The following is a 53,727-nucleotide window of genomic DNA, read 5'->3' as shown; positions in this document are numbered from 1 at the left end:
CCCCCCCCCCCCCCCCCCCCCCCCCCCCCCCCCCCCCCCCCCCCCCCCCCCCCCCCCCCCCCCCCCCCCCCCTTTCTACCCCCCCGCCCCCCCCCGACATCACCACATGTCGTGGTTCGTCGGCAGCGTCAGATGTGTATAACCCCCCCTTGTGTGGCTTTAATGGAGGATATTTCTCCTTTTTCTCGGGGGTAACCCGGCGTCTTTTGTCCAGTTCTCCATCCTCTTTTTTAGGTTTTGGTCCGGGTTTAATTGCTTCAATTTTTTCCATCATATGCATTAGGTTTAAATACCTACAAACATAACCGAGAAACATTTCATCTTTTTACTGTTTTCCGTAGGCTGTTTTTCTAAGGCCATTCAATAAAAAAAGCCTGCCAACAGCTTAGTTTGGCATTTATTTTGTATCTTTGTTATCCAGTTCTACTTGTTGTGAAGCAACAAGCCCGGAATTGGAAACTTACAGATGGGGCCGTTTTGGATTTGACAGGGTGGCGCTGAGTATGTAAGCATGCAGTGCGTTGTACGGAGAGCACTTAAAAGATAACGTTCAAACAATAATTGGCGAAAATAACTACGCCTTAGCTGCCTAATTTAGAATTACGCAAGCTTTTGTCCCTCTAGTTGCCGCATTGTTAGGCTAGAAACCGGGGCATCGAAATAACGACGCTAGCTGTTGCATGGTGCGCTGCAATGGCGAAACAAAGTACCTAAGGAGCAAGACAAGGTCGGTTTCCAGCCCGTCTACTCCCTACAATGAATTGGAAAATAAGCATGTAGAAGGCATAATTTAGAACACAACTGGACAAGGGTTCGAACCCCTTCGGCTCCACAAAGCTTCTCATTTTCATGAGAAGCTTTTTTTATGGAAAATGTTTTGTGCAGTGGGTTTAGATTCTGGATTACTCTCTAGATGGCATTTCGTCCCAGCGGAACCCAGCTTTCGTAAACCGCTCAGAAATAACAGAAGTACAAGCGTTTTTCTTTGGTGGTGTAAAAGTTCCAGCTGATGGAAATTTCGTGGGTGGAGCCGGCATAACCAGCTAATTTACTCATGCTATGATCGTACGAATAGCCCAGCCTGAGCTGTTGGCTCACAAATATCTCGGCCATGCCAATGAGGGCATTTTTGCTGTTGAAATCTCCCTGTAGGGCTGGTTTTTTGTACAGGTTGATGCCGGTTCTATAGCCTGCGCCTAGCCAAACCACCTGCTTGAATAGGAAAAAAGCATTGATGTCCATCACCGTCGGACCTTTGATGTCGTCTTTGATCAAAAAGAAAGGCTTAAAATCAATGGCATATTCTACCATAGGAATCAATACGCCGCCTGTTAGATAAAAATGGGGCTTCGGTGTTGGAAAATTGTAATCCAGAGACCTTTTGTCCAATATATATTTGCCAATCAGATTGTTAACCGATGCACCGATATACATTCTGGGTGTAGAGAAAAAAACGCCTGCATGTATATCGGGCACTATTTGCTTGACCGTTCCGTTTGGAATATAATTATCGTCCAAATCTATCGGATTGAGCAGGTCTCCATTTAAGCCCGACTGCATTACACCAAGGCCCAGGCCAAAGGCAAGCTTCGAAGTTTCTTCTTCGTTAATCGGCAAGCGATAGGCATAGTTGGCAAAGGCCGAAATATTTTTCTGGGCACCCAACTGCTCTGTACTCATCACCAATGACAGGCCAACACGCTCGTTGGGCATGAGCGCATCTGCCGCCAAAGTAAAGCCTTTGGGAGCACCATTAACACCAGCCCATTGGCTTCTATAGGTGGCATTGATGTTGATGCGTTCGCGATATCCCGCGTATGCCGGATTGATATAAATACCATTGAAAATATATTGGCTATACTGCGCATCTTGCTGGGCCAAACACGGAGTGGCCAAACACAACATTAAAATAAGCTTAGTTAATTTCCACATATCAATCTTTGATCAACGTAATCCAACCTGTACTGCTTCTCTCGCTACCATCTTTATCCCTAATCTTCAACAAGTAGTAATAGGTACCCTCATTAAGACCATTCCCGTTCCAATCGTTTTTGTAGGGACCATTGCTCCTATACACCTCATTGCCCCACCTGTTAAAAATAGACAGGGTATTTTCGGGATGAAGCTCCAGCCCATGTATCTTAAAGACATCATTTTTGCCATCTCCATTTGGCGTAATGACATTAGGCACGATGACTTCGCCAATAATCTCCTTCACATCGGTAGCTATGTTATTGGCCAAATTCGGATCGGGCTCAAGCCCGGTTACACTAACGGTGTTCACCACTTTTTCGGCCTTAATTGCTGTAGTTTTTAGCGATAAAACCATTTTTTGACCGTTTGCCAATAAAGGTATCTTCCACGAAATGACATTGTTAACAACGCTAACGTTGTCCATTGGGTCGCCAATAATGCCCATGTATTTTAGGTTGCTTGGCAGTTTATCTACCACTTCTACTCCAGTAGCATCGATATTGCCGTTATTCTGCACTGAAATCTGATATTCGAAGGCTTCACCCGGCCCTACATATCGTTTTTCGGAAATTTTATGGACTGCTAAGTCCGCATATTCAATTATTAATAAAAAACCATCCGAAAGATCCGACTTACATCCTTCAGCATTGATAGCTACCACTTGGTACAAACCCGCGACGCTGGCCGTATAGATTGGTGCGGTAGCATTGGCTATAGCTTTCCCATCTCGATACCATTGGAACGAGGAAAGTCCAGCCTGATCTCTTACTGCGAATTTGACCGAAGAACCCAAACGAATTCTAACAACATGAGGATTTGCCTGTGCAAATGCCCAAGTGGCCAACAGCAAGAAGAACGCCAGTAATATGTACCGTTTTACGTTCAACCCAGTGGTCTGCTAGCAATACTATTGGACAATAATGGTAGGTTTAACTGGTTTCGGCGTTACAGTTACGGTTTGTGTTGCGGTTGCCGTAACCTCGCATCCATTGTTATCGCCCGATTTGAGCACGCCCGTATTAGCCGCCGTTTTTACATATTTTACGGTTGCACTGAAAACATAAGTGCCAGCACCAGTTGTATTCAAGGTAAATTTATTAACATCAGTCTTTGAGCCATCGTCAGAACCTATTCCTGAAAGTGGAGTTACTGCTGCTCCATTTTTTGTTGCCGACCATACATAAGCGTATTCTATGCCTGCAGGCAATGTCTGGGCTGGTGTAGCCGTAGCCGTGATAATCGAGCTCAAACTTGCATCGCCACCGCAATAAGAGGCATTATTTGCAGCTAAGGCAAGTGTTTTGCTCGGCAATTGGTAAACCTGGAAAGGATCTGAAAGATCTCCCCAACAGCCGGCAGCCGATTCTATCCTGCTGGTATAATTATGCACGCCCGCCGAAAGATTATTCGGAGTCACATAATTGGTTTCGTTGGCTGTTCCAGTATAGGTTTTGCTCGCTACTTCAACGCCCTCTAAATACCAATGAACCTTATCTCCGTTTGTTAGGGTACTTTCTTCAGGGCTATGCAGTGTTGCCGTTCCGCCATCGCATAAATAAACCGGGTAGTAAGTTTGCGCTTTACTTGTTGCATTCATGCCAAGGATGATGATAAATGCCGCGAGAATTGTTTTGATAAATGTTGTTTTCATTGTTTTGGATGCTTTTTTATTAATTATTTAATTGAATATGTGCTTTTGTGGGTTTGGGCTGAACATTAACAGCAACACTTGCATTCATTGCCTGACTACAGCCCGTGGCCAGGTCTTTGACCGACACCAGCTTATAGGTAAGTACGCCGGCACTATTTACAGGTATAGGCACCGTTGCCGTGTCCGATCCCGAAGCTGTTGCAACGGTTTGTGTGCTGCCGTTGTTAATTGTATAGCTAAATTCATAAGCGCCTGTGGCACCAGTGCCCTTAAAACTAACAACTGGGTTATCGGTGGCGTCAACGCAAACGCTTAACGGACCATCTGTAGTGGCAGTTGGCAAAACATTAGACCTCAAGATCACATTGGTTTGCGTTCTTTTGGTATTCAGCGTTTTGATATAGAAAGTTTGTACGCCTGACGATGATAAGGCACCGCTAATCGTCCGATTGCCGCCTGCATCCTGTGAACTTAAGCCTGCTGGAAGCGTCGAATTTTCAAATTGTGTACCATCTGCCGATAACGGATAGCTAACGGCCGCAATGCTACTCCCTTGGCATACTTCCTGGCCATTAACCGTATTGTATTTAATGTTGTTGCAAAGGCCAACGCCAGACGCCGCACCATTTAAACATTCCTCGTCAGCATCTACCGGACCCAAAACATTATTGCCCGTGGCATCAGGGTCGCCTACATCGGCTGGCCTCAATATGCTCGCTTTTGCGTTGCTGAATGTTTGGTTATAACTTCCTGAAAAGGTGGCTACGATAACAACGTCGATGGTGCCTTGGTTAGGCATGTTCAGCGTGGCGGTATAATTCTGTATGCCCGTAACGGTATTGCTTACCGTTACACCCGCGCTTTGATTGGCCGCTGCTACAGAGGCAATGGTTAATCCGGCAGGCAACGAAATGGCTAAACGCGATCCATCAGCAGCCGAAGGGCCGGCATTTTGTACTTTAACCGTGTAAGTAATTGTCCGGTCTGAAAAGTACTTGGATAGATCTGGGCTGATCGATTCTATCTTTAAATCTGCCTTGAATATTTCGATATTGACCAATTGGGTAGTTTTACCACTTTCGATATAGGTCCAGGTGTCCATCGAACGCTCATCACCAAATTGATTACTATTGCTATAAGCACCAAACTTGTGCCCGTTGGTATTGCTGCTTACTCCGGTTAAATTGGTTACCGGGTTGGAACTATTGCTGCCCGGAACCCCTGCATTGGTAATATTTACGTCGTCCCAGTACACAATATCGCTATATTCTGATGGATTGGGATTGGCAGGGTTAACATTGTAACTCGTATTATTTTCTATCAGTTCGATGATCAAACCCTGCGGGTTGATTTCCATATCGATGTATGGAAAGTGAACCTCGGCCGACCGCAAAAAAGTTTGCACCAGCGGTGAAATTGGCCCCGGCTGCAAGAAATTCCCATTGGCATCTTTTACATCCCAAAATACTTCGTTAGCGCCTGCCACGGCAGAACCATTGATAACCCGGTCGGCACCATTGGCCATGGGAATGGTAATTTGGTAGCTTCCTGATGCCGAAGCCGTAAAAGTAATTTTTGCCCCTTTATAACTGATCTTTCCATCGCTACCCTCAATGCCAGTAAATTTCAGATCGGTAATGACTGGCAAAACGGCTGTTTTTTTGAGCCAGGTAGTTTGATTGGCCGCACTGATATAGGCCGGCACCGTTTCTGGAAGATCGGCATTGGGCTTGTTGTAAAAAATCTTATGGGTTTTGTTCAAGGCATCATCAAGTGTTCTTGGATCGTGGAGGCCAGAAAGGGCAGCTGTTGTAGATGCATTTAAACTCTTATAAGTGGCTACACCTCCAACGGCAAAACCATTGTTGTTAGAAAAAAACGTAAAGGCCCAACCATTGTTGCCATTGGTTTTTACACGGTACGCCCTTCCATCTTCGGTAAGAATGTAATTGGTTACATAAAACCCTTTTGCACTACTGGTAAAGTTATTCCGGATTCCAAGGTTTAAAACATTGGTGTAAACACGGCCTGTTAGCCAAGCTGTGCCCGCAACATTTCTTACCGATACATCCCATGCGGCGATATAGTTTGCGGTATTGCCGGTAGATTGGGTCCAGTTTCCATCGGCCAAAACATCTGGTGGCGTAATGTCACTACTGTTGCCATTGCCCACAGGCGCCAGGAATTCGACCATCCATACGCCCGTACGCGCAGCAGCAACCGAAATGCTGATAGGCGTATAGCCCACGCCCGGCCCCGACAGCTCTGCTGTTCGGTTTGGAATAAGCCCAACACCAGCGCTCACATTATAGGTAGTCGAATTTCCATCGGGCGAGGTAACGACAATCCGCCCGTTGTTTACCCCGATAGCACTTGAGGCCACGGCAATAGTTTCGCCAGATTTGGCATAAACGAAATGGGCGCCCCTGGTTTTAAAAGGAAACCGGTCTGTATAGTTGGTACCATCGATGTTGGCATACAGAAAGGCCCTATTACCTTGTGCTCCTGCAGGGTAAAGATCTTTACTACCTTCTGCAAAGGTTGTCAATGCAAAACACGAAAGGGCAGCAAAGATCAGACAGCACAGCAAGCGCTGTGAAGTTAGCCCTGATGGCTTCCATATATTTAGCACCGTAACGCAATACATATTTCAAAAAAAGCATGCATTGCAAGAGCGCAAATGTCCTAAACCAAACATAAATAGGGAGACGTTTGTGTATTAATAGTTCTCTCTCCTAAAATAGGAACAAAAATTGATACAGGGTAAAATATTCTACATTTTGTGTAAAATATTACATCAATATCTTGAAAAATTGTAGAATATTTTACACAAATTTTTTAATTATTTAACTTTTGATTAAAAAAATACATTTGGCACGAAATATATGGGGTTTAATTTTCATCGATCTAGAAAAAGACCGGATAAGGAAGCTTATTTGTAACAAAAACAACGACAATTGATTTTAATGTGAAATCAGGTTTTTGACTGAAGGGCTTCCAAAATCCCAATGAAGAAAGCGCTATTCTATTCTTGAGCAAGCGACGGAAAGACCGCCGATGTTCAACCTGATTTGGGGGGCTTAAAGATTGCCTCTCCGTCCCTAGCATTTTGAGCAGCTGTTTAATTGTCGATGCATTTTTACACCTCCTCAGCCATAGCCCCTGCTTAGAAATGAGTGTGCCGAAAATCCTCTAGATTTTTACCTGAGTATGCCCGCCCTGATGATCAAAAATGCGTTGAGCAATACATAAGCGACCAGAAGCAGCAAGAAAAACCTACGGTCTAGGCGGTCTGCCTTGGCATCTTTCCCCTTCTTGATCATTTGAAGCGAAATGGCCGTACAGATGATTACCACAAGGATAAAAATCAGCGTTAAACCGTGCAGCATATCCACCAAGGTAAAGGAGCTCGAATCAGGCAGAGAGCCATCAATAATATATTTGTTGCCAATAACGGCAAAAAGCGAGCCTACACTCAGGCCAAAACGCGAATCGATGCTATCGGCGTGGATAAAAAAGCACATCAATGCGATAAAAAATGCTACATACATCCCCAGAAACATTTTCAGGAACAGGCCAAGGGCATCTCTGCTGATATTGATCTTCACCTTAAAACTGCTGTATTCGGTATGTGCGGGCTTAATACTTTCGTCGCCAAAGGCGGTTTCATATTTTTTGACAGCGCTTTTTAAGGTCAAACTGTCGATATTCCAGCCCCGCAACGTAAACCTGGGATCGTATTGCTTGCCTACTGTATCGGGTACAAAAACAAGTGCATCTTTATCAAATTGCGAATTTTCTATAGATAGGCGAAGTGCCTGCTTATCGAAGGGAAAATTGTTGATGGCCCAGGAATCTTTCATCACGCACTGGATTTTCATGAGCAGGTACATGCGGTGCCCGGTGCTATCGAGGGTAGAAAAAGATTTGCTGATGGATTTGGCCTGCGGAATTTCGAGGTTGTTTACAAAATCGAAGTCCTTGTTTTTGTATTTGAGCCAAAGCCAAAAATCGACCGTGTACTCTTTGTCCTTAAAATTAATGTCGTGGATGCTGGTTACATAGATGCCAGCCTTTACGGTATCGGGCTTTGATTTTTGGGCAAAGGCCACGGTACCATACAGCGAAAGCAATAGGATGTAAAGGTAAAGTGTTACATAACGGCAGTTATTTTTCAAGACAATTATTTTTATTTAAAAATAAGAGTTAGCTCCGATAAAACTATAGCTATGCAAAAATATTACCTGGATGGGCTCATATTAGTGTAGCATGCCCCACAGCACAACAAACAAGGCACAGTTTAACAGATTTCTGTGGCTTGCTTGCTATACTCATTGTTGGCTGTAAAAATCCTACAAATGCATCAAAATATTAACCAACTTCCCAAAAGGATCGCGCACATAGAACCTGCGTACGCCCCAAGGTTCGTTAACCGGACCATATTCGATGTGGAACTGCGCGGCCTGCATCAATTCGAGGGCTTCGTCAACATTGTCTACCTCCACAGAAAGATCGGGTGTTTCGGTTCCCGACCCGCCCTCCTGCATAACACTCAATTGGACATCCATCTTACTGCTGTTGCCATAAGTGGCAATCCAGCCTTGGTCCATCAGCAATTCCAAGCCTAATATATCTTGGTAAAAGACCTTGGCTTTGGATAGTTCTGCCGTATGGATATTGGCAACAATGCGCTTAACTTTCATAAAGGATAATCGAATGGTCAAGTTAGCCATTTGAAGGCTAAAAAATCAATAGCTCAAGAGATAGATTGGATAGCCTGCATCTATTTCCTTATATATCTTTAAACCGAACTTGGCATAAAAAGGCAGGTTTTTTTCGGTTGAGGTTTCTAAAAGCAACAAACGACCCAACGCCTTGCTTTCGGCCAGTAAAGCCGTTAGCAGGTGCGATCCTTCGCCTTGGCCCTGTACTGATGGATCGACTCCAATAAACCAGAGGTGATAAGTTGGTTTGCCTTGGGCAAGCTCCTGATGGGCTTGCTTCACCATTTTTTCTTTGGTCATTACGCGACCAATATTGCCAAGCCCAGCTATGAAAAGCGTAAGCTTCAAGTCCCTGAAAAGCGAGCGGAAGCTAAAGTGTTTTCGCTCATCAAAAAGCACCAGTGCGCAACAATCCCGGTCTTTAGAGATGACCACCTGACCAAATTCCATACATTCATCAAAAGCATACCCCATCAGCATTTTAATCCGCTGCAGTCGTCTGCCATCTTGTTTGACCAACTGGTTTACGCTTTTATTCTGGTCAAAAGAGGCGCTGAGTATTTCTACCACTCTTGCCTTATCCTGAATTGACGCACTTATCATGGCACTAATATCGTTCATTTAGACCACGTTGTGCCCTTCTATCCATTTTTTTACCTAAGTACTTCTTCATCGTTTAACCCGGTTAGGCAGGTTCATCCATTTAATGTAATATCTTAGCATAATGAAAAATCCTGTTGCCAGCAACCACGACCAGATCTCTGCCAAAAAGCTCAAGGCCATATTTGGCGGATCGATAGGAAATTTGGTAGAATGGTACGATTGGTATGCCTACACGGCTTTTGCCATCTACTTTTCGGCTTCGTTTTTTCCAAAGGGCAACCCAACGGTGCAGCTGCTCAACACGGCAGGTATTTTTGCCTTGGGCTTTTTGATGCGTCCGCTGGGTGGCTATCTGTTTGGCCGCATTGCCGACAGGATTGGCCGAAAACAGTCGATGACCCTTTCGGTACTGCTCATGTCGTTAGGTTCGTTGCTCATTGCACTTATACCAACCTATCAAAGCATCGGTATTTTTGCACCTGTTTTGCTGTTAACCGCCCGCCTGATGCAGGGCTTGAGCGTGGGTGGCGAGTATGGCGTATCTGCTACCTACCTGAGCGAAATGGCCAGCAAAAACCGGCGCGGCTTTTACTCGAGCTTTCAATATGTAACCTTAATCGGTGGTCAGCTATTAGCCCTTGCCATACAATTGGCCTTGCAGCAACTGTTTTTAACAGAAGCCGAAATATTGGCCTGGGGCTGGCGCATTCCGTTTATTTTCGGAGCTTTACTTTCGCTGGTTGCGCTCTACCTCCGAAAAAACCTGGAAGAAACCCAAGCCTTCGAAAATCAGGCGCACGTAAAGCCTAGCCGAAAAGGAACCCTTAAAGAGCTGCTCAAACACCCCAAAGCCGTCATGAAAGTTATTGGCCTAACATTGGGCGGCACTCTGGCCTTTTATACCTATACCACTTACATGCAAAAATTCTTGGTCAATACCGTACACCTGAGCAAAGAGCAATCTACGCTGATGTCGTTTGCCACCTTGTTTATTTTTGCTTGTCTGCAACCTGTATTTGGCGCACTTTCTGACCGGATTGGCCGCAAGCCTTTGCTCATCAGCTTCGGTGTGCTGGGCACATTGGGCACCGTTCCCTTGCTTACTACCTTGAGCCAAACTTCGTCGCAGTGGCAGGCTTTCTTTTTGCTAATGGTTGCTCTCATTATCGTAAGCGGCTATACCAGCATCAACGCCATCGTAAAAGCAGAGCTCTTTCCGGCCGAGATACGCGCCTTGGGAGTTGGCTTGCCCTATGCCTTAACCGTTGCGGTTTTTGGTGGCACTGCCGAATACATCGCCCTGCAGTTTAAAGATTGGGGCCACGAATCGTATTACTACTGGTACATTACCGCTTGTATATTTCTTTCGTTGATTGTTTATGTAAGCATGAAAGACACCAGGGAAAGCTCGTCGCTAGACCGCGACCAGGTTAAATAGCATTTGCTTTTTATTCCATATCTTTTTAAATTTAAGTGGAAAACTTAAAACTTATAGCTATGGGAAAATTTGTCATCTCGACCAGGAACAATGGAGACTTCCAGTTTAACCTCAAAGCTGGAAATGGTGAAATCATTTTAACAAGCCAGGGCTACTCGAGCAAGGCTTCCTGCAACAGCGGAATCGAATCGGTTAGAAAAAATGCGCACGACGATAACCGCTATGAAAGGAAAACCTCAACCAACGACAAGCATTATTTTGTACTGAAAGCCGGCAATGGCGAGATTATAGGCAATAGCCAAATGTATGAAAGTGCTTCTGGAAGGGATAACGGCATTGAATCGGTTAAGAAAAATGCACCCGACGCCACGGTTGAAGAACAGCTTTCTTAGCGGATTGCGACCATGGCAGGAAAGCCTAATTACGGTGTTTCAAGAAATCCCAGGGCATTTTACTGGTACTGCGTCTTTCTTCTTCTATCAAAAAGCGCGCTATTTGGGTAAGCAACAAATCGTTTTCGCTGACAGTTCTGTCGCCCAAGGCCACTAGTTTTTGAATGTTCGATGGATTGGCCGCATCTAAACCTTCCTTGATACTTTCTAAGCTATCTGGCTCTATGCGAATGTAGTTTTTTTCCTTCCCTACCGAGTGGAAAAGCTGTTCCAGAAAAAAATCGCTGGTTTCGGCCACGCCGCTCATCATAATGTCAATCAGCGCAGGTACGATGGCCATGGCACTGCTCTTTTTAAAATGATCGTAATCGTACGACCTCCTGGAACGGCCAGTGCCCAAAGAAAACAGGTGGATATCGTTTATTTTGGTCTGGTTGTAGGCTTTGGTTACTTCGATCAGGCCGCTTAACGCGGGATTGGTGGCAAAAACACCTCCATCCAACAAGGGATAGCGCACATTGGCCAATGAATAGATTTCGGCCACGCTAAAATAGGTAGGTGCAGCCGAAGTGGCCCTGCATACGTCTTTCAAATAAAAATCCCTGCTCTCGCCACGGGTAATGGCGGTTTGCTGTCTAAAAAAATGCGTTTTGCGCAATTCGATGTTATAGGCACTGATGATGCAAGGCTTAATGAGCTGGCTTAGTTTGGTCTGACCAAAATATTTTTTCAGGATGCCTTCAAAAATCTGGCTGTTATAACGCTCGCCAGCTAAACCCAGCTTGGCTCTGATGCGCTTAAGCAAGCTCATTTTAAAGATTTCGTTGCCATGCTCGAGGTAAAGGTCCAAGGCTGCCCTCGCCGAAAATTTGGGTCGGGTTGGGTGGTCTTCCGATGGGCAAAGCAATAAACAGGTTAATATGCCACCGGTACTGGTTCCGGCAAAAAAATCGAAGTAGTCTACAATGGCCGAATCTGGATTTTTGCTCTCCTGCTTCAGTTTGTCTTCGAGCGCTACAAGCAACATCCCAGGTATGATGCCTCTTATCCCGCCACCATCAATAGAAAGTATCTTTTTCATAAGCTATTTGGCCTAAGGGTAAATATAGCCTACTTATTTTTGATTGCGAAGCGCTTTGCTCCTTAAAAAGTCATTTCTTAGGTAATTAATGTATTACGGAGCTGAAAACGATGCTTTTAACGGTTTTGTGATCCCAGCAAAAAGGCCAACGCACCATCGCTGGCCTTTCAAAATACCAATGACTAGATGCCGGTACGCTGCATAATTTCCTGCGTCGCATTTTCGTTAGGCTTGTTCTTTTGAAGTTTGCTGTTGCCAAAATTATACCTGATGTTGAAAGAAACGCTTCTGGCATCCCAATAATTGTTGTTGTTGGTAATGGCATACCTCGAATTAATTATCGATTTGTTGGCCGATGTTTTGAGCAAGTCGGCACCCGATAGGGTAAACACAAACTGTCGCACTGTTTTTCTGAAACCAATGCCAAGGTCTCCCCTGGCCATACCCTTGCTGCCTTCGCCAATATCGGCCACAACGGGTGCGAGATAATTGATGTTAACAAAGGCCGAAAACTGGCCCTTTTGCGAAAGGGTAATCGAATTGTTCATTTTAACGCTCCCCGAAAAACCGCTGTTGTCAATCGGTTCATCGGCCGCCTGCCCCTTGTAGCTGGTATAGTTGCCGGCCAGTGTTAGCGATGATTTGACCCGCCTGCCTATTTTAAAATTGGCAATAAAGGTAAAGTCGGCTATATTGCCCGTTCCATAATTGAGCCATACGATCCTGGTAATGTTATTGCTGTTGTTGGCCAGCAAAAACTGCGAAAAGCTATTGGTAATATGGGCATGGCTCAGCAAAAAGATATAGGCGCCTTTTAAGGTATAGCTCAGTTCGTTCTTTAAAATGTAAGACGACTGCAAAAAGGGATTACCTTCGGCGTACTGCGTGGGATTATTATAAACCCGCAGGTTATTGAGCTGCCAAAAATCGGGACGCTCTATCCTTTTGGAAAGGGTGTACGAAAAATTATGGTTTGTGTTTGGCGCATAATTAACGGCTAGCGTAGGAAACAAATTCAGGTAATCCTTATCTACCGCCACTTCATCTTTGATCGTTTCCCTGCCTTTGGTGCTCGATTGTTCGAGCCTTAGCCCAGTGGTTAGGCCCCATTGCTTGCCCAAACTAAAATCGGCGCTGGCATAAGCCGCGTTGATCTGTTCATTGTAGGCGTAGTTGGTACTCCGCAATTCGTCTTTTACATAAGTGCCACCTGCGTTGGCTACGGCATAATACAAATTGTTTTCGGTAGCCGTATTAAAAGACCTTGCTCCTAATTTCAACTTGACTTGGTTGCCAATGGGCAGTTTATAATCGAGCGCAAAAGTGTAGTTTTTAATCTGTTGTGGCAAAACAGCAATTTCGTTTCGCCTTACTTCGTTGGTTTCTACAACCGTGGCATAGGTGCGTTGGTTGGTGTTGTTGCTGTATTCGAAATAATCGGCGCTGGCCGTTAAGCGCTGCCCTAAGGTATCGAGGTCGAAACTATAGTTGAGGCCGGCATCTAACGAATGGCCTTTGATTTTGCTATTATTGGTAAAAACGAAGCTCGAATCGGTTTGACGGGTTGTTTTGTTGATAAAGCTGTTGTGGTTGACCCAATTTAAAGTTTGACGGTTCGGATTATAGTTGAGCGTAGCCGCCAGTACCTGTTTTTTGCCAATACCGTATTCTACGCCCAAATTGCCACCATAGTAAGTACGGAACTCGGCTCTGTCTAATGCCGACAAATTTAAGAGCTGCTTGGTGGCTGCGCCTCTAAAATCGAAATCATGTCTTTCGGTGATGAACTTGCTGTCGCGGTTAAGGTAAGGGGTAATATTAATGCCCAGGCTTTTTTGGCGGTAGTTGAACGCGCCACTCACCTGTTGCGAATTATAGGTGGCTTGACGGTCTGTTAAGGCTAAAGAGCCTTGATATCCATCACTTTCGCGTTTTTTAAATACAATATTCAGGATTCCGGCATTGCCCGATGCGTCGAATTCGCTACCCGGAGTGGTTATGATTTCAACATTGTTCAGCGTTGCACTGGGCAGGCTTTTAAGGTAATTGAACAAAGCCTGTCCACTCAGGTTCGATTTGCGTCCGTTGATGTAGACGATGGCCCCTTGCTTGGCAGAGATAGACAATGAACCATTATCGTCGGCGTTAACCAAAGGTACCTGTTTAAGCACATCCCAAACCGTGTTGTTGATGCTCAGGCTACTGTTCGCCACATTCACTACAAAACGATCTGACTTGCGCTGAATTAAGGGTCTCGATGAAGAAATGGTGACTTCTTTTAAGCTGTTGATGCTCGGCTTCAAATAAACGGGTTCTACATCTACCCGCTCGCCCGAATCGCGCAGCTCTCTGGTATAAACCTGATAGCCCAAACCCGAAACGCGTAATATCGTTGCCGTAGCCGGCTTGGCCAAAATATTATAGGTACCCGTGGTATCGGTATAGCCATGGCCAATCAGGGCCGAATCGGCCTTGTTTAAAAACTCAACGAGCACGTACATGGCAGGATCTTTGGTATTTTCTATGAAAACCTTACCTGTAAGCCTCCTTTCGGCTGCCTGCCCTATTTTTTTCTTTTCGATCAGGATGTTGTCTTCTACCTGCCTAAAAGTAAAATCGCTTTGCTGAAAAATCTCAGCCAAGGTTTGTTCTACCGTTCTGCTGGCTGGCGGCAGACTTAAAACAGGCATGGCCTTGATATCGTCTTTTCTATAAAAAAATCGGAACTGGGTTTGTTTCTCTATTCTTTTGAGCGCCTTGTGTATCGGTTCGTTGTTCAGTCCCACTGTTACCGGCGTTGCCTTTATGTCTTGGCTTTTAAGCGTCAAGCCAAAAAGCAGCTGCAGCCCAACAAATGAAAAAACAAATATTAATAAGCTAATGCGCATAAATTGTATCATCAAAGGCGAGACAAAGCGGAACGAATCTGAGCCATGCCAAGCCAAACCTTGCTGCTGTTTTGCAGAAAATTTCATATTTTTAAAAGTTTTATTGATTGTCAAAATGATTTAAAACATCCTGTTTTCAGGAAACCTGCGGGCCGATTGCCGTCGGTTCGCAGTTTTTTATGGCCTTGCCATCCCTTTTGGGGCTTCTATCTTCTTTTCTGGTTCGTATTTTAGGTAGGTTGGTTATTCGCATCCGGCACCAAAAATGGTAACGGTATTGTTTTTGATCTTGTAAGTGGCCTTGTTAAATTCGCATATCACCCTGAGGGCCTGGTCTAGGGTTTTATCTTTTTTGATTGTACCGGTGAAACGGCAGTTCTTTAGCTTTTCGTTGCTAAATTTGATTTGCACATCGTACTGTTTTGCCAGGGCAAGCGCAGCTTCGCCAAAGGTAATGTTGTCAAAATACAGGTCATCGGGCAGCCAGTCCAGCACGACCTCGGTATCTATGTTGCGCTGCACACGGCTTTGGTGTTGCCGTTCGTAAACAATTTGCTGATTGGGCATTAACAGACCCAATACTTCCCCCTCTTTGGCAACCTGCACCTTTCCACGGGCTACGGCAACCTTTACCTGGTTGCCCAATTTATCGGCACTGATGTTAAAGGCGGTACCCAATACCGTAGTGGTTATTTTGCCCGTATGTACCATAAAAGGCCTTTGTGGAAGATGTTTGACATCAAAATAGGCTTCGCCACTGAGGTATACTTCCCTGTTTTTATGGCCCAGGGCAGTGTTGTATCTGATGCTTGCGCCACTATTGAGCCATACGCTGCTGCTGTCTTCCAACATGACGTAGTGTTTTTCGCCTGTGGCTGCGCTAACGGTAGTCCAGCTGGCCATGGCTGTCGGTTGTTTTTGTTTCGGCCAGAGCAACAAGGCCAGCAAAAAGCCAGCGAATACGGCTGCACTGGCCATCGCTACTTTGAACCAGCTTTTAAATTTGATTGTCTTTTTGTTTTCGGCATCAATAGTATGGGCTATCCTGCGATAGAGCTTTTGTAGCCATTCGTCTTGGCTGCCGGCATCGAGCTGGTCCCAAACGGTAGCGGCCTGGTCCGGATTTTCCAGCCACCGTTCAACCAGCTGCTGTTCTTCCAAACTCGCTTCGCCTTTAAGGTACTTGTCTAATAATTGATCGATTTTCATAAACGCCTTTCCCTATTAGCGTATGAAGTTAGCATTGGTACTATCAGAAAATGAAAAAAATTTAGTCGTCGACAAAATCGAGCTATTTCATTAACAAAAAAGCCAGTACCGGCAGGGCTTCTTTGAGGTATTTGAGTGCTGTAGTCAGCTGGTTTTTGACCGTTTGTTCAGTAATTCCCAGCTTTTCGGCTATTTGTTTTACGCTGAGGTGCTCGTGTCTGCTTAAGCGATAAATTTCTTGGATGCGTGGCGACAGCTTGGCCAACGAATCTTCCAATGTTTTTTGCAGTTCCTTTGCTTCGAGTTGCTGATCGGCGCTTTGGGCATAGCTGGTAGCTAAGGCCTGCAAAAAGGCCGCATAACGCTGATGATGGCTGTTTTTTCGGATATGATCGATAATCCTATGGCGGGTTGCCGCATAGAGGTAGCTTTTAAGTTGCATTTCGGTATCCAGCTGTTGCCGTTTCTCCCATAGCCATACAAAGAGGTCGTGCAAAATATCACTCGCTTCGTCCAAATCGTGCAGCCTCGAACTGGCCACCGTATAACGTGCCAAATCCTGGCTATACCTATGGTAGATTTCGGTAAAAGCGTCGCGGTTGTCTTCTTTTAGCAACCCAACTAATTGGCTATCGGTAAAGGTATCTAATCGCATCCTGTTTGATCTGAAACAAATATAGCATTAAGCCTCATTTTTTCTAATTAACCCTGCCTTTACTCCATCAAACGCCTTCAACAAGCCCTACTAAAAACCCGCTCCATTTGGCTTTAAATGCGCTTTAAAGAAAAAATACCTAAAATTAAGTATTTACCCGTTGCTGCGATACGGTTAGTTTTGACAAACAAATAATCTGAACATGGAACAAACTAAAAAATTTTTACTCTTTGCCTTTGCACTTCCCGTATTGGCAATGGGTTGTGAGCTTTTTGAAGAAAAGCCGGAAGAAGAAACCAAAAAGGTCGACAATTCTACCTATACCTACACCTACACTTGTCCTACTGGCAGAAAAAACACCATAGAAATTCCAAATAGGCTCTCTGCAACCTGCAAAAGAAATTGGGAATACTATGCGCGGACCTATGGTTGCAACGATGCCAACAACTTTGCCGACGCCAACAGCAAAAAAGCACAATGTCCATGAGAGCGCTTTTCATCCTAGTATTAATTGCCGTATGCGGTGTAACAAAGGGGCAAATCAAGCCAACCTCAGGCCAATACACTACCGCCGATGGCTATTACACGGTAACCATTAATTTTGAAAGCAACACCTTGACCTTGATTGAACCTAACCGGACCTCTATTTACACCAAGGTATCGGATAATATTTTCAGCTTTATCCATCCAACTTCAAAAATAGACTACCGCATCGAGGTAATGGACCCGCAAACCATACAGACTTTCAAGGCCAACGTTTCGAGCAGCCGCTACACGCTCAAGCTGAGTAGCACCAGCGAAAGCAGCAGTAATGAGCAATACAAAACCTACTCGGCCATGGCCGAGCGCTATAAAGCCAAAATGCTTACCGATAAAAAAGATGCCCAGCTTTGGTCGTTTTGCGCGGCCGCTGCCTATGCCAGAAGTACCATGAATGACGAAGGCTTTAAAGAATATGCCACACAGATTTCATCGTCTATCAAGCTGATTATAGTAAACAAGGCCAAATGTCCTTGCGAAGATGCCATTCCGCCAGCGATATGGAACAGCGCTAAATAAAAGCCCTACCTTTGGGCTTTTATTTGTGTACCCAAAATTATTGATAAGCAGCCAATTTATTATCGGCCATTATTTTCTTGTATTCGCGTGGGGTAATGCCCTTGGCCTCCTTAAAAAATCGGTTAAAATTAGATAAGCTGTTAAAACCGCATGCGTAGGCCAGGCTGCTGATCTGTTGTTCACCATCGGCCATCAGCTTGCAGGCATGGCTAATCCGTACTTCGTTCACAAATTCTACGAAGGTTTTTTGCGTGCGACTCTTAAAATAGCGACAAAACGCCTGCTTGTTCATGTTGATCAGCGCCGATACGGTATCCAGCTGGATCTCATCCGAAAAATTAGCAAACACGTATTTGAATACTTTATCCATACGATTGTTGTCCTTAAGCTGGTAATTATTGGTGTAGCCCAAACCCGACAGCAATTCGTACTCTTCGGCATTTGACAAGGTGTCGAGGATTTTAAGCAAAAGGATCATCCGCTCAATGCCTTCCTCCTGGGCTGCCATTTGCAGCAGCAGTGCTTTGAGTTTATCTTTGGTTTGCCCAAAAAATTTCATCCCCCGTTGTGCAATTTGCAAGATAGATTTAAGTTTCTGCATGGAAACCATACCCTCAAAAGCGGCTATTAGCTTATCCGAATCGAAAAACAAGGTTACCGAACGTGCGTGAGACGAAGGCTCTACCGCCTCAAAATACCGTTCGTCGTTATACCAAACATGAGGCAGGTTGGCTCCGATAAACGTAAGTTCGTCGTGTTCAAAAGTGCCTATGCTGTCGCCAATAATCCTCCGCCCGCTACTTTCAACGATATAGCTCATCTGGCATTCGACATGAAAATGGAATGTAGTTGAAAAATACGGACTATCTACAACCTTGGTTTTGTAGACTTCATTTGTTGAACCTTCTAATATTTTGGCAAAAACAGGTCTCATGCACGCCAGCCATTAAATACCATACTCACCAATTCATCATCATAAAGAGCCACAATTACCATAAATTACATTTAAAACCACTAAAGTAGCTAATATAAAACCATAAAACGCAAATTTATTTCTAGTATTTCAACATTTATGCGACTAACTTTAAAAATTACCAAACTTATTGCCCTAGCAAATTAATACCTGCCCTATGAAAAAAATCTTCCTGCTTTTTTTGCTCTTGCTTGGTTTGAGTTATGGCAAGGCGCAGCAACAACTTCCCGACACAAAGCCCAACCTGGCGCAAAAAGCAATGATCAAGCGCGGCTATGGCATGTTTATCCATTTCGGCATCAACACCTTTAACGAAACCGAATGGTCTGACGGTACCTTGCCCGTTTCGAGCTACAACCCCAGCAAGCTTGATCCCGAACAGTGGGTGCGCACAGCCAAAGAAGCCGGGTTTAGGTATGTACTGCTCATTACCAAGCACCACGATGGCTTTTGTTTGTGGAACAGCAAATACACCGATTACGATGTAGCTTCATCACCGGTAAAAACCGATGTGGTTAAAGCAGTGGCCGATGCCTGCAAGAAGTATGGCATACAGTTCGCCATTTATTATTCGCTATGGGACAGGCACGAACCAAGCTACAAAGACAAAAACCCTCAAAAATATATAGACTACATGCTGAACCAGTTAACCGAACTGTTTAGCAATTATGGCAATATTTGCGAACTATGGCTTGATGGCGGCTGGGATAGGAAACCTAACGATTGGGGCATCGATCAGCTTTACAGGCTGGTTAAAAAGTATAATCCCGCTTGTGCGGTGAGCGTAAACCATACCATAGAGAGCACAGCTGGCCGAAGAAACTTTACCTTGCCCTCGAACATGACCGAAGACAACAAATACTTTTTTCAGTATTTCCCTTCCGATTTCAGGCTCTGGGACCCTAAGCTCATTACCAAATTCGACAAAAAACAGTACCTGCATAATGGTCAGTCTTATTACCTGCCTTTTGAACATACGCTGTGTTTGAGCAAGCGCTGGAATTGGTTCCAAAAATCGGCGCAATTGCCTACCAGGGACCTCGACGAACTGGAAGAGCTTTTTTATTGGTGTACCGACAACGATAACAGCCTTGTAATCAACGTACCGCCCGACCAAACTGGCCGCATTAGGGCCTACGAAGCCGATGCAGTGATCGGCCTGGGCAAAAGACTGGGTCTTTCGGCGAATAAACCCCTGCCTAAAAACGGCCAGTTTATTTCTTTTAATCGTCTGGCAACCGCTACCAGTACCGGCGAAGAAAAGGGCAGGCATTTTCCAGCCAGTGCCATTAATGATGGCAAACTAGACAGCAAATGGCTTTCGAAAGATACTTTGGCCAGCGTAGAAATGGAACTCGACCCAAGCCACGCCTTCAATAAAATCAGTATTTTCGAATATCAGGATACCAAGGAATTGGCAGACGGCTTTTCGCAAATCAGGGTACCCCGCATCCAGCAGTACAGCGTAGACATCTTGCAAGATGGGCAGTGGCAAACCATTTACCTCGGCGACGAGCCTATGGGCGATTGTAAAGTAATCCGTTTAGGCAAGCATTATAAGGCTGCCAAGCTCCGTTTCAAAGTGCTAAAAGCTACAGCGCCACCGGGCATCAACGAAATAACGGTAATTTACCGAGCCAGCAAATAAGCTCATCTATGAACTTTAAAAAAATATTGACCCTGGCCTTTTTGGTTAACTGTTCTTTGGGCTTACAGGCCCAAGAAACGCCCCTGCCTTATACCGAATCCATAACAAAGCAGCACCAGACCGATTGGCTGATTGCACCAAGCACCCAAAAAGCCGGCGTTTATTATACGGCTAACAAACAGGGAATTATCCTGTACAACGGTTATGTGAGGACGATTGAATAAAAACCAAGATCAAAACAGCGGCTTAAGTTTTTGGTTGGATGGCTTCGGCATAAATGATTAGCTTTGACTAAACACCAGTTCTGATGCAGTATAAACGAAACCTACTCTTAATCGTGCTTTTTGTGCTGATTGCCTGTTTTGTTGGACTCAGTATTTTTGTGGCCCACCATCCGATTCCAAAATTTGATCTCGGAATTTCGCTGGCCGTGCAAAAATACCACTCCGATACCTTGGACAAAATCATGCTGGCCATTAGTTTCTTTGGCGAACTGCCCTATTCCCTGTTATCGGTAATTATAGTGGCGCTGATTTTTTATTATTACCGATACAAGCGGGAAGCCTTTTTTATTGCCCAGATCCTTTTTTCGGGATTGCTTATTCTAGTGGTCAAAAACTACGTAGATCGCCCCAGGCCAACCGAGTTCTATGTGCGTTTGGTAGAAATAAACCGGTTTCAGAGCTTTCCGAGCGGGCATGTGCTTTCTTATGTGCTCTTTTTTGGCTTCCTCATTATTCTGATGCGCCATTTAAAAAACATTCCCCAAGCCACACGTCGCGTGGTTACGGTTATTTCGGCTTTTTTGGTGGTGATGATTGCCCCCTCTAGGATTTATTTGGGCGCCCACTGGTTTACAGATACTTTGGGAGGCTTTATTTTAGGGCTGATCTGCCTGTTTCCGCTTTGCTGGCTGTACTTTAAAAAAAGAAACGGGGATAAAGCTAAGCCTCATCCCCGTCATCTAAATTAACGCTCTCGAATATATAGACGTTCGTTTAAAAACTTTATTGTACAACGGCTGTTTTTTTTTATTTGATGGCCAACGAATTCCAAAACTTAAGCTTTTCAGCCTCATGGCTGGTGCCGTTTTTTTCCAGAAACCAAAGCCCATACATTTTGGCACCTACAAAAACATTCATTAATTGCGACTTGTTCAGGTCTTCTTTCTCGCCGCGCATATCCATTTTAAGGTAATAGGCAGGCTTGCCTTTAAAGGTGCAGATGGAGTCCTTAAGCGCAACCGCATTGCCGGCCCCCAACACAAATCCATTCTTCAGATCTGTATAAGTCTTTGCCTTTTTGAGCAATTCGGCCATTTTTTTTGCATCGACACCCTGTTTTTCGAAATCGGTTATGACAACAAACATTTTGACTGTCGAATCGAGCTCGGCTATCCAAATTTCCTTGCCCTCGATTATTTTCTTTTCGGGTTTTTTGGGAAAGGCTACCGACACGTTTGGGCTTATTTTTACTTGCTCCCAGGCAAAAGAGAACAATAAAAACGGTATAAAAAATAAAAAGGCGATGGATTTCTGTGGCATACTTTGATGATGAACAGTAAAGATAAACATTGATGATGGACAACAAAATACCTAATAATGTGTATTTTATGCCTAAAAAGAAACGGGGACAAGACTAGAAGTCCCATCCCCGTTATCTAAATTAACGCTCTCACAACAAATAGACGGTTATTTTTTCTAATTATCGCAAAAAATAAAATCTTTTTTTTACTCCGAATAGCTCTAAAAAAGAGACGGAGATAGAAGGCCTAAGCCCTATCCCCGTCATCTAAATTAACGCTCTCCATACAAAGACGCTCGAAGAAGCATTTTAGTATGTTCGGATCGATTTTTTTATTGCGCCTTGGCCATAATCGCTGGCAAGAACCAAACAGCATGCTGAATCCAATGCACTGTCTGGTGGCATTCGTTGCCATTGGCATCTGCCTCCGGCCTACTGAACGTTTTGGACAAAGGCCATTTCGAAAAACTTTGTTTACTAATTTTTTTAGCATATATTTGTTTCAACACAAATCAGAAATGTTATACGCAGTTGTCGATATTGAAACCACCGGAGGCTATGCTGCCGCACACGGCATTACAGAAATTGCCATCTATATTCATAATGGCGAAGAGGTGGTAGACAGTTTTGAAACGCTCATCAATCCGCATCAGCCCATCCCGATGCACATCCAAGCCCTAACCGGCATTAACGACGACATGGTAGCCGATGCACCCGATTTCAGGGAAGTGGCCGATCATATTTACGAATTGCTGCACGACAAGATTTTTGTGGCGCACAACGTCAATTTTGATTACTCTTTTGTGCGCCATCACCTCGAAGCCTGTGGCCATCAACTTCTGGTAAAAAAACTTTGCACCGTTAGGCTAAGTCGCAAGGTTTTTCCAGGCTTGGCTTCCTATAGCTTGGGCAAGCTGTGCAAAACCCTGAATATTGCCATCAACAACCGCCACCGGGCAGCCGGCGATGCCGAAGCTACGGCTACTTTGCTGGGCCTGATTGTAAGCGAAGATCACGCTGGCGTAATTGCCGATACTTTGAAAAAAGGTTCTCGTGAACAGGTTTTGCCCCCTAATTTGTTGCGCGAAGCCATAGATAAGCTGCCTAACACTCCTGGCGTTTACTATTTTAAAGACGAAAAAGGCAAAGTAGTTTATGTAGGCAAGGCCAAACAGCTCAAAAAACGCGTCTGTACGCATTTTACGGGCCATAGCATCAGCCAGCAACGGCAAAATTTTCTGAAAAGCATTTTCCATATCGACTTTGTAAGCTGTGGTACCGAGCTCATGGCCTTTATTTTAGAGGCTAGTGAAATCAAAAAACTATGGCCGGCCAACAACCGCGCCATGAAGCGATTCGAGCAAAAATATTCGCTTTATCATTTCGAAGACCAAAATGGCTATATCCGCTTGGGCATAGATAAGCATCGCAAAGACAGCCATGCACTGTATAGCTTCAACTATCTTCTTGAAGGACACGAACTCTTGAGAAAACTGGTTGAGCAACATTCGCTCTGCGAAAAACTCTGTTTTATCCAAACCCTTAAGCACGCCTGCACGCATCACGCCAACGGACAATGCAATGGTGCCTGTGTTGGCGAGGAAGCCCCCGAAGATTATAATTACCGCGTAAACCAAGCCATTAAACAGCTACAAGATCTTTTGCCATCGTTTATATTGGTTGACCAAGGTCGTACCGATGATGAGCAGAGTTGCATTTGGGTAGAAAAAGGTAAATTTTACGGAATGGGCTATATTTCGAACCATGTCGATGTAAACGATTTAGAAAGCCTTAAATCTGCCATGGAGCCCTATCCATCTAACGATTATATTATGAACCTGGTCCTCTCGTACCAGAGCCGGTTTCCGGCAAAGGCTATACCGCTAACCATTATCCAACAAAATAGCGAAGCCATAGATTTTACCTTTACCTAGCCATTTTTGAGCAATATAGAGATATAAAAACATATACAAAAAGTAAAAAGTACCATTTTTAATAGAGATAACACCTTTGCTGGCGTTTACGAAACCGGTATCTTTGTATATGAAAAATGATATTCCTGTTTATGATATCCAAAACTTCAAGGCCTACAAGAATGATGGCATTCTGGTCAGCCGTTTTGGCCATTATGCACAGCAACATCAGCACCTGCATTCGGCGCACCGCCACTCTTTTTTCCACCTTGTTTTTTTTACGCAAGGCAGCGGCAGCCAACAGATCGACTTTAAACGCTTTGGCGTAAAACCTGGTCTGATTTATTTTATGGTGCCAGGCCAGGTACACAGCTGGGATTTTGAAACCGCGCCTGATGGCTATATCATCAATTTTTCTAGCGATTATTTGAGCAGCTTTTTGCTGCAGCCCAACTACCTCGAAAACTTCAGCTTTTTTAACGGTCAGCCCGACTCTCAGGTTATTTTGCTGCCGGCTGAAACGCAGGCCAAACTGGTAGCCATTTTTGAGGATATTTTAAAAGAAGGCCAAAACGAAAAGCCCATTAACGACGATTTGGTGAAGACTTTGTTGCTTCGGATGTTTATAGAAGTGGCCAGAAGCACCAACATTATGCATACCGCGCCAGGGAGCTCGTACAACCACACGCTCTTGAAAAATTTTCAGCGCCTTATCGATCAGAATTATGCCCAATTAAGGCTACCCAAACAGTACGCAAGCCTGCTTTACATCACGCCCAACCACTTAAATGCGCTTTGCAACGATTTTTTGGGCCAATCGGCAGGTACGTTGATCAGAGAACGTGTTATTTTGGAAGCGAAGCGTCTGCTCATCAACCTCGATTTGATGGTAGCCGAAATAGCAACCAGGCTCAATTTTGCCGATCAATCTTACTTCATCAAGTTTTTTAAAAAATATGAAGGCATTACGCCCGAAAAATTCAGAAAATTAAATACAACACCACATGGAACAAAATAAAGACACCAAAGGACTATACATCTCTCAATGGCATGGCTTTGCCAATGCAAAATGCCCGCGTTGCAGGGTTGGCAAAGTATTTACGGGTGCTACCTACGGCTTTAGGGCCCAAAAAATGAACGAATTCTGTCCGCATTGCCAATTGAAGTTTGAGCGCGAACCTGGATATTTCTATGTATCGATGTTTGTGAGCTACGCCATGAATGTGGCCGAAATGGTAACGATCAGCGTTGCGGCCTATATTTTAGGGCTTAAACTGGAATATGAAAACCTCTGGTATTTTGTAGCCCTGCTTTTCGGCTCTACCTTGGTATTTTCGCCACTAAACTATCGTTATTCTAGAATGATTTTGTTGTATTGGTTATCGCCAGGGCTGCATTATGAGCCAGAGCGAAGCGCCAAATAAAGACCTGCAAAGTTTAGAAACAGGACTTGCGAAGCTCGAAAAGCCTCGCAAGTCTCCTTAACTTAGAGAATGGCGTATCTGTAGCTCACCCACTCATCCCAAACCGTTTTGGTTTGAGGAGCATTTTCCTGCTCTTTCTGGCTTTGCTCTTCAGCCTTATCCTTACGTTTTTCTACATATTTTTCTACTACCGGAGTAGCGTGAGCGCTTTGGGGTTCTTGCGCAACTTTACTCGACAAATCTGTTGTTGCTTTTGCTGGCTTTTCTGTTGTTTTTGTATGCATGGCTCAGTTATTTGTAAAAACTATCATGACAACAACTGTTTTTTCGATAATGTTTGGCCAAAATCGTCAAAATAACGCTGCAAAAGCTATTTTTGCTCGAAGAATCAGAACCCTGCTGCCTATTTGCTCTCTTTCAGCACCATGTCAATGGTAATGGCCGTGGCCACAATAGCTACCTTTTGTTTGTTTTCTGCATAATTGGGGTCGATAGACACGTTGTATTTATCGGCCGTGGTAAAGATTTCCTTTAATGCACCCGCCCATTTTTTGCTGATTTTGCCCATTTCGATTCCCTTGGCATCTTTGATGACAAAGTTCCAGGCTTTCCAGTCGCCGGTTATCTGCGCAATGTTTTCGCCTGTGGCTGCATCATTAATGGTAAAAGTAGGTTTAAAGAACTTGAATTTTTGTTTGATGAGGCCAATCTCTATTCCTGCCGGGTCGGCAACCGTAATTTTCGACATCCAAAATGTCCATCCCCTGCTAATGGTGGCCTGCAACTGATCGTTTACATCGGTTATTTCCAGGTGGAAAGGCATCATGCCTTTATTGATGAGCAAAGTAAGGAACTTGTGCCAGCCGCTCATGCGCTGCTTGATGATCCCGATTTGTGCGCCCTGCTCGTTGTATACCTTGTATTCGTTCGTAAACTTCAAAAAGTTGACCTTCTCATCGATAAAATATTCATCGCCAAGGAAAAAAGTAGGAATAGAATTATTCATTAATTGATTTTTAAGTTTTCAGTTATGCACCTAAAATAATTATTTTTTCTATCCTGCAAATTAACGTGCCAATAATTTTAAAGCGGCATAGCGGTTAAATATCCTTAACTTTGCCACAACAGCTATTGAAGAAAATGGCTTAACTAATTTTAAACATGGAAATAGGAAGATACAATACCTTAAGGATAGTGGGCAAGAATGCAGCTGGCCTAAGCCTATCAGACGGCAACAGCGAAGTTTTGCTGCCCTTTGGCGAAGTACCCAAAAACGTGCAGGTGGGCGATAACCTCGAAGTATTCGTTTACGCCAGCAAAACAGGCGATTTGATGGCCACAACCCAGGATGCCTTTGCAGAAGTAGGCGATTTTGCTTACCTCATTGCGGTTGATTCGGGCGAGAACGGCGCTTTTTTGGACTTGGGCATCGGCAAAGACGTGTATGTACCTGTGCGCGAGCAAAAGAGGCCTATGCACAAAGGCGAGGGCTATGTAGTGTACCTGCACCTTGATGATGATAGGCGCCTCATGGCCTCGTCGAGGCTCGACAGGTTTATTGAGGAAGAAGAATTTGATTTTGAAGAAGGCGACGAAGTGAGCCTGCTCATCAGCGAAAAAACCGATTTGGGCTATAATGCCATCATCAACAACAGGTACATCGGCCTTTTATACCACAACGAGCTTTTTGCCCATTTACTGCCCGGCGACCAGCGGAAGGGATGGATCAAGAAAATCCGCATCGGCAATAAAATAGATTTAAGCCTGCAACCGATGGGCTATGGTCACATTTTAGAAACTAAGGACGTTATCCTCAAAGCTTTGAGGGAAGCAGGCGGCAAACTCCCGTTGGGCGACAAAAGCTCTCCGGAAGATATTTACGAACGTTTCCAAATCAGCAAGAGCGCCTTCAAAAAAGCCATCGGCGGCCTTTACAAGGAACGTACCATCAGCATTGGCGATGAGGAGATTAGGTTAATTTTGCCTGATTAAACAAAATAGCTATAAATATTTTGGTGTTTTGGAAACCTTTTCCCCAAATCAAACGTATAAGTAATAAGAGTAGAATCTACTTGAGGGAGTTTTTTTGTGAGGTGCAGTCTTATGGCTGCACCTTTTTATTTAAAAAACTGTTGCACAGCTATTTATATTATCAGAGCACCATATCCGAACAAAGCCAGGCCAAGCTTTTCCAAATGATTTAATAAAACGGTTTTCTGCTAGGCTTTATATAGTTTAAATGTAATTGTGTTATTTTTTTTTAGGCTTTTATATCGAAATCGTTATCTTCACTACTCAATTTAATAAAAACAAATTATGACAGGTACAGTAAAATGGTTTAACGATGCAAAAGGCTTTGGTTTTATCACACCAGAGGAAGGCGGCAAGGATATTTTTTGCCACCATTCTGCCATTCAATCTTCAGGACTAAGATCTTTAAAAGAAGGCCAACAAGTTGAATTTGAAGTTAAAGACGGCAAAAAAGGCCCTGAAGCAAGCAACGTTAGAGTAACAGGATAAGTAATAAAGACTTTTTATTTATTTATTTGATGCGAAAAAAATGTCACCAAAGTTGGTGACATTTTTTTTAGCACTTTTCAGAATGCCTTTTTGTAACGTTTTAGAACATTTACATCCGGGCAATATCCATTTTTTGTACTTTTGGATTCCCTAACTGTTGTCATTTGCTAACCTTTTTTACGTATAAGACACCACAAAGATTCGCTGCTGCATTTAAGCAATTCTATAGTTTGGCCAATTTGAGGCAAATTAAGGTACTGAGCATGATCATTTTCATCATTGCTTTTTGTTCGAGGATAACCAGCCTTGTTTTTTATGCCGACATGATCAAGATAGAGAATTATGCCGAACACTCTTTGGGCAACTGGATACAGCTATCGGGTGCATTTGTCTTTTACCTGCTCAGTACCATCGCCCTCCAATCGGCCAAATGGACCATTGTGCACCGGCGATTGCTTACCATCTGCTTCATTATTTTTGTGCTGCTGATCTCTTTTGGAGTAAGCTATACCGTTTCGTTGCACAACACCAAAAATACGCTGACCATGTTTTTGATTGGCATTGTAAGCGTAAGCCTGTTTTTTGCCATCGAATACCGCGAAATTTTAGCCATTGCCATTTTAGTGGTAATCGTGTTTATCCTAAGCATGGTATTGCCCAAAATTACTTCTCAGGAAAAAATCATGAACGTGATTGCGGCTTTTATTTTAGGTTTTATCTTGATGGGCTTTTCAAGATACAGCTACTATTTCAAGTCGATGCACTTTGTAAGGCTAAGGCAATTGGAAGAAAAAAACCTGGAAATACAACATCTGAATACCCAAAAGAGCGAAATTTTGGCTTTTGTGGCACACGACCTCAGAAATCCGTTAAACAACATCGAAACATTGAGCAAGCTGCTGCTGGCCGAAGACAAACAGCACAATGAAGCCAAGATGATTTCGACCGCAGCCCATCAGGCCAAAGAAATCATTAACGACCTGATTGAAGCGGCCAAATTAGACCAAACCACCATGCACACCGAGCGCCTGGCCGTTGTGCCTTTTGTACGGTCTATCTTAGAAAAATGGAGAGCCAATCAGCAAAGAATCCTCAACTTTGCGGGAGCCAACGAAACTGCTTTTGCCCATATCAACCGTTCTAAAATGGAGCGGGCGATAGACAACCTGATCAGCAACGGACTCAAATTTTCAGACCCTGAGCAACCGCTTGACATCGAGCTCAGCATACACAAGCAAAGCGTATGCATTGCCATTATCGATTATGGAATAGGCATTCCGAAAAAACTGCAGCACCATATTTTCGATCAGTTTTCTAAGGCTGGGCGTACCGGCCTAAAGGGCGAAAAATCGGTGGGTTTGGGCCTCCACATCTCTCAGCGCATCATTGCCCAGCACGAGGGCAAGTTGCTCATGAAAAGCGAAGAAAACAAAGGCACCACCTTTAGCATCCTGCTGCCACTGGCCTAATCTGTGTCTTGCTGCGTGGCAAAAAGTTTGGGGGAGAAATTAACCAGAAACAGCTCTTTTTTTGCCCTGGTTACGGCGGTATACAGCCAGCGCAAAAAATCCATGTCTACCATATCGTCAGTTAAATAGCCTTGGTCAACAAAAACGGCATCCCATTGGCCACCTTGCGCCTTATGGCAGGTTACGGCATAGGCAAACTTGATCTGTAAGGCATTGTAGTAAGGATCTTGCTTAATGGCTTCCATTTTTTCTTTTCTGTTGCTGATGTGCTCATAATCGAGCATAAGCCCTTCAAAAAGCTGCTTGCTTTGCGAATAGGGCAAATTAGGCGTTTCGGCTTGCAGGGTATCTAGGATAACCTTGCAACTGACGCTACCCACCTCCTGAAAATCCAAAAATTCCAGCTGTACTTCTGCAAACCTCAAGCCGTAGCGCTCCTCCTCCCTACGCACCCTGATGACTTTGGCCATATCGCCATTGGCAATAAAAGCCGTTTCCTGGTTATCTGGCAACCAAAAATAATTGTTGCGTACCACCATCAGCTGATCGCCACCGCTCAATTCTTCGTCGCGGTAAAGCAGGCGGCTCCTGATCTGGTTGTTGTATACGTTGGCCGATTTATTGGAACGGCAAACCACCAAGGTATTTTCCAGACCGAATTTGCTATAGGCATATTCCAGGCCCTCCACCATTTTTATGCCCGTCATACTAAAAATGTCCTTGTAATTTTTGGTAATGAACTTAGGCAAAACCTTTGGTGCTTCGCTATATTTGTTGATCAGCTTACGCAACATGGTGGCATTGGCCAAAATACCAGATTTTTTCTCTTGTCGCACCACTTCTTTCAACTCTACGGCAACCACGTGAAGGTGAAAATTGTCGCTCAGGTATTTTTCGTTCAGTGCCGGGCTATCGATGCTGCCTACAGGGGGCAACTGGGCCGTATCGCCAACAAACAGCAGCGAGCAGTTTTTGTCTTTCCCATCGGCACCAGGTTGATAAACAAACTCGATCAAATCCCTCAAAAACGAAGATCCGTTTTGTTGGTTCCATTCGTCGGCAATCATTGAGGCCTCATCTACAATAAACAAAGTGTTTTTGGCCAGGTTGGGCGCCAGCTGAAAAGCCATTTCGGTGCTGACGGCGCTTTTTTTACGATAGATTTTTTTATGGATGGTCAACGCCTTTTTTTGGGTATACGAGCTGATTACCTTGGCTGCCCTGCCCGTAGGCGCCAACAACACCACATTTAACCTGAACTGGGGCAAGGCTTTGACCAAAGCCGCCACCGAAGTGGTTTTTCCCGTACCGGCATAACCACGCAGCACGAAGCATTTCTCGGTACGCCGATCGTCCAAAAAAGCACTGGCCTTGGTGCAAAACACCAATTGTTCGTCGGTTGGCTCGAAAGGATATGACTGGGCGATGAAATGGGCTTTATCCATTTAGCAAAGATGCAACCGTATTGGCAGAAACCGGTTAAATTTATCTAATAATTTATTTGAACATTATCGTTTATCTGCAGACAAGGTTTTAGGCAGGCGCTGGATCAAAATAAGCCGCCCCCCTTTTCGCCGCCAAAAATTTAAACCGCATCATATAGAAAAAAAGAATTATTTTTGCCTGTACATGAACAGCAGCAACAGCATTTTATTAATCGATCCCAATTTTGATCCCGCTAAGGTATCGGCCTGTAATTTATTGATCAAAGTAGGCCAGGATAGTTTTTCTTATGCCATCGTTAATAAGGAAACCCAACAGGTAAATGCTGTTTTTGACGAACAGGAATGCGAAAATGGGCTCCAAAAACTGAGCGACCGTTTAAAAACCGACCATTACCTGACCTTGCCCTATCAAAAGGTAAAAGTGGCTGTACATACCCCCAATGTCATTGCGGTTCCGAACGAGCTGTACAGCGAACAGCTTTTGGCCAACCATACGCCTTATTTTATCGGTTCGCATACCGGCAGCCTCTACCAGCAGGCCCATAGCCATTTTGGATTTACCACCGTTTTTGCCCTCTCCAAAACCGCCGAAGATACCCTGAACAGCTTTAACCTGAGCCAATTATTTACCCTGGATGCTGGGCTGCTGGCTTTAGCCCAAAATATTGGAGAAACCGGCTTACTGATTGATTTTACGGCCAGCTCTTTTCAGGTGCTTTACCTCAAAAACAAACAGGTAGTTTTTCAGCAAAACTATGAAATCGACAATCTCGACGAGTTCAACTATTATCTCTTGCTCATCATCAACCAGCTTGGCATTGAACCAAAAGAAACACCGCTGTTTTTGAGTGGCATTGTGCATGAAGGCGATGAACGCTACAATTGCCTGGCTAAATATTTTGCACAGCTTCAATTTGTTAACGGACAACCCGAACTGGACCAAAGCATCCTTGACGACATGCCGAGCCACTACTACAGCAATTTACTAGCGTTAGATCAATGCGAATAATAGGCGGAAAATTAAAGGGCATACAGCTGAACGCACCTGCCAAACTCCCGGTAAGGCCAACCAAAGACATGGCCAAAGAAGCGCTGTTCAACATCCTGCACAACACTTACGATTTTGAAGAATGCTCGGTACTCGACCTTTTTAGCGGTACAGGCAGCGTAAGCATCGAATTTGCCTCACGTGGCATTAAGGAAGTGAGAACCGTTGACAAGCACCCGGGTTGCGTAGCTTGGATCAAGTCGGTTGCCGAAAAATACAACCTTAGCGAAATTGATGCACAAAAAGCCGATGCCTTCAAATACCTGGCGCAAGAGCACAACCGCTATGACATTATTTTTGCCGATCCGCCCTACGATTTGCCCAATATTCCGCTGTTGCCACAACTGGTAGCTCAAAACCAATTGCTCAAAACCAACGGTGTGCTTATTGTTGAGCATCCGCCGCTGCTTAAATTGGAACAGCAGCCCGGGTATTCGCACACCAGAAAATACGGCAATTCTTCCTTCAGTTTTTTCGACCCTGTTATTTGACCGCTGTAATTTCTACACAGCCAAATCTTTCCCATTCGTTAACAATTGATATATTTGAATATGAAAATAGCGCTATTTCCGGGTTCATTCGATCCGATTACCATTGCTCATGTCGATATTTTGAAGAGGGCAATGCCCCTGTTTGACCGCATTGTGGTAGGTATTGGTCTGAACAGCTCGAAGCAGAACTTTTTGTCGGCCGAAAAAAGGGAAGAAATCGTCAAAACCGTTTTTCAATCGGCAAGCCATGTAGAAGTACAGCTTTACGAAGGATTGACGGTTGATTTTTGCGCCAAAATTAAGGCTAAATACATGATCAGGGGCATACGTTCGGCCGCCGATTTCGAATATGAGCGTGCCATTGCCCAAATCAACCAAACCATGATGCCCGAGGTAGAAACCATCTTGCTGCTCAGCAAACCCGAGTTTTCGGCTATTAGTTCTACCATTGTTCGCGATATTTTGCGCAATAAAGGCAATGTGGCTCCTTTTGTGCCTCAAGAGGCCTTGAAATTCTTGTAGGCAGCGCCGCTTTAAGCTAAATAGCCAATTAATTTTAAATCAGGTTTTCTGCCTTCAGCACATCCAAAATCAAAGGATAGGTATTTTTGATCTTGCCCTGAATGCCCAAGGGATTGACCCAAACAGCGCTGGTGATGCCTTCGTCTTTTTGCGGCACGAGTTTAGGTGCGCCTTTTACCCACATTTTATACCAGCTGGTACGTTTAAGGATCAGCTTATTGCCTAACTCATAAACGTGATAGGTTTTGCAAAGCCGTTCATCGCGCCTTTCTATTTTAACGCCACATTCTTCTTCTACTTCCCTTACGGCTGCAGTTTTGATTTTTTCTTCTTTTTCTACCTTTCCCTTTGGCAAATCCCACTTTTTATTTCTGAAAATAAATAAAAATTCGCCGTTGGCATTCTCTACCAATCCGCCAGCCGCCTTGATTATGGTTAGCTTTTTCTTGATGGACTGAAAAAGTTCCTTCGGCCTTTTGCTGATCAGTACATAGTTTTTCTGCTTGCTCAGTTTGAGGTTTCTATAAAATGTTGGAAAATCAAAATACTCTGTATCAAGCTGTTGTATTTTATCTATTTGTCTGGGTACAGTATCTGCAATAAACAAGGTGTTATCGTTGATATAAATTCTGTATTTTTGGGCCATGTATAATAAAAGTGATATTGAATTAAAGGTAGCTGAATTTTTATTACAAATTAAAGCAATTAAATTACAACCTAATAATCCATTTACATGGGCCTCGGGTTGGAAATCTCCTATTTATTGCGATAACAGAATTACATTGTCGCATCCTGCTGTTAGAACCTACATCCGCCAAAAGCTTGCGCAACTGATTCAAGAAGAATATGGTGCAGTTGACGTGATTGCAGGTGTGGCTACTGCCGGAATTCCGCAAGGTGTTTTGGTTGCCCAAGAGCTGGGCCTTCCTTTCATCTATGTACGTTCTAAAGCCAAAGAACATGGCACTGGAAGTTTGATTGAGGGCGAAATTATTGAAGGCCAACGCGTAGTAGTTATCGAAGATTTGATTTCTACTGGCAAAAGCAGCCTGCAGGCTGTAGAGGCGTTGCGTGCTGCCGGTTTGTCGGTAGCAGGTTTAGTGGCTATTTTCACTTATGGATTTGACCAGGCCGACCAAAATTTTGCCGATGCCAAATGCCGTTATTCCACCTTATCTAACTATCCTACGTTGATCAGCTATGCAGCCGAGCACGGTTTCATTGCCCAAAACGAAATCAATTTATTGAACAAATGGCGCGAAACCCCGGCAACCTGGGGCAAAGACATTGCCATTGACGCAGAATAACAAATTTGGTACGATTTTCGAGACCTCAAAGAAAAACATACTTATGACCATTATTGAAAGTACCGTTGAACTAGATTTGCCTATAGACAAGGTTTATAATTTTTTGGAAGATTTGAACAATCACCAACAGTTAATGCCCGAAAACATCTATAATTGGTCGTCTACAGCCGATGAAGCGAGTTTTACCATCCAAAACATGGCAAAATTAGCCATCAAAATTTCTAACCGCATCCCTAACAGCGAAATTGTGGCTGTTCCTTCAGAAAAAGCACCTTTTGATGTAGAACTGAAGTGGACAGTAGCACCCAATGCAAATGGGGGCACGACAGCCAAACACATCATTTCGGCCGATTTGAACATGATGATGAAAATGTTGGCCGCCGGTCCGTTGCAAAAACTGGCAGACCACCAAACCAAAAGACTAAAAGAAGTGCTGGGCTAATAGCCAAGCCTAAATAAGCTTAAAAGCCCCTCGATTTTTGAGGGGCTTTTTTTATTTTACCGTTAAGCTGTAGCGCTTTCTTACCAGTTGTCCGTTCAAGGCTACACCCTCTAAAGTAACCAGGTATTTGCCCGCTTCGTCGGCGGTAAAAAACTTGAGGCTGGCATTGCCCTTTTCGTCGGTAATCAAATCGGGCTTCCAGTAAATGGTCGACCTCAGGTCGGCCATTTCCCTATGCTGGCCAGGCACATCGTAGGCCGGCGCATAAAATTCCTTGGTTAGGGTATAGCCGGTTTTTAGCCTGCTTAAACCCAAAGCTGGTTTTGCTTTGGCCCTCCAATCGGTGGTAAAAAAGACAATTCCATAAGCTGAGCTCATGATGTTGGTGAGGCCCTTATATTGCGGGCCATCCACTACTGCATCAATAGGTTCTTGCAAATTCAGTCCTATGCCTGATGAATAAGCGCCGGCCCTAATAATCTGTATGCCGGCCAAAGTACTCGGGTCAATCATGGTGGCGTCTTTAATTGGCCTTCCGTCTAACAGCAGCAACATAGGCCCCTCGGTACCTTTTCTGCGGCCGTAAATGATATTGCTTCTCACCGTTATCCCAGCCATGCCCGTAAAAAAGTTGAGCACATTGGTGGAAGACTGGAGCTTATCTGGGGTAATGGTATAATCTGGCGGACTGATGGTCGGAAGTGCTGATTTATAGATAGGCGGATTTCTGGATGTCTTGATTTCTACCGGCTTGAGCAAAATGCGCCCATTAATTAAACCATATTTGCCCATTTCGCCAAACCTTTGCTGCGCGGCAGCGAGGTAGCTTACAAATACGGCATCTTTTGCGTCATCGGTTCTAGGCGCAGTCACACTAGCGAATCCTACCCTGTTATCGATCAAGATCTGCGCATTATTGCGGTCTTTGGCATTTTTAGCGCGCAAAATAACCGTGGTACTATCCGGAAAAACCAAATCGTCGAACACAAAACGCCCATTGGCATCGGCTACTGTATCGATCAGCAGCAGGGTGCTCGGCACAAACAGGTTGATCTTGCCATAAGGAATGGGCTTATTGCTGAGGTTAACAATGGTACCGTGAATGGCAAAACTGGACTCGGCATTAAACTTGAAATGGGCTTGGCCTTCTGGCTGCATCACATCGCTCCATTTAAACCTGCGCCAGCCCTGGGTAAGCATCAGCAGGTCAAGGTCTCTGATCTTGGCCGCATCGATGGCTGTAAAATAATAGTTGGGTTTTTCTATGTTTCCCTTTAAATCGGAGGTCAGCAACAGGTTAGACAAAATGGTGGTCTCGTTATCTTCTACCTGGTTCACTTTGTCTTGGTTTACCACCGATACCGAGAAGCTGCCCACTTCTCCTTTCGCCTGGGTATCTTCAACATGCAACGCAAGGTTAACTTGTTCTCTTTTGCCATAGCTTGCTTTGGGCGTACTCACCTTAACATTAAGGCTATCATTCCGATGTATAAATACCAACCGCTCTGCCATGGGAGACATATTGGCTGTAAAAAGCGTGAACTGCACAATGCCTTCAGAAAACATGTTTTTAGGCAACTTGGAAGAAACCGACTCCTTATCCATCTTGATCTTGGCGGTGTATTTGATCATGCCGTTTGATTGGGCTACCACAACCACCTCCCTATCTTGGACCAACGCTGGCGAGCAATTGATGCGCAATAGCAAGTTTTCATCGTCCAGGTGGTTCATGTTCAGGACATAGCCAGTAGCCATGGCCGGTGGCAACCGAAAGCGTTTCTGCTCGCCGTCTTTCACAATAACCGCCTGATATTGTTGCCCTGCCACTGGCATAAACGCAAAAAGTCCCATGCCCAAATGTGTTGTATTGATGGCCGCTACTTTTTTGCCATCATTATCTTCTACATAGCCTTCAACTGCCGTACCCATTCCGCTTTCGTTAATCGCTTTGAAAGCCACTTTTGAACGGATTCCGTCGACCAAATTTCCGCCTTCCGGAAAAAACTGCAGGTCGATTGTTTTGGCTTGGCTTACTACTGCAACAGTTTTGGTTACTTTAATGACGTCGTTTTTGTTAAACACCGTATTGAGCAACAGTTTGTTAAGCGTATAGTCCTTTTTAAGGTTATAATTTACCGTAATTGTACCTTTGCTGTCGGTTCTTCCCGTACCGCTAAACAATTTATCGTCTCCGTAAACCAGGTTATAGCTCACTTCCTTATTGATTTCGGGCTCGTTGTCAAAATTGGAATAGCTGAGCGTAGCCTTTAATACGGTGCCGTTTGAGCTTGGGTTCAGCTCAAATTTGGTATCAACCATTACTTTGTCGTGAAGGGCATCGCCAATATTGATTTCTTTCCTGAACAAAAAGGCATCGTCAAAATTGCGCATCCAATTGGTGTATGCTCTTAGTTGATAGGTTCCAGCCCTAAACGTGGTATCAGAAAGATCGATATGGCCATTGCTCAACCCGTTTTCCAAAGGAAGCACTTGTGTTTTTTTAACCTTTCCTCGCTCATCAATGATGTCTACATAAAGCACCTTGCTCAAAAGCGACAGTTTATTCTCTTCGGCATTCACCACATAGGCACTGAACCAGATGTCTTCTCCGATGCTGTAATAAGGTTTATCCAGGTGCAGATGCACTTTTTCTTGCGGATTCCTGTTGGTATACTGTTCAAGCTTTTCGATAAAGGAGTTTAACGGCCCGTCGTCTTTGAGCAAAAAGCCAGACAGCGCGATAAAAGCAGCGGCAACAAATACCTGCAGCAAGAGACGCTTTTTCATATCGTTAATAGTTAAGCACTTCAATATAAGATTTTTAATCTAAATTCTTAGTTGTTCGGGATAATCTACCTGTCAAACATAAATTTTAATACCTTAGTTGTAAATTAAACCTACTGTCATGTCGTCAAGATTCCTCCGTACTCTCCTGCTGCTTACTTTTCTCGGCTTTATGGCCAACGCTTATGCACAACCGTTTGCCGCAACTGCGCTAAAAACAGAATACCTGATTAATCCGATTGGGTTAGACAATCCCAATCCACGTTTTACCTGGCAAATGGCCGACACCAGAACCGGCGCCAAACAAACGGCCTTCAGGTTAATGCTAGGTACCGACTCCTTGGCTTTGGCACAAGGTAAAGCCAATACCTGGACTACCGGGTGGTTACAAACCAACGCACAGCTCAAATCTTATTCGGGCCCGCAACTAAAACCTTTTACTAAGTATTATTGGCGGGTTGATATTGCCGACCAGCACCAGAAGAAATCAGGTGCTGCAAAAATAGCCAGCTTCGAAATGGGCATGATGAACCCTAAAAACTGGCAAGGTGCCTGGATTGCCGACAATGAGCAGATCAAGCTTAAACCCGCCCCCTATTTCAGGAAGGTTTTCGAGACCAAAAAGCAAATCAGATCGGCCAGGGCCTACATTGTGGCTGCAGGCTTATACGAACTTTCATTAAATGGCGAGAAGGTGGGCAACCATAGGCTCGACCCGATGTACACGCGTTTCGACCGGAGGAATTTATACGTAACCTACGATGTAACCCCACAGCTTCGGCAAGGAAAAAATGCCATTGGCGTGTTGCTAGGCAACGGCTGGTACAATCATCAATCAACCGCGGTATGGTATTTTGACCGTGCGCCCTGGCGCAACAGGCCTACGTTTTGCCTGGATTTAAGGATTACCTATACCGATGGCAGCGTAGAAACCATCAAATCGGGCAAAGACTGGAAAACCGACCTCAGCCCTATCATTTTCAACAGCATCTATACCGCCGAACATTACGATTCGCGTTTGGAACAAGCGGGTTGGAATACTGTTGGTTTCGACGACAATAAATGGAAAAACGTCATTTTCCGGTCTGCACCCTCCTCGCAAATTGTGGCCCAAGCCATGCATCCGGTACGCAACGTAGAAGAAATCAAGGCCATCAGTCTCAAAAAACTGGACGATACCACTTATGTTTTCGATTTGGGTCGCAATATTTCGGGCGTAAGCAAAATTAAACTGCATGGCCCTGCCGGCACCATAGTTAAGCTCAAACATGGCGAAAGGCTTTACCCAAACGGACATGTAGATTTGTCTAACATCGATGTGCATTACCGGCCTACCGACGATAAAGACCCGTTTCAAACCGATATCCTCATTTTAAACGGCAAAGGCGAGCAAAGCTTTATGCCCCATTTCAATTACAAGGGTTTTCAATATGTGGAAGTTACCAGCAATGCCCCTATCCAATTGGCCAAAGAAGATTTGGTAGGCTATTTTATGCACAGCGACGTACCCGTGGCAGGGAGCATCAAAGCCAGCGACCCTTTGATCGAAAAGCTACAGTTTGCCACCAACAACTCTTACCTCTCCAATCTTTTTGGCTACCCGACCGATTGTCCGCAACGCGAGAAAAACGGCTGGACAGGGGATGCGCAAATTGCCATAGAAACTGGATTGTACGGCTTTGACGGCATTACCATTTACGAAAAATGGCTGGCCGACCACCGCGATGAACAACAGCCCAATGGGATTTTACCCTCCATTATCCCCACCGATGGTTGGGGCTACGAATGGGGCAACGGGCCCGATTGGACGAGTACCATTGCCATTATCCCCTGGAACATTTACCTGTTTTACGGCGACCCCAAAATCCTGCACGACAACTACGAAAATATCCGCCGTTATGTAAACCACATCAACGAAACTTATCCCAGTGGCCTAACCACCTGGGGCTTGGGCGATTGGGTGCCTGTAAAATCCGTATCGCCTGTTGAGCTGACTTCTACCTGCTATTACTACGCCGATGCGCTGATTTTGGCCAAAACGGCAAAAATTCTGGGCAAAACTGCCGATTACCAGTATTATTCGAACCTCGCGCGCAAAATTAAAAACGCCTTTAATGCCAAATACCTCAACCAAACTACAGGCTTGTATGGGTCAGGGCTGCAAACCGAACTGAGCGTACCTTTATTTTGGGGCTTGGTTCCCGACAACCTGAAGCACCGCGTGGCCGAAAACCTGGCCAAACGCGTAGCTGCAGACAACTTCCACCTTGATGTGGGTCTGTTAGGTACGAAAGCCATCCTATCGGCCTTGAGCGACAACGGCTTTGGCGAGGTGGCCTATAAATTGGCCAGTCAGCGAACCTTTCCGAGCTGGGGCTGGTGGATTGAAAACGGAGCCACTACCCTGTACGAAAACTGGAATATCCAATCGAAAAATGATATCTCGCTCAACCACATCATGTTTGGCGAAATTGGTGCTTGGTGGTATAAATCGCTTGGGGGCATTAAACCCGACGAAACGCAACCGGGCTTTAAGCATATTTTGTTGCGGCCACAGGTGGTTGAGGGCTTGGAAAGCTTTGAGGCCACGCACCGTGGTCCTTATGGCCAAATCGTATCGGGATGGGAGAAAAAAGGGCAACTGCTCACCTATCATTTTGTGGTCCCGGCCAATGCAACGGCAAGCGTCGATATTCCGGTAGCTATAACACAAACAGTCTACCTAAACGGCAAACCCATCAAAGCGCAACCCATCAGGCTTCCGGCCGGAAATCATCGCCTAGAACTTCGGTAAATTACAAAACAAGACATTTTTTCAGGATAAATCATTAACTTACAGACAATTAGTCAACAAACCCCAAAACATAGCGACAAAATTTCCGATTGGTGAAGCAAAACGGCAGTGGCATTTGTTTTGATTTAAAAGAAACATGAACTTCAACAACTTTACCATTAAAGCACAAGAGGCCATTCAAAAGGCTTCCGAAATAGCACAAGGCAATCAACAGCAAGCTATCGAAACAGCACACCTGTTAAAAGGTCTGCTATCGGTTGATGAAAACGTGGTTTCTTATGTTTTAAAGAAACTGAATGTGAACCTTAACGTGTTGGAACAAAACCTCAACACCGCTATAGAAAAATTACCAAAGGTTTCTGGTGGCGATATTTACCTGTCGTCAGGAGCCAACTCGGCCCTGCAAAAAGCCCAGTCGTACCTCAAAGAGTTTAAAGACGAGTTTGTGGCCGTAGAACATATTTTATTGGGTATTTTGGCTGTTAACGACTCTACTTCCAAACTATTGAAAGATCAGGGCGTAACCGAAAAAGACCTTAAAAAGGCCATTACCGAATTGCGTGGCGACAGTCGGGTAACCGACCAAAATGCCGAAGCCACTTACCAGGCTTTGAGCAAATACGCCCGCAACCTGAATGAGTATGCCGAAAGCGGCAAGCTCGATCCGGTAATTGGCCGCGACGAAGAAATCAGGCGTGTAATCCAAATTCTTTCGCGCCGTACCAAAAACAACCCTATCCTGATTGGCGAACCCGGTGTTGGTAAAACTGCCATTGCCGAAGGCATTGCCTTTAGGATCATTAAAGGCGACGTGCCCGAAAACCTGAAATCGAAAACCGTATTCTCTTTAGATATGGGTGCCTTGATTGCAGGTGCCAAATACAAAGGCGAATTTGAGGAACGTTTAAAAGCCGTTGTGAAAGAAGTAACACAAAGCGATGGCGATATCATTTTGTTTATCGACGAAATTCACACCTTGGTTGGCGCAGGTGGCGGCGAAGGCGCTATGGATGCCGCCAACATCTTGAAACCAGCCTTGGCGCGTGGCGAACTGCGTGCCATTGGTGCAACTACGCTCGACGAGTACCAAAAATACCTCGAAAAAGACAAGGCTTTGGAGCGTCGTTTTCAAAAAGTAATGGTAGAAGAGCCTGATACCCAGGATGCCATTTCTATTTTGCGTGGCTTAAAAGAACGTTACGAAACCCACCACAAGGTAAGGATCAAAGACGAAGCCATTATTGCCGCAGTAGAAATGTCGCAACGCTACATTGCCGATAGGTTCTTGCCCGACAAGGCCATCGACCTGATGGATGAGGCGGCTTCTAAACTGCGTATGGAAATGGACAGCGTACCTGAGCACGTAGATGCCTTAGACCGCGAAATTATGCGCCTGGAAATTGAACGTGAAGCCATTAAACGCGAAAAAGACGATAAAAAAGTAAAAGAGCTTTCAGCAGAAATCGCCAATCTTTCGGCCGAACGCGACGAGTTTAAAGCCAAATGGCAAGGCGAAAAAGATTTGGTGGACGCGGTAAACAATCAGATTGAGCAGATTGAGCAGTACAAGCTGGAAGCCGAACAGGCCGAACGCGCCGGCGATTATGGCCGCGTAGCCGAAATCCGTTATGGCAAAATCAAAGAGGCACAAGATAAGGTTGAAAAACTCAAAGCCGATTTGGAAAGCCAGCAAAGCGACAGCAGAATGCTGAAAGAAGAGGTTACTGCCGATGATATTGCAGGCGTGGTGGCCCGTTGGACCGGCATTCCGGTTACCAAATTGGTAGCCAGCGAACGCGAAAAACTATTGCACCTGGAAGATGAGCTGCACAAACGCGTAGCTGGTCAGGAAGAAGCCATTGAGGCCATTTCTGATGCCATCCGCCGTTCGCGTGCCGGTTTGCAGGACAAACGCAAGCCTATCGGATCGTTCATTTTTCTGGGTACCACCGGTGTAGGTAAAACCGAGTTGGCCAAAGCCTTGGCCGAGTTCCTGTTCAACGACGAAAATGCCATGACCAGGATAGACATGAGCGAGTATCAGGAAAGACATGCGGTTTCGCGATTGATCGGAGCGCCTCCGGGCTATGTAGGCTACGATGAAGGTGGACAGCTAACCGAAGCAGTAAGGCGCAAACCTTATTCGGTGGTATTGCTCGATGAGATTGAAAAAGCGCATCCAGATGTATTCAACATCTTGTTGCAGGTACTTGACGATGGTCGTTTAACCGACAACAAAGGCCGTGTGGTAAACTTCAAGAATACCATTATCATCATGACTTCAAATATTGGTTCGCACCTGATCCAGGATAATTTTAAGAACCTTAATGATGAAAACCGTGATGAGGTGATTGCCAAAACCAAAAGTGAATTGTTTGAGCTTTTGAAGCAAACCATCCGTCCGGAGTTTTTGAACCGTATCGACGAGCTGATCATGTTTACGCCACTCAACAGAACCGAAATCAGGGATATTGTGGCTCTACAGTTCAAACAGGTGCAAAAAACCTTGGCCGAAATGGGTATTACCCTCGAGGCCAGCGAAGAAGCCCTCGATTGGTTGGCGGAGTTGGGCTACGACCCTCAATTTGGCGCCAGACCGTTAAAACGTGTCATCCAAAAAAGGATATTAAACGAATTGTCTAAATCTATTTTGGCTGGAACGGTTGACAAGGAAAGCAAAATCAAACTCGACATGTTCGACCATAAGTTTGTTTTCTTAAACGAAAAAGCGAGCTAAAAGCCTCCACATATTTTAAAATCAAGCCCTTCGGGAAAAATCTCGCGAAGGGCTTTTTCATGGGCTGAACTTTCGAAATTTTAAAAATTTCACAGGTCTGCTTCGCAATAGTTTTGCTCAACTTGCTTATCAAGAACACCAGCAAAGGCATTCTCTTGGGGTTTAAAGCCATCGTTGGTCTTCTCCGCCAGCGACTTTGCTAAGTTGCCGGGCAACCCGCACGCTTTGGTTGGTATTATTCAGTTCAAGCCAAAAATCCGGTCGCTGTCGTTGGTATTCTTCACCAACGGCATTACCAGGTTTTGCAGCCATTTGTGGTCTTCATCAAAAAATCATAAACGATTTTGTATTTTAGCTTCATACCTAGCCTGCTAGTCCATGACCAAACATAGCCGTTTTCTCCTATCTTTTATCTTGTTCTTGATCAGTTTATCGGGCCAGGCCCAACAAGCCAAATACAAGGAAATGGTACAGTACGACAGCGTGCGCAAATCAGTACCCAGAGAAAAATTGTACATGCAGCTTGACAAGCCGGTTTATGCCATGGGCGATACCATCTGGTTTAAAGGTTACCTGATCAATGCCAGTCTGCTTAATTATTCTACAACCAGCGCCTTGATTTATGCAGACATCATCGATAAAAAAGGACAGGTGATCCAAACCGTGAGCCTGCCTACGCAATATGGCTTAACCTGGGCTGGTTTTGCCGTCAACCCCAACAAATACGAACCCGGCATCTACACCTTTAGAGCCTACACCAACTGGATGCAGAATTTTGGCGACACTTTTCTGTTTAAAAAGGAAATCCAGATTTTGGATATCGCCGAGCCCCAACCAGCCAGTCCGAGCACGGCAACGGCAAAAGCGCAAAATGTAAGGAGCAATGCCACAAACAGCAACAAAAAACCGCTAATCGACCTGCAGTTTTTGCCCGAAGGTGGCACTTGGATTGCCGAGCGTCAACAAAAGCTGGCCTTTAAGGCGCTCAACATTAATGGCAAGGGCACAACTGTAGAGGGCGACATTGTAGATTCCAAGCAACAAAAGGTGGCCTCATTCGAATCGAACAGCATGGGGATGGGCTATTTTGATTTTACGCCCAAAGCCGGCGAAACTTATGTGGCCAATTACAGATCGGCCATTGGCAACGGCAACCAGCCCTTGCCTAAAACACAGCCCAATGGCATTACGCTCAGGTTAAACAACAACCTGAATAGCGATTCGATCAGTATTTCTATTCTTTCAGACCTGCCCAACCAAGAACTTACCATTTTAGGCCAATCGAGAGGCGTATTGTGTTTCCTGGCTAAAATCAAACCCAATTCTAACTACAAAATTGTTCGGGTGCCCAAAAACATCTTCCCTACTGGGGTTTGCCAGATTTTGGTGCAAAACGAACAGCAGCAAACGCTGAACGAACGCAATTTCTTCATCAATCACCACGATGAGCTTAAGGTACAAATGACCACAGCCAATCAAAGTTTTGCGGTGAGAGACAGCATCCCAATCCACCTTCAAATAACCGACCAAAGTGGCAAGCCCATTGCAGGTTCTTTTTCTTTAGCTGTTACTGACGACGGGCAGGTAAAAAAAGACAGCTTAAACGACCAGAATATCTTAAATTACCTGCTGCTGAGCTCCGACCTGAAAGGCGAAATCGAAAATCCAGGCCATTACTTCAATGTATCAAACCCGCAGCAGCAGGAAGAACTCGATGCGTTGATGCTTACCCAAGGCTGGGTGAGTTACCAGTGGGACCTGAACAAAAAGCCAACATTTAAGGCCGAAAGCGAATTTACGGTAAGCGGCAAAGTCACCAACATTACCAATAAGCCCATTGCCAAAGGAAAGATCACCCTGCTGAGCACCCGCAAAGGCTTTATGATTATGGACACGGTAACCAACGACAAGGGAGAATTTGTGTTCAGGAATTTTCCGGCGATGGATAGCCTGTCTTTTTTGATCCAGGCGCTCAATGCCAAAGGCAACCGGGGTACTTTAGGCATAGAAATGAACGAATTTAAACGACCGCCCATTACCGTTGCAGCTCCAATCGTACCCCTTGCAACAATGTCAGAAGCCACGGATAGCGTAACCAAGCAAATGGTGACGAGCCAAAGACAGGCCTCTACCTACCGTGGTGGCGGCATTGGCTTGCGCGAGGTTAAAATAACTGGCAAAAAAGTAGTCAAAAGCTCCAAAAACCTGAATGGACCAGGCGAGGCAGACCAAACCTTGTCTGAAGCCGATTTGGAGAAACTGAATAAAAAATCGCTACTCAATGTATTGGAAGAGAATGTAAAAGGCTTTAGGATGGGTTACAGGCGCAAAACCAACATTAAAGAATTTATGGTAAACTTTGCCCTTGTAAAACTGGTTATCGATGGGGTTGATGTAGATTTTTTCTACTCGCCCTCTGATTGGCCCATTACCGATGCACATTACCAACACCTCAAATACTACCTCGACTATTATACAGCCGAAGATGTGCAAGGCATAGAGATTATGAAGCATGCCCGAAACGCAGGTCGATACCGCATGGAGTTTTTAAATCCGATGGATGAAACGGAATATGCCTTTATAGAAATAACCACCAAAACCGGCTCAGGTCCCTTTCTCAAAAAAGCCGCCAACATGTATATCTATAAGCCTCTGCCCTATGGCGACAACAAGATTTTCTATAGTCCGAAATATACTGCAGCCAACAAAGCTACCCATACCCCCGACCTCCGGTCTACCTTGTATTGGATGCCAAACCTGGTAACCAATAAAAACGGCGAAGCCAACGCCCACTTTTTTGCCAGCGACCGCAAAGGCACTTATACCGCATGGCTGGAAGGCACCGATACCGAAGGGAATTTTGGCTTTAAGGCCATTAAAATCACGGTCAAATAACCTTTGGCCAAATCGTATCGCATTATAGCTTAGTGGATAAATGCTAAAGCCATGTTGAAAATTTTTAACCTGACTTACAAGCAGTTAAAGATTAAACAACTACATCTATAGTTGTTTTTCGTTTTTTATGCCTAAACTTGGTTAACACAAAAACACACAAATGAAACCTCAATTATTCATCCTGGCCGCGCTATGCCTTATGGCCTGTGGCGCAAACGCGCAAACAGAAAAAGGAAAAAGCTTTATCAATGGTTCAATTGGATTTACTTCCAATAAAAACAACCAAATCGTTTCCACTAGTCCAACTTTTAGCACCGAACAAAAAGCAGAGGCTTTTAACATCATGCCGCGTTTCGGCTATTTTGTAGCCGATAACCTGACCATTGGTCTCGGAGCTGGCTATGTTCATAGCAAATCGACGGTTAATACAGTAAATACCGCTTCTTCTGCTATTATTTTGGCTACGCAAACGGGTAAGCAACATGTCTTCAGTATCGAACCTTTTGTAAGAAAATATGTTGATGTGGCTGATAAATTTAAATTTTTTGGCGAGTTTAACCTTGGCGTTGGTTTTGGCAAAGCGATTAACCGTTCTGTTTATAGCGCGCCGATAAATTCCAGCTCGGAAGACAATTACAAACTAACTTCTTATGGTGCGGCCCTATCACCAGGCTTTGCCTTTTTTCCATCCAAAAAATGGGCTATCGAATTTAGCTTCCCATTGGCCAGCTACCGCAAAACAAAACCTAAAGACGTATCAAACGGGTTGAGCATCCCAACTACCGAAACGTTCTCTTTTGCAACCGACTCATTCAATCCGAGCATCGGTTTTAATTTTCATTTTTGATTACTCTGTATAAAAAACCCCTCAGTTTAGCAATAAACGAGGGGTTAATCATATACTTCCGTAATTTCTATTTCATGCTCTTGGCCCTAATGGCCTTAAATTCAGAGCCTTCTTTCCATCCCGGAAAGGTACTTTCGTTGCTGAGGCGATAGCCCACCTCAAATAACAATCTCAAATCGGCCACCATACCCGAAAAATCCCATTTAGCTGGTTCAAAATTATCTGCAGGCGCATGGTAACGGTTTTTGGTATAATCTTCTTGCTGGGCCTTGCCCCAAGCTTCACCGTGCTTTACATTGTTAATGCCATTGCCGGTATACAATGCCGGAATACCCACTTTGGCAAAATTGAAGTGGTCTGACCTGAAATACGAGCCTGCTGAAGGATTAGGATCTTTGGCTACTACACGCTCCTGCTTTTTGGCTGCTTCGGCCAAGTAATCTTCCAATTCTGACTGGCCATAGCCCACTACAACAATATCTTTGGTCATCCCCGAAGCCTCCATGGCATCGATGTTGATATCGGCAACCGTTTTGTTTACTGGAACCAAAGGATGCGAAGCATAATACTCTGAACCCAGCAAGCCCTGTTCCTCGCCTGTTAAGGCAATAAATAAAATAGAACGCTCAGGCTGGTGCTTGGCTTTTTTAAAGGCATCGGCCAAGAGCAGCAAAGCCGCTGTTCCGGTGGCATTGTCAACCGCGCCGTTATAAATCGAATCGCCGTTAATGGCTTCGCCCTTGCCCAGGTGATCCCAATGGCCCGAATAGATCAAGTATTCGTTGGCTCTTTTGGTGCCCGGCAAAACTGCCACCACATTGTTGGAAACCGATTTTTTGATGGCATTGTTAATGGTTAGCGACACTTTGAGCCCCAAATCAACCGGTTTAAAGCCAGGTTTCCCAGCCTGTTTCATCAAATCTTCCGATTTGCCGGCCATTTTAAACAGGTCCTTGGCTACCTCTTGGGTAATCCAGCCTTCCATTAAAGCCCTCGAACGGTTATTGTCTTTGGAGTCCAAATACAGTTTCGATTTAGACCAGCCGCTTCTCACTACGCTCCAAGGATAGCTTGCCGGTGCCGTGTCGTGGATGATGATGATCCCAGTAGCGCCTTGACGGGCCGCCTCTTCAAACTTGTAAGTCCAACGGCCGTAATAAGTCATGGTTTTGCCCTTAAACAAAGTCGAGTCTGAAAAACCCGGATCGTTTACCAATACCACAACGGTTTTGCCCTTCACATCCAGGCCTTCGTAGTCGTTCCATTTGTACTCTGGTGCCACAATGCCATAGCCGGCAAAAACCATCTCGGAGTTCTCAACTTTCACCTGATTGGTTACATGGCGGGTGGCGGCCACAAAATCGTCGAGGTATTTAAGGCTCAGGCTTCCTGTAGCTCCTTTAATGGCCATGGCTCCGGCTGGGGTCGATTTGATATCAACCATCGGCACCTGCTGAAAATAGCTGTTGCCATTGCCCGGTTTCAGGCCCAGTTTTTCGAATTCACCTTTCAGGTAATTGATGGTTTTGGTTTCTCCGGCGGTAAATGGCTTGCGCCCTTCAAAATCGTCGGAAGCCAGCACGGCGATGTGTTTGGCGAAGGCAGAATCGTTAATGGCTTTTAGCGATGCGGAATCGGCTTCTACGCCTGCCGATTTTTGACCTGACGATTGGCAGGAGGCTAAAGCTAGCATGCCCACCGACAGTACGAGTAATTGTTTTTTCATTTGTTTAGCGGGTTTAGGAATACCTAAAATAAGGTTTTAAAACAAATAAGCCTCGAATTTTCGAGGCTTATTTGTTGCTGATGTTATTGCTTGCGTTCTATTTCCCTGTCCATTTCGGTAATGTTTACGTTTACAGACTGCGAAAAATCGTTGAGCAGGTAATTGTTAAAATAATCGGCCAAGCGCCAGAACATGTATTCGGTCATGTCGCCAAAACCGTGGCGCTGCCCCGGAACAATCATAAAGTCGAACCTTTTGCCAGCCCTGATCAAGGCATTGGCTACACGGATAGAGTTGGCTGGATGTACGTTGTTGTCGATATCGCCATGCATGAGCAATAAATGGCCTTTCAGGTTTTTAGCCAGGTCAGGATTTTTGTCGATCGAATATTTGAAAGTGGTATCGCCTTTGGCCGACACGATCTCTTTTACGCCATGGTGCTTTTCGCTCCACCAGCGGTTGTAGATGCTATTGTCATGGTTACCCGCCGCAGATACAGCTACCTTAAAGAAATCTGGATAAACCAACATGGCCGCGGTTGACATGAAACCACCCCCCGAGTGACCGGTAATACCTACCCTGTTAGCATCGATGAACGAATATTTATCGGCCAGTTGCTCAATAGCTGCTTTTTTATCGGCCAAACCATAATCGCGCAGGTTGCCATAGCCATAAGTATGGTACCATTTAGAACGCGCCGGATTGCCACCACGGTTACCCACGGTAATGACAATGTAGCCCAGTTGCGCCAAACGGTCAACACGGTCCATGGCACGGCCAAACGATTTGTTTACCGCCTCGGTTTGAGGGCCCGGATAAACGTACTCGATAATCGGGTATTTCTTGTTTGGATCGAAATTGAAAGGCTTGTACATGACGCCATACAAATCGGTAATGCCATCGTCGGCTTTCACCTTGAAAGGTTCAGGAAACTTGTAGCCGGTAGCCATCAGCAAAGATAGGTCGGCAGTTTCCAAGTCCATCACCTTATTGCCTTCGTTATCCAGCAAAACAGATTTAGGAACGGTATTGACACGCGAGAAATTATCTACTAGGAATTTGTTCTCGTCGTTCATGTTTACTTGATGGTCAAAATCGCCGCTGTTCAGCAATTTCATTCCTGTACCATCAAAATTGATGCGGTACAGGTGCAGGTAATAAGGGTCTTCCTTCGCTTCGCGACCATTGGCCGTAAAATAAAGCACGCGGTTTTTCTGGTCGATGTTAACGATGCCTTCGCAGTGGAAAGATCCCGAAGTAATTTGATTTTTCAATTTACCATTGCCATCAAACAGGTAGAAATGCCCCCAGCCGTCGCGTTCGCTCCAGTGGATAATTTCTTTGCCTCCATCAATTAATCCTGGGCGTTGTACCTCTACATAAGTATTAAAACGCTCTTCGATGAGGGTAGTTACCTTACCGGTATTGATATCAATGGTACAGATATCGATGCGTTTCAAATCCCTGCTGGTACGGGCAAAATAAAACTTGCTGTTATCGCCTAGCCAAATAGACGGACGGAACTCATTGTCGCGGTCTTTGTTTAGCGATTCTTTGCCCCAAGCCGAAATGCTTTGGTCTTTAAAGGCGGTAGTATTGATGGTTTTGTAGGTTTTCTTTGCAAAATCGAACAATACAAACTCGTCAATCGGCGCTTCTTTCTCGCCTGGCATCTGGTATTTGTAAGTTTCTAAGGTTGGGCGACCAGCCGAAACGCTGTTGATTACCCAAAGGTCTTTAACCTGACGCGAATCGGTTCTGTCGAGCACAAAATATTTAGAATCTGGCGACCACAATACATAAGCTCCACGTCTTTTCTTGTTGTTTTTGATGTTTTCTTCGTTGTTTTCGCCATCGCCGTCGCTACCGTACGAATAGAACTTCACACCATCTTTGGTCAATTGGTGCTCTACAATAGTGCTGTCTTCTTCGTTCTTAACCGCTTTTTTGTAGTTCTCTTTATCCATCCAATACAGGTTATAGTTGCGCGAGAAAATAATGGCCGAAGAATCGGGTGCTACCGAACCCCATGACGGCTTGGCCTTAGGCTTTTGGAAGTTTGGGATTTCGGTCAGTTTTTGACTGGCCAGTTCGTAGTTGAAAGAATAGATTTTCTTTTGTATCGAATCGGCTGCTTTTTTGTCTTTTCTGTCGGGTTTTACCTCATCGGTAGTGCTTCTCACTTCGAAAGTGATGCTTTTTTCGTCTTTGGCAAACTTGAGGTTTTCGATAGGCAAGTGCTGCGCATCAAAAGGATCGCGGATAATCATGGTAATCTGTGCGGCCATTTTGGCCGGGTCGAACAGCATTTTTTTGCTTCTGGCCGCTGGTTCAACAATATACCATTGCTTGCCGTTTGGCGTTTCATACTGATACCAAAAACGGTTGCTCAACTTGAGCCAATGTGGATCTACCGCTGTCGAGTAAATAATTTTTCTCAACTTATTTGGCGAGAAACGGGCAGCGGCTTGATAGTTTGCTCGTTCAGGAGCTGGAGTAGTTTCTGTTAGCGATATGGTTTTGGTTTGTGCAAAAGCCTGTACGCCAAACAAGGAAACAAAAAACAAAAAGAAGTAAAGTTTTTTCATTACATAGTTGATTGATAAATTGAAGCGCCTAATTTATTTAAAATGTACTGTTGGCCATAGTTTTAATTGTAAAAAAGATAGGAAAATTGGGATTCGCCTATTTTTCTGCTACCAATCATCTATTTTTATCCACACCCGAAAAATTTTGCCTTCAAATCCCCCTTGTTTTCATAGTTTTGTAACATAAATATTAACCATGAGAAAAACTTTCTTATCACTTTTGGCCGCTTCGCTGATTTTAGTCCTAGGCTGCCAATCCAAATCGCAACCAAGCGCTACCCAGGCTGGAGGCGATAGTACCGCAAATGCACAGGCAACAAGCCCTGCTGCAGCTACTACACCTCAAACAGCAAGTGGCAACATCAAAGTAGCCGATGCTAAAACCATCTTGGCACGTAAACAAGTGCCTATTTTGTGTTACCACCAGGTTCGTAACTGGAAGCCAACCGATGGAAAAGTAGGCAAAGACTATATTGTAGAAATCCAAAACTTTAAAGACCAGATCAAAATGCTGGCCGACAGCGGTTACCATACCATTTTGCCAGACCAACTTTACGCCTACCTCAATACTGGCGCACCCCTGCCTAGCAAGCCCATCATGCTTACTTTTGACGATACCGACCTCGACCAATTTACGGTTGTTCGTCCAACCTTGCAGAAATACGGCTACAAGGCAGTTTATTTTATCATGACCGTTTCTATTGGCAAAAAGGGAAAATTTGTTGATTACATGAGCGCCGACCAGATTAAGCAATTGGCAGCAGAAGGCAACGTGATCGGAAGCCATACCTATGACCACAAGAACTTTAAAAAATATGCGGGCAAAGACTGGGAAGAACAGCTAGACAAGCCTACTAAAAAACTGGAGGAGATTACCGGCAAGAAAATGACGGAGTTTGCCTATCCATTTGGCTTGTGGAACGCAGAAGGCATTCCGGAGCTTAAAAAGCGTGGTTTCAGAATGGCTTTTCAGTTAGCTACCAAACGCGACGAGAAAGATCCATTATTCACCATCAGAAGGATTATTGCCAGTGGCTATTGGAGCCCTAAAACATTAAGCAACAGCATTAAGAATAGTTTCTAACAAAAAAGCCGGCGATTAGCCGGCTTTTTTGTTAGAGTACTTCGCTGATTTTATATTGCTTTCCGTTAAAATCGACCATATCCCCTTTTTGTTTGCCTAAAAACAATTTGCCAATGGGCGAGGCTACCGAAATGGCAAAATAAGCCGTTTGATCAAGTTGTAATTGTCCGGCACTGATGCTCAAGTAAAAATTGCCTTGGTCGGTGAAGACCAAACTGCCGTTTCTTACCTGCATTGTTGGTGCCAGCTCCTTCATCAGTTCCAAACCTTTCAGTTGCTCCTCTGCATCGCTCAGCAGGCGCATGTTGCGCTCGATATCCTGTTGCGCCATTTCCCTACTGGTTTCGAACTTATCGCCGGCACTGCTCTTGGTGTCGTCGTTGCTGGCCTCTCTTGCCTGTTGCAAGGCGGTTTTGGCTGTTTCAATACGTTTTTCTACAAAAGCTAAACACAGTTGATATAATGAGGTTTTGATATTCATGTCCAGATTAAGTTGTAAAGTTAGAAGGTTGAAAAGTTGAAAGACCGGAAAGTTAAAATGTTTGGTTAGCCCGAATAGTGCTCATTCGCAATCGCCTTAGCACTAACTCCAATAGCACTATTGACCACGGACTAACCAACTCCCTAGCCTTCGATCCAGGTTACTTTTTCGGCCATTGGCGTTCTGTTGGCCTCGCGTACTTCTTCGTTGTGGTAGCCCATGTAAAACAGGCCATAGCATTTTTCGTTTGGTGCTAATCCCAAAAACTCGTCCAAATGCTCGATCAATGGTGGCGAACTCCAGTAAGCGCCTACATTTAGGGCTTCGGCAGTTAAGGCAATATTTTGTACGGCACAAGCTGTGGCGGCTATTTCTTCCCAAGCGGGCAATTTATCTGGGCTAAACTGGATATTGATGGCCAGGATACAAGAGGCCTGCGAGGTTTTTTCGCCGAAACTGTCGAATTTTTTCTGTAAAAACTTCTCTGCCGGAACACCCGCCTGATAAAGCTGGCCCAAGGTTTCGCCCAATTTGGCCTTTCCTTCTTTTCTGATTACAGTAAAACGCCAAGGCTGGGTCAATTTATGGGTCGGTGCATAATTGGCGCTTTCCAAAATCTGCTCGATTACTTCGGTTGGGATTTCTTTATTGGTATAGCTTGCCGGAAAAATGCTCCGTCTATTTTTGATAACTTTTGATAGAATTTCGTATGTATTGTTCATGGGTCCAAAAATAGGCATTTCGAAACTGCGATTTATCTTTGTATTGTTAATTGTTCAACCAAACCCGCAAACCGGCTACCGAATAATGACCTATCTGCTATAGGCGCCAGGCTTCACCTTTAACTGTTTCCTGATCTGTTTTGCTTTGGCAAAAAAGGCAATGCTTTCTTTATTCACCAGGCAATCCATCGTTTGGAGCAATTCGTCCCTGATCCAATCTTGCCTGGCGCTTAAATTGGCCAGAATATTTAACATATGCGATTTGATGGCAACCGGAACTTCCTCGTCGATAAGCCAGGCAAACGAAGTTTCGACCAAAGCATCCAAAGGATGTTGTGCTAGTACCTCTTTAATGGCTTGAGGTGCATTTCTCTTGGTCATGAGGGCCAGTATCTTGCCATAATGCCTCCTGCAAGAAAGATTATCCTGCGTGGCAAAACGGTTTAAAAAATAGGCTGCCGCGGGTAAAAAATCTGCCGGCCGGCTAACGTAAACATTTTCCAATATCCAAGCCGCCCTGAACGAAACTTTATCGTCGCTATCAAAAGTAAGGTCGACAAGGTCTTTCACTGGGATATGGTGCCTGTCTCTTATACACATCTGTCGCTGCCGACGAACCACGACATGGGGAGTGAGGGGGGGGGGGGGGGGGGGGGGGGAGGGGGGGGG

Annotated in this window: 47 protein-coding genes and 1 other RNA gene; 24 read left to right on the top strand and 24 right to left on the bottom strand. The window is 44.7% G+C overall.

Going from position 1 to position 53,727, the window contains the following annotated elements:
* On the bottom strand, positions 1 to 271 hold a 271-nt coding region (locus tag JHD69_RS08075; protein WP_199139154.1), incomplete at its 3' end, for a hypothetical protein.
* Positions 272 to 468: 197 nt separating this feature from the next.
* Here JHD69_RS08075 and ssrA point away from each other — a divergent pair.
* Positions 469 to 835: a transfer-messenger RNA gene (gene ssrA, locus JHD69_RS08070) on the top strand.
* 119 nt (positions 836 to 954) lie between these two features.
* Here ssrA and JHD69_RS08065 read toward each other — a convergent pair.
* The 7 genes from JHD69_RS08065 to JHD69_RS08035 all read right to left on the bottom strand — a co-directional run bounded on the left by JHD69_RS08065 (position 955) and on the right by JHD69_RS08035 (position 8,970).
* Complete coding sequence (locus JHD69_RS08065; protein WP_199139136.1) at positions 955 to 1,932, bottom strand: PorP/SprF family type IX secretion system membrane protein; 978 nt, start codon at positions 1,930 to 1,932, stop codon at positions 955 to 957.
* A 1-nt stretch (position 1,933) separates the two neighbouring features.
* Positions 1,934 to 2,860, bottom strand: a complete 927-nt coding sequence (locus JHD69_RS08060; protein ID WP_199139134.1) for a gliding motility-associated C-terminal domain-containing protein — start codon at positions 2,858 to 2,860, stop codon at positions 1,934 to 1,936.
* A 21-nt stretch (positions 2,861 to 2,881) separates the two neighbouring features.
* Positions 2,882 to 3,625, bottom strand: a complete 744-nt coding sequence (locus JHD69_RS08055; RefSeq protein ID WP_199139132.1) for a hypothetical protein — start codon at positions 3,623 to 3,625, stop codon at positions 2,882 to 2,884.
* A gap of 19 nt (positions 3,626 to 3,644) precedes the next feature.
* Complete coding sequence (locus tag JHD69_RS08050; protein WP_199139130.1) at positions 3,645 to 6,173, bottom strand: DUF11 domain-containing protein; 2,529 nt, start codon at positions 6,171 to 6,173, stop codon at positions 3,645 to 3,647.
* Positions 6,174 to 6,825: 652 nt separating this feature from the next.
* Positions 6,826 to 7,803: a hypothetical protein gene (locus JHD69_RS08045; RefSeq protein ID WP_199139128.1), complete on the bottom strand. Its 978-nt coding sequence runs from the start codon at positions 7,801 to 7,803 to the stop codon at positions 6,826 to 6,828.
* A gap of 174 nt (positions 7,804 to 7,977) precedes the next feature.
* A complete protein-coding gene (locus JHD69_RS08040; RefSeq protein WP_199139126.1) occupies positions 7,978 to 8,328 on the bottom strand; it encodes a VOC family protein in 351 nt (116 codons plus the stop codon).
* Between the two features lie 45 nt (positions 8,329 to 8,373).
* Complete coding sequence (locus JHD69_RS08035; protein WP_199139124.1) at positions 8,374 to 8,970, bottom strand: GNAT family N-acetyltransferase; 597 nt, start codon at positions 8,968 to 8,970, stop codon at positions 8,374 to 8,376.
* Between the two features lie 103 nt (positions 8,971 to 9,073).
* Here JHD69_RS08035 and JHD69_RS08030 point away from each other — a divergent pair, with 103 nt between their 5' ends.
* Positions 9,074 to 10,390 carry an MFS transporter gene (locus tag JHD69_RS08030; RefSeq protein WP_199139122.1) on the top strand — a complete coding sequence of 439 codons (1,317 nt, stop codon included), beginning with the start codon at positions 9,074 to 9,076 and terminating at the stop codon, positions 10,388 to 10,390.
* A 59-nt stretch (positions 10,391 to 10,449) separates the two neighbouring features.
* Positions 10,450 to 10,782, top strand: coding sequence for a YegP family protein (locus tag JHD69_RS08025; protein ID WP_199139120.1), 333 nt, complete (start codon positions 10,450 to 10,452; stop codon positions 10,780 to 10,782).
* 25 nt (positions 10,783 to 10,807) lie between these two features.
* Here the strand turns inward: JHD69_RS08025 and JHD69_RS08020 are convergent, their stop codons facing one another.
* The 4 genes from JHD69_RS08020 to JHD69_RS08005 all read right to left on the bottom strand — a co-directional run bounded on the left by JHD69_RS08020 (position 10,808) and on the right by JHD69_RS08005 (position 16,615).
* The gene (locus tag JHD69_RS08020; protein ID WP_199139118.1) at positions 10,808 to 11,863 is read right to left on the bottom strand and encodes a patatin-like phospholipase family protein; all 1,056 of its coding nucleotides are present in this window, start codon (positions 11,861 to 11,863) and stop codon (positions 10,808 to 10,810) included.
* A gap of 182 nt (positions 11,864 to 12,045) precedes the next feature.
* Positions 12,046 to 14,838, bottom strand: a complete 2,793-nt coding sequence (locus JHD69_RS08015) for an outer membrane beta-barrel family protein (RefSeq protein WP_199139116.1) — start codon at positions 14,836 to 14,838, stop codon at positions 12,046 to 12,048.
* Between the two features lie 156 nt (positions 14,839 to 14,994).
* The gene (locus JHD69_RS08010) at positions 14,995 to 15,960 is read right to left on the bottom strand and encodes a FecR family protein (RefSeq protein ID WP_199139115.1); all 966 of its coding nucleotides are present in this window, start codon (positions 15,958 to 15,960) and stop codon (positions 14,995 to 14,997) included.
* A gap of 82 nt (positions 15,961 to 16,042) precedes the next feature.
* Positions 16,043 to 16,615, bottom strand: coding sequence for an RNA polymerase sigma-70 factor (locus JHD69_RS08005; RefSeq protein WP_199139114.1), 573 nt, complete (start codon positions 16,613 to 16,615; stop codon positions 16,043 to 16,045).
* Between the two features lie 202 nt (positions 16,616 to 16,817).
* Between JHD69_RS08005 and JHD69_RS08000 the strand changes: the two genes are divergently transcribed.
* Positions 16,818 to 17,102, top strand: coding sequence for a hypothetical protein (locus JHD69_RS08000; protein ID WP_199139113.1), 285 nt, complete (start codon positions 16,818 to 16,820; stop codon positions 17,100 to 17,102).
* The gene (locus tag JHD69_RS07995; RefSeq protein ID WP_199139112.1) at positions 17,099 to 17,674 is read left to right on the top strand and encodes a hypothetical protein; all 576 of its coding nucleotides are present in this window, start codon (positions 17,099 to 17,101) and stop codon (positions 17,672 to 17,674) included. The genes JHD69_RS08000 and JHD69_RS07995 overlap by 4 nt, the downstream gene beginning before the upstream one ends.
* A 37-nt stretch (positions 17,675 to 17,711) precedes the next feature.
* On the opposite strand, the gene JHD69_RS07990 is transcribed toward JHD69_RS07995, so the two are convergent.
* Entirely contained in the window at positions 17,712 to 18,608 is an 897-nt protein-coding gene (locus JHD69_RS07990) for an AraC family transcriptional regulator (RefSeq protein ID WP_199139111.1), read from the bottom strand.
* Positions 18,609 to 18,804: 196 nt separating this feature from the next.
* Between JHD69_RS07990 and JHD69_RS07985 the strand changes: the two genes are divergently transcribed.
* The 3 genes from JHD69_RS07985 (at position 18,805) to JHD69_RS07975 (ending at position 21,268) form a co-directional block, all read left to right on the top strand.
* A complete protein-coding gene (locus JHD69_RS07985) occupies positions 18,805 to 20,295 on the top strand; it encodes an alpha-L-fucosidase (protein WP_199139110.1) in 1,491 nt (496 codons plus the stop codon).
* 8 nt (positions 20,296 to 20,303) lie between these two features.
* Positions 20,304 to 20,519, top strand: coding sequence for a hypothetical protein (locus JHD69_RS07980; RefSeq protein WP_199139109.1), 216 nt, complete (start codon positions 20,304 to 20,306; stop codon positions 20,517 to 20,519).
* Positions 20,520 to 20,602: 83 nt separating this feature from the next.
* Positions 20,603 to 21,268 carry a phosphatase PAP2 family protein gene (locus JHD69_RS07975; protein ID WP_199139107.1) on the top strand — a complete coding sequence of 222 codons (666 nt, stop codon included), beginning with the start codon at positions 20,603 to 20,605 and terminating at the stop codon, positions 21,266 to 21,268.
* A 58-nt stretch (positions 21,269 to 21,326) separates the two neighbouring features.
* Here the strand turns inward: JHD69_RS07975 and JHD69_RS07970 are convergent, their stop codons facing one another.
* Positions 21,327 to 21,839, bottom strand: coding sequence for a hypothetical protein (locus tag JHD69_RS07970; RefSeq protein WP_199139105.1), 513 nt, complete (start codon positions 21,837 to 21,839; stop codon positions 21,327 to 21,329).
* A 498-nt stretch (positions 21,840 to 22,337) separates the two neighbouring features.
* On the opposite strand from JHD69_RS07970, the gene JHD69_RS07965 reads away from it, so the two are divergent.
* The 3 genes from JHD69_RS07965 (at position 22,338) to JHD69_RS07955 (ending at position 25,156) form a co-directional block, all read left to right on the top strand.
* Complete coding sequence (locus JHD69_RS07965) at positions 22,338 to 23,753, top strand: exonuclease domain-containing protein (protein ID WP_199139103.1); 1,416 nt, start codon at positions 22,338 to 22,340, stop codon at positions 23,751 to 23,753.
* 109 nt (positions 23,754 to 23,862) lie between these two features.
* Entirely contained in the window at positions 23,863 to 24,750 is an 888-nt protein-coding gene (locus tag JHD69_RS07960; protein WP_199139101.1) for an AraC family transcriptional regulator, read from the top strand.
* Positions 24,737 to 25,156, top strand: a complete 420-nt coding sequence (locus tag JHD69_RS07955; RefSeq protein WP_199139099.1) for a DUF983 domain-containing protein — start codon at positions 24,737 to 24,739, stop codon at positions 25,154 to 25,156. The genes JHD69_RS07960 and JHD69_RS07955 overlap by 14 nt, the downstream gene beginning before the upstream one ends.
* 62 nt (positions 25,157 to 25,218) lie before the next feature.
* On the opposite strand, the gene JHD69_RS07950 is transcribed toward JHD69_RS07955, so the two are convergent.
* Positions 25,219 to 25,440: a hypothetical protein gene (locus tag JHD69_RS07950; protein WP_199139097.1), complete on the bottom strand. Its 222-nt coding sequence runs from the start codon at positions 25,438 to 25,440 to the stop codon at positions 25,219 to 25,221.
* Positions 25,441 to 25,559: 119 nt separating this feature from the next.
* A complete protein-coding gene (locus JHD69_RS07945; protein ID WP_199139095.1) occupies positions 25,560 to 26,162 on the bottom strand; it encodes an LURP-one-related/scramblase family protein in 603 nt (200 codons plus the stop codon).
* Positions 26,163 to 26,317: 155 nt separating this feature from the next.
* On the opposite strand from JHD69_RS07945, the gene JHD69_RS07940 reads away from it, so the two are divergent.
* From JHD69_RS07940 to JHD69_RS07930, 3 genes are all read left to right on the top strand, one after another.
* Positions 26,318 to 27,148 (top strand): CvfB family protein, encoded by an 831-nt coding sequence (locus JHD69_RS07940; protein ID WP_199139093.1) that lies wholly within the window; start codon positions 26,318 to 26,320, stop codon positions 27,146 to 27,148.
* 324 nt (positions 27,149 to 27,472) lie between these two features.
* Positions 27,473 to 27,676, top strand: coding sequence for a cold-shock protein (locus tag JHD69_RS07935; protein ID WP_199139091.1), 204 nt, complete (start codon positions 27,473 to 27,475; stop codon positions 27,674 to 27,676).
* A 263-nt stretch (positions 27,677 to 27,939) separates the two neighbouring features.
* Positions 27,940 to 29,145 carry a sensor histidine kinase gene (locus JHD69_RS07930; protein ID WP_199139089.1) on the top strand — a complete coding sequence of 402 codons (1,206 nt, stop codon included), beginning with the start codon at positions 27,940 to 27,942 and terminating at the stop codon, positions 29,143 to 29,145.
* On the opposite strand, the gene JHD69_RS07925 is transcribed toward JHD69_RS07930, so the two are convergent.
* The gene (locus tag JHD69_RS07925) at positions 29,142 to 30,590 is read right to left on the bottom strand and encodes an ATP-dependent DNA helicase (protein ID WP_199139088.1); all 1,449 of its coding nucleotides are present in this window, start codon (positions 30,588 to 30,590) and stop codon (positions 29,142 to 29,144) included. The two genes, JHD69_RS07930 and JHD69_RS07925, sit on opposite strands and share 4 nt — an antisense overlap.
* A gap of 184 nt (positions 30,591 to 30,774) precedes the next feature.
* On the opposite strand from JHD69_RS07925, the gene JHD69_RS07920 reads away from it, so the two are divergent.
* From JHD69_RS07920 to coaD, 3 genes are read left to right on the top strand one after another with little or no spacing between them, the layout of a single operon-like run.
* On the top strand, positions 30,775 to 31,599 hold the full coding sequence (locus JHD69_RS07920; RefSeq protein WP_199139086.1) for a DUF3822 family protein: 825 nt from the start codon (positions 30,775 to 30,777) through the stop codon (positions 31,597 to 31,599).
* Positions 31,590 to 32,129, top strand: coding sequence for an RsmD family RNA methyltransferase (locus JHD69_RS07915; protein ID WP_199139084.1), 540 nt, complete (start codon positions 31,590 to 31,592; stop codon positions 32,127 to 32,129). Before JHD69_RS07920 ends, JHD69_RS07915 begins: the two co-directional genes overlap by 10 nt.
* A 60-nt stretch (positions 32,130 to 32,189) precedes the next feature.
* Positions 32,190 to 32,651, top strand: a complete 462-nt coding sequence (gene coaD / locus JHD69_RS07910) for a pantetheine-phosphate adenylyltransferase (protein ID WP_199139082.1) — start codon at positions 32,190 to 32,192, stop codon at positions 32,649 to 32,651.
* 34 nt (positions 32,652 to 32,685) lie between these two features.
* Here coaD and JHD69_RS07905 read toward each other — a convergent pair whose 3' ends face one another.
* Positions 32,686 to 33,297, bottom strand: coding sequence for an NUDIX hydrolase (locus JHD69_RS07905; RefSeq protein ID WP_199139080.1), 612 nt, complete (start codon positions 33,295 to 33,297; stop codon positions 32,686 to 32,688).
* Between JHD69_RS07905 and pyrE the strand changes: the two genes are divergently transcribed.
* Both pyrE and JHD69_RS07895 read left to right on the top strand, forming a co-directional pair.
* On the top strand, positions 33,296 to 33,958 hold the full coding sequence (gene pyrE / locus JHD69_RS07900; RefSeq protein ID WP_233165778.1) for an orotate phosphoribosyltransferase: 663 nt from the start codon (positions 33,296 to 33,298) through the stop codon (positions 33,956 to 33,958). The genes JHD69_RS07905 and pyrE overlap by 2 nt on opposite strands.
* Positions 33,959 to 34,001: 43 nt before the next feature.
* Positions 34,002 to 34,400, top strand: coding sequence for an SRPBCC family protein (locus tag JHD69_RS07895; protein ID WP_199139078.1), 399 nt, complete (start codon positions 34,002 to 34,004; stop codon positions 34,398 to 34,400).
* Positions 34,401 to 34,451: 51 nt separating this feature from the next.
* Here JHD69_RS07895 and JHD69_RS07890 read toward each other — a convergent pair whose 3' ends face one another.
* On the bottom strand, positions 34,452 to 37,187 hold the full coding sequence (locus JHD69_RS07890; protein WP_199139076.1) for a carboxypeptidase-like regulatory domain-containing protein: 2,736 nt from the start codon (positions 37,185 to 37,187) through the stop codon (positions 34,452 to 34,454).
* A gap of 118 nt (positions 37,188 to 37,305) precedes the next feature.
* Between JHD69_RS07890 and JHD69_RS07885 the strand changes: the two genes are divergently transcribed.
* The 4 genes from JHD69_RS07885 to JHD69_RS07870 all read left to right on the top strand — a co-directional run bounded on the left by JHD69_RS07885 (position 37,306) and on the right by JHD69_RS07870 (position 46,457).
* Complete coding sequence (locus tag JHD69_RS07885; RefSeq protein WP_199139074.1) at positions 37,306 to 39,978, top strand: alpha-L-rhamnosidase; 2,673 nt, start codon at positions 37,306 to 37,308, stop codon at positions 39,976 to 39,978.
* 136 nt (positions 39,979 to 40,114) lie between these two features.
* Positions 40,115 to 42,715 carry an ATP-dependent chaperone ClpB gene (gene clpB / locus JHD69_RS07880; RefSeq protein WP_199139072.1) on the top strand — a complete coding sequence of 867 codons (2,601 nt, stop codon included), beginning with the start codon at positions 40,115 to 40,117 and terminating at the stop codon, positions 42,713 to 42,715.
* Between the two features lie 378 nt (positions 42,716 to 43,093).
* Positions 43,094 to 45,610, top strand: a complete 2,517-nt coding sequence (locus tag JHD69_RS07875) for a hypothetical protein (protein WP_199139070.1) — start codon at positions 43,094 to 43,096, stop codon at positions 45,608 to 45,610.
* Between the two features lie 160 nt (positions 45,611 to 45,770).
* Positions 45,771 to 46,457, top strand: coding sequence for an autotransporter outer membrane beta-barrel domain-containing protein (locus tag JHD69_RS07870; protein WP_199139068.1), 687 nt, complete (start codon positions 45,771 to 45,773; stop codon positions 46,455 to 46,457).
* A gap of 67 nt (positions 46,458 to 46,524) precedes the next feature.
* Here JHD69_RS07870 and JHD69_RS07865 read toward each other — a convergent pair whose 3' ends face one another.
* A complete protein-coding gene (locus JHD69_RS07865) occupies positions 46,525 to 48,183 on the bottom strand; it encodes a M28 family metallopeptidase (RefSeq protein ID WP_199139066.1) in 1,659 nt (552 codons plus the stop codon).
* An 83-nt stretch (positions 48,184 to 48,266) separates the two neighbouring features.
* Positions 48,267 to 50,771: a S9 family peptidase gene (locus JHD69_RS07860; protein ID WP_199139064.1), complete on the bottom strand. Its 2,505-nt coding sequence runs from the start codon at positions 50,769 to 50,771 to the stop codon at positions 48,267 to 48,269.
* Between the two features lie 196 nt (positions 50,772 to 50,967).
* On the opposite strand from JHD69_RS07860, the gene JHD69_RS07855 reads away from it, so the two are divergent.
* Positions 50,968 to 51,855 carry a polysaccharide deacetylase family protein gene (locus JHD69_RS07855; RefSeq protein ID WP_199139062.1) on the top strand — a complete coding sequence of 296 codons (888 nt, stop codon included), beginning with the start codon at positions 50,968 to 50,970 and terminating at the stop codon, positions 51,853 to 51,855.
* Positions 51,856 to 51,886: 31 nt separating this feature from the next.
* Here JHD69_RS07855 and JHD69_RS07850 read toward each other — a convergent pair whose 3' ends face one another.
* The 3 genes from JHD69_RS07850 to JHD69_RS07840 all read right to left on the bottom strand — a co-directional run.
* Entirely contained in the window at positions 51,887 to 52,336 is a 450-nt protein-coding gene (locus JHD69_RS07850) for a 3-oxoacyl-ACP synthase (protein WP_199139060.1), read from the bottom strand.
* Positions 52,337 to 52,479: 143 nt separating this feature from the next.
* Positions 52,480 to 53,058, bottom strand: a complete 579-nt coding sequence (locus tag JHD69_RS07845; RefSeq protein WP_199139057.1) for a nitroreductase family protein — start codon at positions 53,056 to 53,058, stop codon at positions 52,480 to 52,482.
* A 90-nt stretch (positions 53,059 to 53,148) separates the two neighbouring features.
* A partial coding sequence (locus tag JHD69_RS07840) for a hypothetical protein (protein WP_199139055.1) occupies positions 53,149 to 53,727 on the bottom strand: 579 nt, incomplete at its 5' end.

Source organism: Pedobacter sp. ASV12 (assembly GCF_016429155.1).
Lineage (GTDB): Bacteria > Bacteroidota > Bacteroidia > Sphingobacteriales > Sphingobacteriaceae > Pedobacter.
Note: the sequence above shows the minus strand (reverse complement) of the source record. Positions and strands in the feature narration are given on the sequence as shown.

What these genes read in the sequence shown, in the direction of transcription:
- pyrE (WP_233165778.1), top strand. Translation starts at nt 33,296, where the DNA reads ATGTATAATAAAAGTGATATTGAATTAAAGGTAGCTGAATTTTTATTA.
- JHD69_RS07885 (WP_199139074.1), top strand. Translation starts at nt 37,306, where the DNA reads ATGTCGTCAAGATTCCTCCGTACTCTCCTGCTGCTTACTTTTCTCGGC.
- JHD69_RS08020 (WP_199139118.1), bottom strand. Translation starts at nt 11,863, where the DNA reads ATGAAAAAGATACTTTCTATTGATGGTGGCGGGATAAGAGGCATCATA.
- JHD69_RS07950 (WP_199139097.1), bottom strand. Translation starts at nt 25,440, where the DNA reads ATGCATACAAAAACAACAGAAAAGCCAGCAAAAGCAACAACAGATTTG.
- JHD69_RS07870 (WP_199139068.1), top strand. Translation starts at nt 45,771, where the DNA reads ATGAAACCTCAATTATTCATCCTGGCCGCGCTATGCCTTATGGCCTGT.
- JHD69_RS07960 (WP_199139101.1), top strand. Translation starts at nt 23,863, where the DNA reads ATGAAAAATGATATTCCTGTTTATGATATCCAAAACTTCAAGGCCTAC.
- JHD69_RS07980 (WP_199139109.1), top strand. Translation starts at nt 20,304, where the DNA reads ATGAACTTTAAAAAAATATTGACCCTGGCCTTTTTGGTTAACTGTTCT.
- JHD69_RS07890 (WP_199139076.1), bottom strand. Translation starts at nt 37,187, where the DNA reads ATGAAAAAGCGTCTCTTGCTGCAGGTATTTGTTGCCGCTGCTTTTATC.
- JHD69_RS08010 (WP_199139115.1), bottom strand. Translation starts at nt 15,960, where the DNA reads ATGAAAATCGATCAATTATTAGACAAGTACCTTAAAGGCGAAGCGAGT.
- JHD69_RS07895 (WP_199139078.1), top strand. Translation starts at nt 34,002, where the DNA reads ATGACCATTATTGAAAGTACCGTTGAACTAGATTTGCCTATAGACAAG.
- JHD69_RS08030 (WP_199139122.1), top strand. Translation starts at nt 9,074, where the DNA reads ATGAAAAATCCTGTTGCCAGCAACCACGACCAGATCTCTGCCAAAAAG.
- JHD69_RS07945 (WP_199139095.1), bottom strand. Translation starts at nt 26,162, where the DNA reads ATGAATAATTCTATTCCTACTTTTTTCCTTGGCGATGAATATTTTATC.
- JHD69_RS07940 (WP_199139093.1), top strand. Translation starts at nt 26,318, where the DNA reads ATGGAAATAGGAAGATACAATACCTTAAGGATAGTGGGCAAGAATGCA.
- JHD69_RS07905 (WP_199139080.1), bottom strand. Translation starts at nt 33,297, where the DNA reads ATGGCCCAAAAATACAGAATTTATATCAACGATAACACCTTGTTTATT.
- JHD69_RS07915 (WP_199139084.1), top strand. Translation starts at nt 31,590, where the DNA reads ATGCGAATAATAGGCGGAAAATTAAAGGGCATACAGCTGAACGCACCT.
- JHD69_RS08000 (WP_199139113.1), top strand. Translation starts at nt 16,818, where the DNA reads ATGGAACAAACTAAAAAATTTTTACTCTTTGCCTTTGCACTTCCCGTA.
- JHD69_RS07925 (WP_199139088.1), bottom strand. Translation starts at nt 30,590, where the DNA reads ATGGATAAAGCCCATTTCATCGCCCAGTCATATCCTTTCGAGCCAACC.
- JHD69_RS08065 (WP_199139136.1), bottom strand. Translation starts at nt 1,932, where the DNA reads ATGTGGAAATTAACTAAGCTTATTTTAATGTTGTGTTTGGCCACTCCG.
- coaD (WP_199139082.1), top strand. Translation starts at nt 32,190, where the DNA reads ATGAAAATAGCGCTATTTCCGGGTTCATTCGATCCGATTACCATTGCT.
- JHD69_RS07860 (WP_199139064.1), bottom strand. Translation starts at nt 50,771, where the DNA reads ATGAAAAAACTTTACTTCTTTTTGTTTTTTGTTTCCTTGTTTGGCGTA.
- JHD69_RS08005 (WP_199139114.1), bottom strand. Translation starts at nt 16,615, where the DNA reads ATGCGATTAGATACCTTTACCGATAGCCAATTAGTTGGGTTGCTAAAA.
- JHD69_RS07935 (WP_199139091.1), top strand. Translation starts at nt 27,473, where the DNA reads ATGACAGGTACAGTAAAATGGTTTAACGATGCAAAAGGCTTTGGTTTT.
- JHD69_RS08035 (WP_199139124.1), bottom strand. Translation starts at nt 8,970, where the DNA reads ATGAACGATATTAGTGCCATGATAAGTGCGTCAATTCAGGATAAGGCA.
- JHD69_RS08015 (WP_199139116.1), bottom strand. Translation starts at nt 14,838, where the DNA reads ATGAAATTTTCTGCAAAACAGCAGCAAGGTTTGGCTTGGCATGGCTCA.
- JHD69_RS07875 (WP_199139070.1), top strand. Translation starts at nt 43,094, where the DNA reads ATGACCAAACATAGCCGTTTTCTCCTATCTTTTATCTTGTTCTTGATC.
- JHD69_RS07920 (WP_199139086.1), top strand. Translation starts at nt 30,775, where the DNA reads ATGAACAGCAGCAACAGCATTTTATTAATCGATCCCAATTTTGATCCC.
- JHD69_RS07930 (WP_199139089.1), top strand. Translation starts at nt 27,940, where the DNA reads ATGATCATTTTCATCATTGCTTTTTGTTCGAGGATAACCAGCCTTGTT.
- JHD69_RS07955 (WP_199139099.1), top strand. Translation starts at nt 24,737, where the DNA reads ATGGAACAAAATAAAGACACCAAAGGACTATACATCTCTCAATGGCAT.
- clpB (WP_199139072.1), top strand. Translation starts at nt 40,115, where the DNA reads ATGAACTTCAACAACTTTACCATTAAAGCACAAGAGGCCATTCAAAAG.
- JHD69_RS07975 (WP_199139107.1), top strand. Translation starts at nt 20,603, where the DNA reads ATGCAGTATAAACGAAACCTACTCTTAATCGTGCTTTTTGTGCTGATT.
- JHD69_RS07995 (WP_199139112.1), top strand. Translation starts at nt 17,099, where the DNA reads ATGAGAGCGCTTTTCATCCTAGTATTAATTGCCGTATGCGGTGTAACA.
- JHD69_RS07850 (WP_199139060.1), bottom strand. Translation starts at nt 52,336, where the DNA reads ATGAATATCAAAACCTCATTATATCAACTGTGTTTAGCTTTTGTAGAA.
- JHD69_RS08055 (WP_199139132.1), bottom strand. Translation starts at nt 3,625, where the DNA reads ATGAAAACAACATTTATCAAAACAATTCTCGCGGCATTTATCATCATC.
- JHD69_RS07855 (WP_199139062.1), top strand. Translation starts at nt 50,968, where the DNA reads ATGAGAAAAACTTTCTTATCACTTTTGGCCGCTTCGCTGATTTTAGTC.
- JHD69_RS08040 (WP_199139126.1), bottom strand. Translation starts at nt 8,328, where the DNA reads ATGAAAGTTAAGCGCATTGTTGCCAATATCCATACGGCAGAACTATCC.
- JHD69_RS08025 (WP_199139120.1), top strand. Translation starts at nt 10,450, where the DNA reads ATGGGAAAATTTGTCATCTCGACCAGGAACAATGGAGACTTCCAGTTT.
- JHD69_RS07845 (WP_199139057.1), bottom strand. Translation starts at nt 53,058, where the DNA reads ATGAACAATACATACGAAATTCTATCAAAAGTTATCAAAAATAGACGG.
- JHD69_RS07965 (WP_199139103.1), top strand. Translation starts at nt 22,338, where the DNA reads ATGTTATACGCAGTTGTCGATATTGAAACCACCGGAGGCTATGCTGCC.
- JHD69_RS07865 (WP_199139066.1), bottom strand. Translation starts at nt 48,183, where the DNA reads ATGAAAAAACAATTACTCGTACTGTCGGTGGGCATGCTAGCTTTAGCC.
- JHD69_RS07985 (WP_199139110.1), top strand. Translation starts at nt 18,805, where the DNA reads ATGAAAAAAATCTTCCTGCTTTTTTTGCTCTTGCTTGGTTTGAGTTAT.
- JHD69_RS07990 (WP_199139111.1), bottom strand. Translation starts at nt 18,608, where the DNA reads ATGAGACCTGTTTTTGCCAAAATATTAGAAGGTTCAACAAATGAAGTC.
- JHD69_RS07970 (WP_199139105.1), bottom strand. Translation starts at nt 21,839, where the DNA reads ATGCCACAGAAATCCATCGCCTTTTTATTTTTTATACCGTTTTTATTG.